Source organism: Paenibacillus sp. 1182, from assembly GCF_017833915.1.
GTDB lineage: Bacteria > Bacillota > Bacilli > Paenibacillales > Paenibacillaceae > Paenibacillus > Paenibacillus polymyxa_D.
This window is the reverse complement of the sequence record NZ_JAFICR010000006.1, coordinates 288,358-333,525: the sequence shown is the minus strand read 5'-3', so window position 1 is coordinate 333,525 and position 45,168 is coordinate 288,358. Positions and strand designations below refer to the sequence as shown.

The following is a 45,168-nucleotide window of genomic DNA, read 5'->3' as shown; positions in this document are numbered from 1 at the left end:
CAGGGGTAACCCCCCTGCTTCTCCAGAGACCAGAGCATTATGATGTAAAAAAGAAACCCACGTCTCAAAATGACGGGGTTTCTCGACAATCTGAGAAGACCTACTAAGGTCTTCTTTTCACTCACTTCTATACGATTCATAAGTAGTTGCACGTTATCTTTATAGTCACATGATTCAGAACAGACGACCTTCGTACACGATCTCAGCCGGACCCGTCATATATATGTGATTATCTTCCTCGCTCCATTCGATATCCAGATCGCCGCCCTTCAGGCTTACAATGGCGTGGCGGTCGCTATATCCGTTTAGTACAGAAGCAACAAGCGTAGCACAGGCCCCGGTTCCACAAGCTAGCGTCGGCCCGGCTCCTCTCTCCCATACTCTCATATCTATATGCTTACGGCTACGTACCGTGGCGAACTCAACATTTGTTTTTTTAGGGAATAACGGATGGCATTCCAGCTTTGGCCCCCAGGCTTCCAGATCAAAGCTTGGCGCATCCTCCACATAAATGACACAGTGCGGATTCCCCATAGATACAGCCGTAAAGCGAAAACCACTTCCTCCAGCTTCAATGGGCTCATTAATTACGCTAGTCAGATCCAGAGTAGTCGGAATCTTCAAACCCTCAAGAATTGGCTCTCCCATATCTACCTTCACCATACGAACAAGTCCATTCTCTACAGTTAGTTCGACCTGCTGTACACCTGCACCCAGCGTCTCAATCGTGATCTGTTCACGGTTGATATGCTTACGGTCATATACGTATTTGGCAGCACAACGGATAGCATTACCGCATTGTTCGGCCTCTGAGCCGTCCGAGTTAATAATGCGCATGCAGAAATCCGCTTTTTCTGATGGCAATATATATACCAACCCATCGGCGCCAACACCAAAATGTCGATCACATAGCCGAACAGCTAATTCCGAGGCGTCAGACGGCAACTCCTGATGCCCAAACCAAACGATAAAATCATTACCTAGACCGTTCATTTTTGTGAATTCCATAGCTTACCTCCGCCGTTGCTGCTGATGTCATGTTCCTCATGAAGCTTTGATCCCATGATATCATACAGGGCAATAGTGGGAAAGCGATGCGATATGCATAACCCGATTTCTAGGATGAAAACTTCGTACGTCCCGCTGAAAAGTGTGTATTTCCGCCGCGACGACGGTTGCGTCGACCGCCCCACACACTTCCCGCTCCCATCAGAAACGTCGGAATCCCAGCTGCGACAATGGATAGCGCCCACTCACGCAAACCGAGCGGTACCGTTTTGAAAATAGGTTGCAGCATAGGCACGTACATAACCACTAGCATTAGTACTATTGAAGACAGCACGGCAAGCACAAGATAACTATTTTGAAACGGATTACGATGGAAAATAGAACGGGAACTGCGGCAATCAAACACATGAATTAACTGCGCCAGAACTAGCGTAGCAAAGGCAACGGACTGTGCTTTGATCAGTTGTCCTGCGTCATCCGGTGCAATACGTAATGTCAGCCAGAAGGCCGCTAGCGTACATAAACCAATCAACAAGCCACGACTAATGATTTTCCAGCCCAGTCGACGAGCAAAAATATTTTCCTTTGCGCCACGAGGTTTGTGCTCCATGAGATCCTTTTCTGGTTGGTCCACCCCCAGAGCCATCGCTGGTAGGCCATCTGTCACCAGATTCACCCATAAAATCTGGATCGGTAACAAAGGTAATGGCAGCCCGGCCATCATGGCAAAAAACATCGTCAAAATTTCACCCACATTGGAGGCGAGTAGATAACGGATAAATTTACGGATATTCTCGTAAATATTCCGTCCTTCCTCAATTGCGGCTACAATCGTAGAGAAATTATCATCACTCAGAACAAGCGCAGCCGCTTCTTTGGTCACGTCCGTCCCTGTAATACCCATTGCAATGCCGATGTCCGACGCCTTTATCGCTGGAGCGTCATTGACGCCATCTCCAGTCATGGCTACGACATGTCCGCGCCTTTGCAGTGACTTGACGATCCGTAGCTTGTGCTCCGGCGAAACCCGTGCATATACAGAGACGGTATCAACGGCTTTGTCCAGCGACGCATCATCCATCGCAGACAATTCCTGTCCTGTTAACACGTGGGATCCGCGCTGAAAAATGCCCAGCTGCTGTGCAATGGCCTCTGCAGTTGTACCGTGATCTCCGGTAATCATCACAGTGCGAATGCCAGCACGACGACACTTGCCAATGGCTTCGCGAACCTCGCGACGTGGCGGATCAATCATGCCTGTCAGCCCGATAAAGATCAGTTGTGCTTCAGCCTCCTCAACCGTGGAGACACGCTCATGCGAGCGGATATCACGGTAAGCGACACCAAGTACACGTAGCGCCTCCGAGGCCATTCCTTCGTTAGCTGCCAGTACCTTTTGGCGCAGCGTACCCGTTAACGGAACGACATTTCCTTCCCATAAAATGTAGGAGCACTGGCCCAGCAATACATCCGGTGCACCTTTGGCAAAGACAATGTGTCCTCCCTGGTGGCGTACGAGTACCGACATTCGCTTCCGATCCGAGTCAAAAGGAAATTCTCGCTCCCTTGTGTATAGCTCATATAGCCCTTGTCGCGTGACTCCGCCCTTGGCAGCTAACGTGACCAGCGCTCCTTCCGTCGGATCACCCTTTAGCTCCCAAACGGAGGACGGCGTCGGCTCTTTGGTTTTCTTTTTCGAACGTAGCTCCTCTGTATCGGCTTGAACAATTTCCGCATTGTTGCAAAGCACACTGGCTTGCAGCAGTCTACGCAGAGATTGTCCGTTTTTAAGATCGGCAGGAAGGTCTCTATCCATAATATGCCCGTGAGGGTCATAGCCCTCTCCCGTAACTCCCCAGAAGCGGCCGTCCAGCCATAGCTTGGTAACCGTCATTTTATTTTGGGTCAGGGTACCCGTTTTGTCGGAACAAATGACAGATGCACAGCCGAGCGTTTCAACAGAAGGCAGCTTACGCACAATCGCCTTTCGTTTAATCATACGCTGCACACCCAATGCGAGCGCAATCGTCACAATAGCTGGCAACCCTTCCGGTATAGCCGCCACAGCCAAGCTCACTCCGGCCAAGAACATGCTCATGGCTGGCTGTCCATGTAAAATGCCTGCTACGACAACGAGCACCGTTAGCGCCAACGCTACGATAATCAAAATTTTGCCCAATTGCTCCAATCTGTGCTGCAACGGTGTCTCCTGCGACTCCGTATTTTCTATCAAGTCTGCGATCTTACCCATTTCGGTACTCATACCTGTACGTATAACTATTCCTTGTGCGGTTCCTCTAGTCATCATCGTGCCCATAAAACCGATGTTTTTTTGATCCCCAAGTGGTACCTCGGCGGCATGAATAGGGCGGCAATGCTTACTCACCGGAACCGATTCACCTGTCAGGGCGGACTCCTCTACATCACAGCCGTTCGTACTCAACCACCTTACATCTGCGGGAATGCGATCACCACTTTCCAGCAGCACAATATCACCCGGTACCAGTTCTCTGGCTTGAACTTGAATTCGTTTTCCGCCCCGCAACACTTTGGCGGTCGGAGCCGATAGTTGTCTCAAAGCTCGCAATGAACGCTCAGCTCTGAATTCCTGTACAAAGCCAAGAATTCCATTCAGTACAACAATAGCAATAATGGTAATCGCGTCCAAATACTCGCCAAGCAGGCCGGATATCAGAGTCGCTCCCATCAATACAAGCATCATAAAATCCTTGAACTGGTTGAGCAGCAGCAAGATCGCCGAAACTCGCTTCCCCTCGCTCAGCTCATTCCATCCTGACCTTTCTCTTCGTTCCGTAAGCTGTTCCTCCGAAAGACCCTGCTTCGGGTCGACTTCCAGACTTGTTGAAAGCTGTTCATTGCTTAATTGGTGCCAGTGTGCTTGTTCCATTCTCCCCAATTCCCTCCCGGTCAGATAGTCCGTTTCCGTCGGTTGTGCGTAGGATGGCTGCCCGTTATTATATTTTTATGCCGCGATTGCTGATAAGCTGGACAGACTTTCTAGATTCAATCTATTCGGACAGGATCTGAAATATCACAAAGCCGCTTAAGTTTTGTCCCAAAGTTATGTATCATAGAAGGAAGGCGAAAATACATTTGCTTCAAAGGAGAACAAAATTATGGCATTGGACGGAATCGTAACTCGCGCTATCGTACACGAACTGCAAGGCATCCGAGGCGGGCGCATTAATAAAATACATCAGCCAAACGATCGCGATATCGTGCTGAATCTGCGGGCACAAGGCGGAAGCGTAAAGCTGCTGCTATCGGCTAATCCGACCTTTCCGCGTGTACATTTAACAGATCAAAGCTTTCTTAATCCGACAGAAGCTCCTATGTTTTGTATGCTTCTTCGCAAGCATTGCGAAGGAGGCGTTATCGAGAAAATCACGCAGGTGGGCATGGAGCGTATTATTCACATGGATATACGTCAACGTGATGAACTGGGAGATGTTTCACTCAAACGAATTATCATTGAACTGATGGGTAGACACAGCAACATTATTTTGCTTGACCCGGAAACAGGCGTGATGTTGGATGGCATTCATCATGTCACACCGTCTATTAGCAGCTATCGGGTCATTATGCCCGGCTTTCAATACACGGAGCCTCCTGAACAAAACAAGCTGAATCCACTAGAAACAGAAGAGGCGGCTTTCAGATCCTCGTATCAAACAGCGATTGAGGCCGAAGAAACCCCCAAACGCTGGATCGTGAACACTTTTACCGGGCTCAGTCCCCTCATTGCTGAAGAGATACTAACTCGAGTAACTAATGAAGTATCTGGTGGTAGTGATCATTCACTATGGAGTACATTCAGTCACATCATGGATGACGTGCGGAATCATCGTTTTCAGCCGGTATCTGGACTAAATGCACAAGATAAAGTGATATTCTCAGCTATTCCGCTGACGTTGATCCAAGGAGAACGTAAGGAATACGCTACGATCAGTGAGTGTATGGAGGACTTCTTCGGTGAAAAGGCAGAAAGGGATACGGTTAAGCAAAAGGTCAGTGACCTACTGCGGTTTCTGCAAAACGAGCGAAGTAAAAATGTAAAAAAACTCGACTATCTCCAGCAGGATTTGGCCGAGGCGGAAGATGCCGATCAATTTCGCATTTATGGAGAGTTGCTGTTCGCTTCGCTGCATGAGGTGAAAAAAGGGGACAAAGAAGTGACGCTCACCAACTTCTATGATGAGGAACAGCGTCCAATGACCATCCCACTGGACCCACTACTCAACCCGTCGGATAATGCACAACGGTATTTTAAAAAATACAACAAATATAAAAACAGCCTGGCTGTCATTGACGAACAACTGGAGAAAACACACGAAGAAATCCGTTATATGGACAGTCTTCTTCAGCAGCTAGCCCATGCCTCTATGAATGACATTGAGGAAATACGTGAAGAACTGGTTCAGCAGGGCTATCTCAGAGATCGGGTCAAAAAAGGAAAGAAAAAGAAGAAAAACGACCGTCCAACCCTGCACGTCTATACATCATCCGAAGGTATCGAGTTACTGGTTGGCAAAAACAACTTGCAAAATGAATATGTAACAAATCGACTGGCCGGACCAAATGACACCTGGCTGCACACAAAGGATATTCCGGGGTCACACGTCGTTATACGTGCTGAGCAATTCGGAGATGCGACGCTGGAGGAAGCAGCTCAACTCGCTGCTTATTTTAGTCAGGCCAAGCAGTCCAGCAGTGTACCTGTGGACGCCACCCTGATTCGACATGTACGTAAGCCTAGCGGAGCCAAACCTGGCTTTGTCATCTACGACCATCAGCGTACGCTTTTCATTACACCCGATGAGGAACTAGTCAAAAAGCTGCCGAATCGCATCAAAAACGGCTAAGTCCTACTAGCCTATTGAATCCACAAAAAAAGCCCTTTGTTCTTTGCACGATACACTTCTTGTGTTCCATGCATAAGGCAAGGGGCTTTTTATTTACTTTTGTCCAACAGCAGCCTTCCTCAATTCCTCGACTACCTGCCCTTCCACACTACGGCTACCCAGATCACCGTGAAAAATAACACCTTGACGCGCGCCGTGAAAATCCGAGCCGCCAGTTGCAATGAGCCCATATTGCGCCGCCATCGCAGTATATCGGCTCTCAGCCTCAGCATCATGGTCCGAATGTCGCACCTCCAAGCCCGCAGGCTTCGCCTCCTCTATAATAGAACGAACCAGCTCATCATTTCCGTACAAGCCAGGGTGGGCCACCACAGGTACCCCTCCTGCTTCACGAATCCAGTTTATGGCCTCCGCAGGCTCTACACGGGGTACAGACACATATCCGGGCGCTCCTTCCGCCAAGTAACGGTCAAACGCGTCCCGCATATCCTTCGCATATCCTTTTTGAACCAGCGTATCCGCCATATGCGGACGTCCAATGCTTTCATCTGGTGCCAGCGGTCTGCCCATCGTAGCCACCACTTCATCCAGTGTGATTTCCACACCCAGACTACGCAATTGACTCAAAATCAAATCATTACGGGTATCCCGTGCCTGGCGAAGCTTTTCCAACCGTTCCAAAAACACTTTATTGCGGTAATCCATAAAATAACCGAGTATATGAATATCCTTATCGCCAGCTCGAGTACTAATTTCCACTCCTGGCACCACAGTAATTCCTATGCGTTTTCCCTCTTCCAGAGCTTCCTCCAGGCCAGCTACCGTATCATGATCTGTAATGGCCACACCTGCCAGTCCTTTTTCCTTGGCCCAGCGCACATTATCTGCAGGTGGTTGCATTCCGTCAGATGCTTGGGTGTGTGTGTGTAAATCATATCGTTTTACGTTAATCTGCTCCTTCATTATACATCCTCCTTCTCTTTCACCTTTGCAAGCTCGTCCTGCGAGTCCCTCAGGACGTCCGTTCCCTGATCATGACGACGCAAGTAAGACAGGAAGGTTACTACCGGAATCGGCAACAACGCCGACTTCAAATGAATTGCATAAAATTCTCGTTTGAACGTGATATCTGAAATATTTACAATTTTCAATAATCCGAGCGCAACTTCATGCTTCACCGAAGATGGTGATAGCATGGTAATACCCAGTCCAGCCTCCACCGCCGATTTAACCGCTCCAGTGCTCCCCATCTCCATTACAATCCCAAGTCGGGAGGCATCCATACCACGATTTTTCAGCTCATCTTCTATTACTTGACGTGTACCAGATCCCTTTTCTCTGGCTACAAAAGGATGCTTGAACACATCTTCCAGAACCACTTTTTTAGCCTTGGCCAGCGCATGTCCTGAAGGCACAATCAATTTCAGTTCGTCCTGCATCACAGGTTCCACCACGATATCCGGATGCTGGACTGGGGCCTCAATCAGTCCTAAATTCAGCTGATGTTTTAGTATATCATCCATAATCTGAGTTGTATTCATCACATTCATCGCCATGCGTATATGAGGGTATTCCTGACCAAACGGTCCCAGCATTCTGGGTACAATATACTCACCAATCGTTAGGCTGGCGCCAATATGCAATCTTCCCTCCAACATGTGAGTAAAAGCAGACATCGCCTCGTCAGCTTCCCTGATCAGTTGCATGCTTTTTTTCGCAAAAGGCAGGAGTGTCGCTCCCGCCTCTGAAAGTTCGATTTTTTTAGTCGAACGTTGCAGCAGTTTTGTGCCAAAATAATCTTCCAAAGACTGAATTTGCATCGTCACCGCAGGTTGTGTCATATGCAGCGCTTGTGCCGCCGCCGAGAAGCTCCCGCGTTCCGCTACGGTATAAAAAATGTGCAACTGATGAAAGTTCATACTGACAGCCCTCTCCCCTCTGTTCTCCCTATTTTAACATAAGAAAAACGTCTGTCGAAGCATTTCCAAGTAAACTTACTGAATTGGGTAGTTTTATTATTGGAAAATAAAAAAAGCATGCAGCTAATAACTGCATACTTTCTACTTAAACTTAACGGTATTCAGGAAGTTTGGAGATTTTTTCATCTGAAGCCGTTCTCCAAATGACCGTCTATTTTTGCTTACGAGTGCTTTTCATCAGTGTCATGCGCCGCGAATGGCGTAACCATGAATAGTATGACTTCAAATCCCTTAATTCAATGGTCTCCGACATCCGGCCCAAAAAGGTAATGACAATCATTTTGTGAAGCGGATTCCCCGCAATATCCATCTCGCCGGGCAACTCTCCAAATTCGGCCACGACGACCAGATCACCATCAATTAAATATACATCCTCTTCGTTATGATAATAGGACTCCATCCTGTTTTGCTTCAGGCATTCCCAAAGCCAGGCGGCGATATGATTCGTCTCGGACTGTTTCTGCTCTACCCGATCTAAGTAACGTGTTTTCGCATGATTTGTTATCACGATATCGGCGACTTTTTTATCGCCCATCTCCACATAGAACGGTTCGTATGTACTCCATCGCTGCATTGCTTTGTCACGCACGGGATCACTCTCCCCACCAGATAGGTCTTTATATCTACCAATATATTCATATGTTACCTCAACAGACCCGGGACTACAAGTTACAAAATTGAAGTTTATGGGTGATATTTAAAGATTTTTTAGGTCTAACAGCATCAAGACCATTATGCAAAAGTCCTGACTTCACAAAAAAAAGCCAGCCTGTAGGCTGACCTTTCAAGAAAAGTTTACAATTTATAGACATTTGATCTTATATCTCATATTCTTTCATCTTTTCCTTATCGTCGTTGTAATCCGTCCTAATCTCATTTCGAAAAGAGCGCTCGACCTTACGCACATAGGAAAGTCTGCGAATATTTTTAACGGTGTCTTCTGCCCGATCCGCATTCATATATATCACTACATAATGCATACGCTTTGAAATAAAGTGGACATTTCCGTATTTCTCCAGATTGCGGGCAGCCTTGATATCGCTTACCCAAATGATGTACCCTGTCCGCTCGGCAAACATTCGCTTCATCTCCCCTCCACTCGGTATCATTCCTATGACCTATCCACAGGAGCATTTCCCTCCGCTGCCACATCCGCCTTTTTTCACATTCGGATCGTTGCTCGGCACCTTAATAGTCTCGGACACGGAATATGCAATCGTTTCAGACATGGCATGAAGCATATCATCCAGCGCCTTTTCGGCTCGTTTGAACTCCTTAACATCCACGAATTGTTCCAGTTCCAGCTCAACGACCTGCACTGCATCCTTCGCTTCATGATAGTTCGGATGAAAATGCCCAAAACGCTCCGTTTCCGCGAATAGCTCCTTTTTGGCATCCAGCTTGCGTACACACGCCTGAATAGACGGATTCAATTCCACACGCTGCTTCCAATATAAATAATCCGATACCTCAAAGGATCGGTTGACCATATCGCCCAATTCATAGGCGTTAATAAGCACTTCTGCCATATTGACCGTGTTCAATTCGGCTACGCTCATGAATGTTCATCTCACTTTATATAAAGTTCTACCCTGTAAAAGTAGACTCATTTATCATACCACATCCTTCTTTTGAGAAGAAGGAGTTTCATGCACTTCCTGGCCCTACTATGTAAAAGGAACCAGCAAGCGCATGTCTGACCATTCACTTGGCTGTAAGGTCGCAGGAGAAAGTGTTTCGTCATCCCTTCCTGAGGCATACCAGCCTGTGACACCCCATGGTGCACCGGGAACCACCGCCTCCGGTATCCATTTAACCTCTTTCCCACCGATTCGCAGCCCCACAGCAGCCTGCCAACGAATGGCTTGCTCGATCAACTGCCGGGCAGTGGAAGTATGGTAACTCCTCCATTCTTTTGTCCATGAGGAGGGGACTGTAGATCTTTCTGGAAAATAGTCAGACGGATCAGGCAGTGTATGCTCTTGTTCGTAAAAATGCAGCGTTCGCCCTGTATAAACCAAACCTGCTCTTCCCTCTTGGGAAAATATAGAACGGGCTTGAGTAGGTTCGGACTCCATTTCACTGTTGAGGCTGCCTGAACTTATGTTCTCTGTTTCCGAAATCAGTGGATAATGATGAGTTGGCTCGTCCACACCTTCGGGTTCACGACGTGGACCTAATCCTATTGCAGCAAGCGTTTTTCGTATTTTGACAGCAGAGCTCGCCGGAATAATAAAGTCCTTGGCGCCAAGCCGTTCCAGCAATCCTTCCAGCGCGGGATGGCGTGCAACCATGTCTGCATCCTCCTGTGTGCCACATCGCAAAAGTGTTACCGTTGCAAAAGCCGTCCGTCCGACATCGCCTGCCCACTGTTCTACCGCCATACGTACATGATCAGGCACGCCTGTCCGGCTGAACTTGTCCAGTAGAGCAGGAATTGCCTTGGCTTCCATCCCTAACTCGATTGCCTCTGTAACACTTTCTCTGGTGATCCGGTATACTACCATCCGATCTCCTGTTACACGTTCACAGCAGCATTCCAGTCGCCAGCGCACATCATATGCCACATCTGGTGGAACCAATATTTCAAAATCAGGTTGTACATAAAAAGTACCTTGTTGTTGATGTGTATCCTCGTAATTATTGGGACGAAGCATGTCTAACACAGATACATTCCAGCGAAAACACAGTTTACCCAATACAGTCTGGCCCCAATCACCCATTCCAAACGCAGTCAGGGCCTTCAGCCAACCCTTCAATCCCTCCATGAAAGATCCATTAAAATTAAAATCAGGACCCGTTTCTCCCGCAAACCCTTCCGAATTTGAGGTTGTAGGAATAAGGTCTAAAAGGGCACTGTTCTTGGAATCAGCTCCGCTCGTACTCTCCTGCTGGATTAGGCCTACTTGAAGCATCCATTGCAGCAGACACTTGATAGATATCCACCCTTCTTTTCCTATATAATGGGAGACGGCACACAGCATATAGCGAAAATGCTGCATAGACGCTTCGGCTTTACCGTATCTTTCCATGAGTGTAGCAAAAATATGCTTGCGCATTTGCCAAGCAGACAAACGAATCCAAGTCGCCAGTTCCGTTTCCTGAATGCGAAAAGACACCGTTTCTTTCACTAACAGCCCCAAACTGAGTAGCAAATCCATCATGACCACCGTTTGCACAGGATACAGCTCTGCATGCGCATAATGCAACCCAAGACCCATCAGGTCCTCCGGGCGAAAGGGGGTCAGTTCATTCAATTTTTGCAATGATCGCTTATGTATGGTTCCTTTGGCCGTCAAAGGGACGCCCTGTACTGCAATACGTGACAACGCATGCAGCAATTCCGACTCCAGGCCTGTCATTGATTCATGTACCGTTATCGGATGATCCGAATGCATCATGTTCATTGGATTTTCCTCTAACAACATATCGTACAGATCCGGTAGTCGATAAACCGGGATATATAAAATTCGTTCGCCCCACGATTTGGTAACAGCCTCCAGCCAGCCCCGGGCACGTAATCCACGCAGTGCCAGTTTCGTTTCGACTCCGCTTAACGATCCCCGGGTAAGCTGTATAGGTTCTTCTTCCTTCATGGGCTGTCCCGCGTGCCGAATAAAGCATCGTCTAAGTACCAGCAGCTCATCCGATGAAAGCTCATTCCAGCTGTCTTGCGTGTTCGTTACGCCCATTCTTGATTAGGCCTCCTTTTTCTTTCCACGATCTCCAGACTTAGCATCCCTGCTTCCAATAGCCTCTGTCACACTAAATCTGCGAACCGCATATTCATAGCCTTGCTCAATCAGGAACAGCTGACGACGAGCTGCAAAATCCATCTCCTTGCTATTCTCCGTCACTAGAGCATAAAAATAAGCTTTATTCTCGCCTGACTTTGGTCGCAAAATGCGTCCCAGTCGCTGCGCTTCTTCCTGGCGAGAGCCAAAGCTGCCCGATACCTCTATGGCTACTGCTGCATCCGGCAGATCCACCGCAAAGTTTGCAACCTTGGACACCAATAGGGTCCGAATTGCACCCTTGCGGAATGCATCAAACCAACGCACCCGCTCCGTCTGGCTCATTGAACCCGTAATCAGTGGGACACCGAGCTCCTGAGCCAATGTACGCAACTGGTCCAAATATTGACCAATAATGAGCGTGGGCAAACCACTGTGCTGCTGCATCAGGCTACGCACCGCCTCCAGTTTAACCGGATTTTCGGCTGCAATTCGGTACTGCTGTCTGCCCTCCGCACGCATACTGCGCTCCAAGAGTTCAGCTGTCATTGGAAGCCGTAGCTCCACACAATCGACCTGAGCGATCCAGCCCTGCCGCTCCAGTTCCTTCCACGGCATATCATACCGTTTGGGTCCAATTAAAGAAAACACATCTCGTTCACAACCATCCTCGCGAACCAGCGTGGCTGTTAACCCCAAACGGCGAGTAGCCTGAATGTCAGCCGTCGCCCGAAATACTGGCGCGGGCAGCAAATGAACCTCATCATATATAATGAGTCCCCACTTCCGCTCACTTAGCAGTTTCATATGCTCAAAATCCCCATCTTTGGTACGACGGTGTGTCAAAATTTGGTAGGTTGCCACCGTAATTGGTCTCACCTCTTTTTTCTGGCCACTATATTCCCCGATGGAATCGGCAGGAATATCCGTCTTTTGCTTTAACTCTTCTATCCATTGCCGTACAGAAGTAGTATTAGATGTTAGAATAAGCACCTCGCACTGAAACCGATTCATTACCGCCATACCTATCACTGTTTTTCCGGCTCCGCATGGAAGCACCAGTACACCACTACCCCCTAAGCCGTCCGCTCCTTCAAACGCATCAGCGGCCTTTACTTGATAATCACGAAGCTGCAACTTCGTTTGTCCCTTTCCCAAGGTAAAACTAAGCTGATTCCCTTCAAGATAGCCTGCCGTATCCACAACGGGATATCCCAAGCGCGTTAATTCCTGCTTGAGCAAGCCCCGATTTTCGGGCGGGACCGATGCGCTTACCTCGTCAACGCGAAGTAAACCAAGCTGTTTTAGCTCTTGCTTGGTCAGTAGCTCATCCAGTAAAGCGGGGGTCTCTGCTCCCAAGATCAAGCGATCACCTATTGTATAGCTGTTGGCTTTCCCTGTCTTTATACCTCCGTCTGGCTCATGTTCAGCACGGTATGCGCCAATCGTATCTGTGCTATAAGTTCGCTCTTCTTCCGTACCCTCCCTTGAAAGCGTCAACGTCCCATAACGAGAAACGAGCTGTTCAATATCCTTCAACAAATCACGTGGAATATCCCAACGGGACATGGAGTTCAAACTATTTTGAATGTCCTCAGCACTCCATCCGAGGGCAGCTGCGTTCCACAAAGACAGTGGGGTGAGGTGATATGTATGAAAAGCGGACGGGCTTTTAACCAGCTCCGCATAAATCTGCAACTGTGAACGAGCCCGTTCTGAACCGGGCAAGCCCATTTCCAGCAGAACGGTAAAATCACGTTGTACAATACAAGGATGTTCTGGATTCATAACTACCTCCTGATAATCTAACCATACATCATTTTAAGTTATATAATAAATAGCTTATCCGTTTATTCGCATATCAACCAGAACAGCAAGGAGTTCAACCCATATTCGGGTTGAACTCCTGATTAGAAGCTCGGGGAAAAAGACCTCCCCAAACCAATGCCTACCTTAATTATTCTTCTAGTGGACCTGCTCGGAAATATGACTAAGCGCCTCTCCAGCGTTGTCTGCAAAAATATTACGAACAGCCAAATCCCCAATCGAGACAATCCCGATCAGACGGTCTCCTTCCGTTACGGGCAAACGACGGATTTGCTGCTCTGCCATCAGCTCAGCTGCTTGGTCCACCGACATGTCCGCACTAGCTGTACGAATACCTGTCGTCATAACTGTATCGACCGAACCCGAACCCGAATTTTTAGCAGCATAGCCGCGAACGACAAGATCACGGTCCGTTACTACACCGATCAACTTATCACTGCCTTCGCTTTCCACAACCGGAATAAAACCAGTATCATTGTCCTTCATTTTGACCGCAATTTCATAAATATTGTCCTGCGGGGTAACCGTTACGCATTTTTTAGTCATAACTTCCTGAACTTTTTTCATGGGTACTCCCTCCTTTTCAAGAGTAGGGTACCCCATTTCATTCAGCTCATACTCCAGATTGAACCGTTCCCAATTCAACTCATTTTAGCCCTTAATTGCCCCTGCCTTTCGTTCCGCAGCGTATCCCGTAGACATCGCAATAAACAAACGAACCGCGTTAATCATAGCATCCTCATCAAAATCAAATTTCGGATGATGGTGTGGATAAACCGCTCCTTTAACTGGGTTACCCGCTCCTACGAACATGAAGCAACCTGGCACACGTTCCAAATAATACGCAAAATCTTCAGCAGGCATCAGCTTCGACGCTTCCTGTACATTCTCCTCGCCAAAAACAGATTTTGCTTCATTAAAGAAACGATGTGCTTCATGTGCGTCATTGACAACTGGTGGGTATCCCATAATATAGCGAACCTGTGCTGTTGTACCGTATGTTGCGGCTGTAAGCTCTGTCACCTCATGCAGTCGCTCCTTCATTACCGTTCGTGTCTCCTCATCAAACGTACGAATCGTCCCACTCAAGCGACACGTTTCTGCGATCACATTTTGCGCAGAGCCCCCTTGGATGGTTCCCACCGTCAGCACAGCAGGTCGCAAAGGGTCGACTGAACGGCTTACGATACTTTGCAGTTGGATAACAAGAGCTGAACCCGCCACGACACTATCATTAGTGGACTGAGGCATGCCACCATGCCCACCCTTACCTGTGATTTCAATATAAAAATCGTCTGCCGCCGCCATCAGCGGCCCTGCGCAACTCGCGGCCGTCCCGACCGGAAAAGGTGTCCATAAATGGATGCCATAAATGACATCCACACCTTCCAATACACCATCCTTTATCACACTGACCGCTCCGCCAGGCAGCAATTCCTCCGCAGGTTGGAACAACAACCGAATTTCTCCTTGCAGCTCGTCCCGGTTCAGACTAAAATAGTAAGCCGTTCCAAGCAACGCGGATGTATGTCCGTCATGGCCGCAAGCATGCATGGCTCCGTCCACGCTGGAGCGATATTCACATTCCTTTTCATCCTGAATAGGAAGAGCATCCATATCGGCACGCAGTAAGACGACAGGCCCAGGTTTAGCACCACGAATGGTACCTACAACACCGTGTCCCCCTACCTGACGGCGAATCTCGATTCCCCAACTCTCCAACTTATCCGCTACAAAAGCTGCGGTTTTGCTTTCTTGAAAGGAAATTTCGGGATTCTTATGTAAATGTCTACGCCATTCCACCATGTTTTCTTGCAAACGATCAAACCAGGTCTCGTCTATCACATGTTGTGTCATTCTGCTCCACCTCTCCTTTTAAAGCATCGGGCAAGTTCCCGATTAATCATGCAGCGTCACCACGTATGCACCGCTGCTCTCAAGTCTTCATTTTTATCCTATTGTAGCAGATATGGAATTGTTGCGATATCTGTTGCTCCAGGGAGCTTGCAGAAGCCCATCAAACATAATATGATAAAATGGATAAACGATAAAATGATAACCGTCTGCGAGGAATATACCTTGTGGCGAATACCGGGGGAAGCTGATATGAGAAATACGAAGCCGGAGACTCGAAGAAGAGGCACACCGGATTTCCAATTGCTGATCCTCACTTTGTTACTGGTTGGATTCGGTGTAATTATGGTATTTAGCTCCAGCTCCAGCGTAGCTCTGCTGAATAAAGAATACAATTTTGACTCTTTATATTTTGTGAAGCGCCAATCTGCATTTGCTGTACTTGGACTTTTTATTATGTTGGTAGCTATGAATATTAAGATGGAAAAATATAAAAAGCTTTTTGTACCTTTATTTTTCATAACTATATTACTGCTAATCATCGTTCTTTTTACAGGCTCACTTAACGGCGCAAAAAGCTGGCTCAGGTTTGGTAGTGTTGGCTTCCAGCCAACGGAGCTTGCGAAAATTTCCATCATCCTTTACTTATCCGCACTGATCGTCAAAAAAGGAGATCGCTTTAGAGATCTGCGGACTGGCTACATACCTGTAACAGTCATTGTAGGCTGTGTTGCAGGACTCATCATGCTTCAACCTGATTTAGGCTCCTGCTTCATTTTGGTTGCCACCAGTGGTCTGATTATTTATGCCGGGGGAGCCAGTGTCAAGCATATTACAGCATCCATTGTTCTGCTCGTGCTAGGCGCTTCCATCGTATTTGGTATTGGGTCGTTGTTTGGAGGAGATTCTGGAACCACAGATGGACAAGCTGCTGCCCAGCAAGATTATAAAATCGGGCGCTTTCAAGCCTTTCTTAATCCCGAGAAATATAGACAAGGAACGGGATACAATCTGGTACAGTCCTTGCAAGCAATAGGTGAAGGCGGCTTAAACGGGTCAGGCTTTGGTAAAGGTATTATCAAGCTTCACTATCTTCCTAATTCATTTAATGATTTTATCTTTTCCGTAATCGGTGAAGAATTCGGATTTATCGGAACAGCCATATTCCTGATGCTATATTTGTATTTCATTTGGCGAGGCATGATCATTGCTCTTCGTTGCCATGATCCGTTCGGAACGTTGGTGGGCACCGGCATCATGGGTTTGATCGCCATTCAGGCCTTCATTAACATCGGCGGTGTAACCCAAACGATTCCAATCACTGGCGTAACGCTTCCATTTATCAGCTTTGGTGGCTCCTCCCTACTTGTCATGATGTTTTCCATGGGCATTATGCTCAGTATTTCTCGTGAGAACACCAAACAAGCGGTGCAGGAACGCACCACAGGGGTAGCTGTCCGTAATGAAGTACCCAATCGCTTTCAAACTCGTAGAACCAACCGTTTTCGCTAAAAAAAGAACTTCCAAGGACCACTTACAACGGTGGCTTTGGAAGTTCTTTTGGTTATGTATAAAAATACGGAAACCCTCTGCAAAAATGGCTATGCTGTTGATTCATAAAACGAAAACTGGCGATTCTATAACCACCAGTTTTCGTGTTTTTATTCGGGTTATCCTACGGAATTCCCGGCATGTATACAATTGGTTAAAAATGTAGCATTATCGGTCCTTGATTCTATTACACTGCGTCGTCCTTGAACGCGACACCTTCCACTTTTACGTTCACTTCCACGACCCGCAAACCTGTCATACTTTCGACGGCTTCTCGTACATTTTGCTGAAGAATTCGGGACACCTCATGAATAGGTGTTTCGTAGAGTACGATAATACGTAGATCAATGGCAGCTTCCAGCTGTCCAACCTCCACTGATACGCCTTTTTGCACATTTTTACCGCTCAGCCTTTTGGCCCAGCCTTCCGATAAACCACCTGACATTGCAGCAATGCCCGGTGTCTCTAATGCGGCCATCCCGGCAATTTTACCTACGACATCGTTGGAAATCTTGATGTTTCCTGCTTCCAGTTGTTGAATTTGCTCTGCCATGACCTATGTCCCCCTTCATCCATCCTTTATTTGTATTGTAAAGCCTCAGCCACTCCAAATGCAAACCCTACGTATGAAAAACAACTTTCGTTTACAACCTATATCATTTTGGGTATATTAATTTAGAAAATCCATACAAGTGACAGCTTTCACCAAACTTGTACACATTTATTGATATCGAGGTGCTCTTCATTGAAAAAATGGTTATCTCCCGCTTTGCTTATAGCGACATTTGCTCTTAGCGCAGTCGCTCATTACACACATTGGAACGCTATAGCCCAATTTGTCATTTGTGCAATTTCTGTTGTATTCGTAGCCGGTTTCCTCGGCAGGGCGACCGAAAGTGTCGCGCATTATGCTGGCCAACGTTTAGGTGGATTCTTAAATGCCACCTTTGGTAACGCAGCCGAACTGATCATCGCCATCTTTCTTGTTAAAGAAGGTCTTTACGATATGGTAAAGGCCAGTCTTACCGGTTCTATCATCGGTAATCTGCTGTTGGTGCTAGGAGCAAGTCTGTTCGCTGGCGGTTTAAAGTACAAAGTACAAAATTTCAATATATCGCTGGCTGGATTAAGTGGTTCTCTGATGATTGTGGCTGTTATTGCCTTGTTCGTTCCAGCTGTCTTTTTGAACACACACGTTATCACGGATAGCGAATCAGATACGCTCAGCCTCATTGTCGCAGGCACGCTCATTGTCGCGTATATTGCGTGGCTTATTTTTTCTATGATTACGCATAAGGACTATTTATCTGATGTGACCGAACAAAAAGATGAAGAATTACCACATGAGCATGCCCCTGTATGGTCCAGAAACAAATCCATTGCCTATTTGATACTTGCTACCGTCATGGTCGCTTTTGTCAGCGAATGGCTGGTAGGTACGCTGGAGGTGTTTACGACCCAATTTGGGCTCAGCGAATTGTTCGTAGGTGCCTTCCTCGTCGCTATTATTGGTAATGCAGCCGAACACAGCGCTGCTATTTTACTGGCGATGAAGAATAAAATCGGTGCATCGGTTGAAATAGCTGTCGGCAGCAGTTTGCAAATTGCGCTATTTGTTGCCCCTGTGCTGATATTTGTCAGTTACTTTATGGGAAACACGATGAATATTGTTTTCACTACTATTGAGCTGGTCGCCATTGCTGTCGCTGTATTTATCGCCAAATCCATCACCCAAGACGGCTCAACCAACTGGTATGAGGGGCTCATGCTATTGGTAGTGTATGTATTGTTAGGTGTATCCTTCTTTCTTGTGTAGCTTTTTAAGGTTTTAAAATGTTCATTAGGATGGTGGAAGGGGATGCGCTTTTACCATCCTAAAAGAACATTTTTTTAAAAAAAGGCATCAAAAAAAGCATGCTCTCAAGCTCCGCATGCTCTCATCAATTCAACCGTCTTCCTAATTGGCCTTATTATTCATGGCCTCATATAGAATAGCCAGATTGCGTTCCAGCTCACTGACCAGCTGTTTACCTACCATTTCCGGAAGAAGTCCAGCGCGAACCGCAAAATCCACTTCCTTGGAAAATCCGTACATCTGAGTATCCAGCACTTCCTCATAGAGAGGGCAATAACGGGTTGCCAGATTCTCCATCTGTACTTCAATAAGCTTCTTTATTTTATCTGCATCTTCCTGAAGCAGATTAATAGCCTTGATATTCAATTGTTCCTGCAAATCAGATGAAGTCATGGATTCTTCCCCCCTATGTCTCAATGTCGCACAAGACGTCCTATCCTTAATATTAGACCAAATTGCAGGCTAATACAAGAACCTGACAAAAAAAGCATCCCTACAGTTACAGGTAGGGATGCTTTTGCTTCAAGAATAAAGTTAGCTGGCTACTGAAATATGAAGTCCGTGCTTCTCGAACACCTCGATGATCGCTTTCTTGGCTTCCTCCGCATCTGGTCCATGAACGTGTAGTTCATAGCTATGGCTGCTGACTAGGGTCGTAAACAAGCCCAGTATACTTTTCACATCAATATACTTATTTTCGGAATGAAGGACGATGGAAGAGGTGAACTTGCTCGCCGTCTGTGCAATTTCAACAACCGCCGCGTTATTATTGGACATAGAAATCCCTCGCTTTACTGAATTGTCATGTATCGTTACTCATCCATAATGATACATTGAAATCGCTTTCTCAGCAAGAACGGATATCGTTATTTTAAATTTTCAGGGTTTAATGGCTCCAGCTCAGGCAGTACAAAGATGCCATCTTTACGAATCAAAACATCGTCAAAATAAATTTCACCACCGCCATATTCTGGACGCTGAATCAACACCAAATCCCAGTGGATCGATGAACGATTACCGTTATCCGCTGTTTCATAAGCTTGACCCGGTGTAAAATGTAAGCTGCCGGCGATTTTCTCGTCAAACAAAATATCCTTCATTGGATGTAAGATGTGCGGATTAAACCCGATGGCAAACTCGCCAATATAACGTGCTCCCTCGTCAGAATCGAGAATATCATTCAGCCGCTTCGTATCGTTACTCGTTGCTTCCACGATCTTACCATTTTCAAAACGGAATTTAACATTTTCAAAAGTAATGCCATTATACAGGGTTTGTGCATTGTAGCTGATCGTTCCGTTAACGGAATCACGTACAGGCGCGCTGTATACTTCGCCATCCGGGATATTACATTGACCTGAACACTTGATAGCTCCAATTTGCTTAATAGAGAAATTCAAATCCGTACCCGGTCCACTAATCCGTACCTTGTCCGTCCGATTCATCAGGTCTGCCAATGCATCTTGAGCTTTGTCCATTTTTGCATAATCCAGATTACACACATCGAAATAAAAATCTTCGAACGCTTCTGTGCTGATATTCGCCAATTGAGCCATGCTGTCATTCGGATAACGCAGCACTACCCATTTGGTGTGTTTCACCCGTTGTTCGCTATGTACCGCATGCTGATAAATGGAATTATACAATTTCATTTTATCTTCCGGCACATCTGACAAATCATTTACATTTTCACCTGCACGAATTCCGATATAGCAGTGCATTTGCTTCATCCGGTTAAGGTCAATCTCAGCCCAGGTCTCCAGCATCTCCTTTGTCGCGTGACGAAGCATGGTGCTCTGTACCTTACGGTCTGTAAGTTGTACAAAAACATTTCCACCTTTTTTACCAACTTCATGAATGATGGCGTTAAGTAAGTCGCGCTCTGTACCAATCATTTCGATTAATACATTTTCTCCAGGCTGCACTTCAACAGAGTAACCTACCAGATTTTCCGCCAGCTTAAGTATTCTAGGATCTTTCATGTAGTGTCTCTCCTTCTCTATTTCATTCTTTTTGAACGATGGTTAATTCAAAATTCATTGTATCACGCCCGCCACGTTACTTGTAGTCCTCAAAAGTAACTCTGGTTATCAAAGCCTCTTGATGCAGATCTTCATTTTCTCCCTGTCGGGTAATCTGGCATTCGGATGAAAGCTTTAAGGGTAAACCTGTTTGGCGATCTATGGTCAAATGATACACCGTATGCACAATGGATTGCTCCAGCTGGTTATTCATATCCTCACAACTTTGCGCCCATATTTGGCTCAGCTTCTTTCGCAGCTCTCGATTCGTTCCTGTCTGCTGCGTTTTTAATATCACGATTTGAGGGTTTAACGTATTCATTTCTTTTATTAAACGATCTTTCAACCAGCGCTTTGCCGAAGCAGATTCCGGTTCAATCCTCAACACCCAAGTTCCCCGGGCAGCTCCCGTTTCCATACGAATGCTCTTATTCAGTGTATTTAATTCCTCAAGCTCCTGAATCGGATTGAAGCGATTTAACATACCATTTCCAACCACAGGAGGATAACCGGATGTCAGCGAAACCCATTTCCCACTCTGACGAATAAAACGTTCCTGTGTAACATCATGCTCGGACTTACCTTGTTTCAGAGCTGTGTAGCCACCTTGCTTACGGAAAGCCTCTGCAGAACCCCAGTGCATGGTCAATTCATCGTGATTTCTTAGCCTACCGCGATATTCAAACTGCTTATTCGTTGGCAGACCACTGTCTGCTCTAATTGCAGTCCGTCCAGTAAACGTTACCATCTCTTTGCCAGCCATTCCTGCAACTGCTCTCTTAAAAATCTGCTCAGGCGTATATTGTCGATCCAGTGCACAACCACTTAACACACCTATTACAAGCAACACACCACAAACCTGCATCATCCATTGCTTTTTCCAATGCATCCCATCATCCGTCCTATCCTGAACATAACTGTACTCATGAGCAATAATCCTGCTTCAAGCCAGTTATGCTACCTGGTTCACTTCATCGTGTTATCCCTATAGTTCAATCATACACACGATATAGCTACGTTTAGGATTACCTGTCCGCAATGGGTTATACAAGACAAAAAGAGAACATTCCCTAGGAATATTCTCTACACATTGGCTACATGATCAACAACTATTCGATTGCGTCCTTCATTTTTTGCTTCGTACAAGGCCATATCAGCCCTATAAAATAAAGATTCAATACTGATCTGCTCGTCCAGCCAGTTCCATTCAGCAATCCCGCAAGAAACAGTCACCTGAGGCTCAGTTTCATGCTGTACGCGGTAACGTATTTTTTCTGCATATCCGAGCGCTTGCTGTACCCCCAGCTGCGGTAAATAAATGGCAAGCTCCTCGCCGCCCCATCTCGCACATACATCCTCATCGCGAGTCGCCGAACGAACGATATTGCTGACGCTTTTCAAAATTTCGTCACCCGTCTGATGCCCATGCGTATCATTCACCTGTTTGAATTGATCAATATCTACCAAAATAAGAGATCCACAGAAATCCTTTTCCTGATGTTGCTGAATGATTTGGTCCACATAATGACGTACATACAGACCTGTTAACATATCCATATTAGCCAACCGCCGCACCTCAGCGTGCAGCATAGCATTGGTTACCGCCAACCCGATATGAGGGGCTAGCATTTGCAACATTTTGTAATTATCGTAAGAGAAAAAGTGCGGAAGCTTGCTGGACAATAGTATAACCCCTTTAGGAGTACCGCTGGTCTTCATAGGTACAGCCATCAAAGACTGGGAGTGCGTCGCATCCATAAAATGAGAGGATATCTTCCCATCCTTTCTATAGTCCGACACAATCACTGGTTCCCCTGTTAAGCGTATTAGTCCAGCAAATCCATCTTCAAGAGGGTAACTTTCCAGTCTTAAGCTTTCCACATTACTCGACATGACCTTAAAACAGTTTCCATCCTGGTCAAGCTGTACAATACAACAAAAGTCCGCCATGAACATTTTTAATAACTCCTGCACGGCAAATTCAAATATTTCATTTAACTTCAGGCTCTGATTCAAGCGCTGAACCAGTTCATTAATGAGACGCAATTCATGGATAAGTACATTCGATTGCTCAAGCAGCTTTGCATTTTCAAATGCGGTGCCAGCCGTATCCGCCATCATGGCAATCAGCTCTACATCCACTTTTTTCATACTATCCGCGCCCGATGGAAGAATCATATGGAAAACACCGTATACGCCCTGCTTACCACGTAATGGGATGCCGATTTCAGTTATTTCATCTTGTGTACCGACAGGCTCATTCACAGCCATTTGCCCTTTCATAAATGCACGGACGCATACATCTTCGTCCCGTTCATGCAGCAGTAAAGGTTTGACCTGCGGATTGCGACTATGTCGATCCTGACTCATATACAAGGTGATATCTACATGGGGAAACAAATAGGCGATGCTCCCGAATACCTCATCCAGCACGCCTTCTACGTCAATTTTGTCATGCATCCGTTTTACAATCTGAAATAAAATAGAACGGCGTCTACCTTCACGATCGCTTCGATTCCGCATCCCAAGGACATCTTCCATAAATATGTACTCAAACTTCGTGTAAAAGCAGGATTTAAAATGTAAAGCAGCTGATAACAATGTGTCCAGATTTGGGACAGAATGTTGAGCAGGCCGTGTAAAACGAAGAGCGGCAAAGGGCTCGCTCTTGTAATTACGGCATAGTATGGGAACCATATACACAAACGAAAGGCTTCCATCACGAAGTTTGCGCTGGCTCACTTCCATCTCTCTAGATATGCAACAACGTTCGACCAAATCCAAATCCTCGTCATCATCTTCTTTTTTACCAGCAACACGAACACCTATAAAATTAAAAACAGCAGTATATTCTTCGTTAATCCAGGATATACCATTGCCCTGTTGTAACCAACTCCGATATCCTTGAACAAGCAGCTGGTTAATATAGGGGAAATCATAGGGTGTCATATCCATGTTCTGGAGCCAGGCAAAAGAAGTATATCCTTTATCATCAAACAGCGGAGCACCGCTAGCCTGGACCGTTTTACTGTCAAGCATTTGCTGATCCGTTGTTGAAAATTCCGACATATTAAGGCGCTCCTTCACAGCAAAATTAGCTGTACCAAGACAGCGGCTATACACCACTATAGCTCATAATATGATCTATTTTACTCCCAACTCTAGAAATTTGCATCCATTTTCCAGAAATTCGTCCCACTTTTTTAGTTCTAAAGCCCTATCGACAAAATTTGACGTTTTCATTCTTTTTCTCTTCTTGACATTGTCCTACTCTTACATGTAGTATATATTATTGAAAAAGACTGTACGGCAGAACTATCTACTGTGCGGATCTTAAATTTTGGGCGTAACAGTTTGTGTCACCCTCATCTTTTTTGTTGCTGACAGGACAGCGGCTGAACTTTTCTGTCAGTAGTGCGTCTCACCTTAATAGGTAGCGCCGAACAAATTGGAGCGCAAAGAGAGCCCCAACTCAAATTTTAATTATGAAGGAGTTAACTCTATAATGGCACGTTACACTGGTCCTAAATTTAAATTGAGCCGTCGTCTCGGTATTTCCCTGAGCGGCACAGGTAAAGAATTGAAACGCCCTTTCCCTCCGGGACAACATGGTGCAAACCAACGGAGAAAAATCAGCAACTACGGTATGCAGCTTCAAGAGAAACAAAAGTTGCGTCACATGTACGGCTTGGGTGAAAAACAATTCCGTACCCTGTTCAACAAAGCTCAACACATGCACGGTATCGCTGGTGAAAACTTTATGTTCTTGCTGGAAAGCCGCCTGGACAACCTTGTATTCCGTCTTGGCTTTGCTAATTCCCGTGCAGGCGCACGTCAATTGGTAGCTCACGGTCACGTTACTGTGAACGGTAAAAAAGTTGACATCGCTTCTTACCAAGTAAGCCCTGGCGACGTGATCGGTCTTCGTGAAAGAAGTCGTTCCCTGTCTTCCATCAAAGAAGCTTTGGAAAACCGCAACCACTTGGTAGCTTACTTGGAGTACAATGACGCAGCTCTGGAAGGTAAATTCATTCGTTTGCCTGAGCGTGGCGAATTGTCCCAAGATATCGATGAAAAACAAATCGTCGAATTCTACAACCGCTAATCCCTGCATTAGCACCAAAAAGCACCCGAATTTATTCGGGTGCTTTTTTTATATTCCTTATGATCGAGCCTGAGAGTTTTATTCAATGGGGATGTATACTTTCATGCTCAAATGATCTGGATAGGAGGAATTCATCACGTCCGTAATTTCAAAATCTGGTCCCTCCCTCCGTTCAAAATTAGAATTAGGAAGCCATGTGCCATAGATAAAGTCTCGTATATTCTGAACCCGTCCATCTGAACCCGAAGCGTCAAACTCAGCATACTTCCCTGCTGGAATCTCCATATATATGAAACCCTCTGCCAGTTCATTTGACTCTTTTTCAACTGCCTCGCCCACCACAAATGAAAATGCACCATTGTCTTCAAATCGACAGGCAACCCCATATGACATTCCCGGTGCGATCTTGTTCGGGATACACATAAAATATTCATTGGCTCCAAAGTGCCCATAAAATCCTGGAATTTCTTTATAGTGCTGCTCATTATTCAGATTTGTTTTATATTCATACCCTATAATTTTGGTCGTTTCGAGCTGCAATATCACTGGCTTGTTCACATCCAAATCCCCCTTCGTATTTTTTTGATAATCCAGAAAATTAATTTTGCTTTGTCCAGGAAGCTCAATATCACTGTTACGATATTTCCCAGGGGTGATCCCAAAATTCTTTTCAAAAGCGCGGGTAAAGGCTTCTTGCGAGTTGTACTGAAACTCAATAGCAATGTCCAACACTTTTTGATTGGATTGTTTTAGCTGTTCAGCCGCCTCGGACAATCTTCTCCTTCTTATATACTGTTGAACCGTAAAACCCGAAATGGCCTGAAAAACCCGCTGGAAATGAAAAGCTGAAAAGCATGCCTGTGAAGCAATATCGGCAATTTTTAGATCCTCCCGGAGATTCAATTCAATAAACTCAATCGCACACTGAATTCGTTTAAAATAGTCCATATAATCCTTCCCCACACTCGTAATTGTTCTGATTATCGATCCTACACCCAAATTGTGCAACCCACGTTTTCATTATGTATAACTCTTCACCTACATGTTTGATTATTTGTGCTAAGTTTACCATGACTTTTCACTTGGCAGAAATAAAAAAGCAACGCTGAGATCGAGACAATCTCAGCGCTGCTTTTGAATATATTTTCATTATCCAAGCTTGATTTTAGCAAATTTCCGTTTACCTACCTGCACAATGTCGCCTTCCTTCGGCGTGTATGCTTCGTTCACATCGGTCCATTTCTCTTCGTTAATTTTGACCGAACCCTGCTGAATACTGCGCTTGGCTTCACCGTTAGATGCTGCAAAGCCCAGATGAGTCAGCAACTGGATCACACGAATGCCACCTTCTTCTAACTGATCAGCCGTCAAGGTGAACTCTTCAATATCGTCAGGCAGCGCGCGCTGCTGGAATACGGTCACAAAATGCTGCTTCGCTGCTTCCTCTGCTTCTTCACCATGGTACATGCGCACTAACGTTCCAGCCAGCTTCATTTTGGCATCACGTGGATGCACTGAGCCGTCCTTAACACCTTTCGCCAGCTCTGCCAACTCCTCGTTGTTGATATCCGTTGCAAGCTCAAAATATTTCAGCATCAGCTCATCAGGAACGGACATGGATTTTCCGTATATTTCGTTCGGCTCCTCATCAACACCAATGTAGTTCCCCAAGCTTTTACTCATCTTCTGAACTCCATCCAGCCCTTCAAGCAATGGTAAAGTAATAGTAGCCTGTGGCTCAACTCCGTATTCTTTTTGCAGGGTTCTACCCATCAGAAGATTAAACTTCTGATCCGTTCCCCCTAATTCAATATCGCTTTGGAGAGCCACGGAATCCATGCCCTGCATCAGCGGGTAAAAGAACTCATGGATGCTGATCGGCAATCCGTTTTGGTACCTTTTTGTAAAATCATCCCGTTCCAACATACGGGCAACCGTTACTTTGGCCGACAGGGTTACTACATCAGCAAAAGACATTGGCCCTAACCATTCGGAATTGTAAAATACCTTTGTTTTTTCAGGATCGAGAATTTTAAAAATTTGTTCCTTGTATGTTTGGGCATTGCGCTGTACATCTTCCTCAGTCAGTTGCTTACGAGTCTCCGATTTACCTGTCGGATCACCAATTCTGCCTGTAAAATCTCCGATAATCAGTTGTACTTGATGGCCTAATTCCTGGAACTGGCGCAGTTTGTGCATAACAACCGTATGTCCGATGTGAATGTCGGGAGCAGATGGATCAAGGCCCAGCTTAATTTTGAGCGGCTCGCCGCTAACGACCGATTTGATCACCTTACGCTTCAGCTCATCCTCCGGTACAATTTCCGCTACACCCCGCTGTATCACCTCTAGCTGTCGTTCTACCTCTACCTGTTGCTCCGGCTTCAATTCTTCCCACTTCATCCTGTATACCCCCTATTTTTCATCCAAAATATTACATATTAGACAAACCAAAAAGCCCCTTTCATCCCAAGGGACGAGAAGGAGCTACTCGCGTTACCACCCTAATTAAAGAAACGCATGTCAAAGACAGACATTTCTTTCACTTCATTCCTATAACGGGCCTACACCCGGTACTGGATTACTATGGTGCTTCGCAAACCTGCAAAAGCTTTCCATTCATCCAGACAGCTCCAGACGGTAATTCAAAGGAGGGACGCTACCGATTCACACCACCCATCGGCTCTCTGTACAACGTGAATCCGCCTTCTACTGAAGTCTTTCTCTGCTTTTCACGATATTTACTTTGACCTATTTATAACACACTGCTTTTATGTAGTCAACGACACCAAAAGACAGGCTTTTTAGCATATGGGTTCATTTTGTAATTTTATGCTATAATAATGGCTGTTATAAAGGAGGAAGACTTAATGGTTGAAGAAAAAAACAATGTATCAGAGCCAAAGCCTTCCCGCTTGCGGACAACCATGCGAAGGCTCGGCCGTGTCATAAAGTGGGTCGTCATCATCGGTTTTATGGGGGCACTATTTGCAGGAGGGGCGGCCGCCGGCTATGTTGCTTCTATTGTAAAAAGCGAACCCGTGCGTTCCAGATCCATGATCCTACAGGAAGTAGATAAGAATGCAATTACAGGCTTCGCTTATTTCAATGATGGCTCTCCCATCGGACAACTCCGGACAGAAGAAGATCGAAGACCTGTCACGTTTAAGGAGATTCCACAACTCGTCATTGACGCAGTCATTGCCATTGAAGATAATCATTTTTACGAGCATAAAGGTGTCGATCTATCGGGAACACTGCGTGCTGTGAAGCAAAAGGCGCTGCATGAATCCGTACAAACCGGGGGTAGTACCCTCACCCAGCAGCTTGCGCGTCGTGTCTTTCTAAATCTCGATCGCACGGATGATCGCAAGGTCAAAGAAATTTTGCTGTCTCTGCGCCTTGAGCGCTTCCTAAGCAAGCAACAAATTATTACGGCCTATCTTAATAAAGTACCTTTTGGTAACGGTTCAAGCGGTTACAACGTCTTTGGCATTAAAGCAGCGGCCAAAGGTATCTTTAATGAGAATGATCTGAACGAGCTTAATATAGCCCAGGCTGCCTATCTGGCAGGTTTGCCACAGCTTCCTTCTTCCTATTCTGCTTACAACGGTAAGGGTGAGTTTAATGAAGCTGGCTTTAAAAGAGCCATCAACCGCCAGCACCTGGTGCTCAGTCGAATGCTGGAGGAGAACAAAATCAATAAAGCACAGTATGATGAAGCGATGGCTTTTGATATCAAAAAATCTCTCGCACCACGTACTGTTAAGGCTTATAACACCTATCCATATCTTATGATAGAAACAGAACGACAAGCTGCGCAGGCACTCATGTCTGTCACCAATCCGGGTCAAGCAGCTAATGCCAGTGCAGATGCCAAAACCAAGGACGATAATGATTTGCTCAAAGAAGCTGAACAGCAGCTTCGCACAGGCGGTTATATGGTGTACACCACCATTGATAAGAGCGTATACAAATCTATGCGTCAAATTGCAGAAAATAAGAATAACTTCTCTGCCACTAGTAAAACCAAGGGTGACGAACAAGCAGCGGCTATTCTGATTCAGCATAAAACAGGCGCCATTCTTGGAATGATGGAAGGTCGGGACTTCCAAAAGGAGCAGATGAATTATGCCACCCAGATGGTTCGTCAGCCGGGTTCGGCAATGAAACCGATTGCTGCCTATCTCCCTGCATTGGACAGCGGTCTTGTGCAGCCTGGTAGTATCGTGGATGATGCCCCTATTATTTTGAAAGATGGCAGTAATGGGTATCACATTCCGAAAAATTCTAACAACCGCTATCAAGGATTGGTCACGGCGCGTTATGCACTGAATCAATCGCTCAATACGATAGCACTCAAGCTGTTTAACGAAAAAGTAGGGATCAGCAAAGCCTGGGCTTTTGCCAAGAAGCTGGGCATCACCACCTTGGAATCCAGTGATAACAACGCCCAAACGGGTGTACTTGGCGGCTTGGCCCATGGGGTGACCGTCGAGGAGCTTACGAATGCATATGGAGCCATTCCAAATGGCGGTGTGTTTAATGACGCCTATATGATCGAAAAGATTGTGGATTCGCAAGGCAATATTATATACAAGCATCAGCCTAATCCTGTGCAGGCCTTCTCACCGCAAACCGCCTACCTGATGACAGATATGTTGCGTACAGCCGTGTCGGAGGGCACAGGCAGACTGGTGAAGCGGAACTTTGACCAATCCGGTAAGATTCCGATTGCCGGCAAGACAGGCACTACGCAATCCTACACTGATGTTTGGTTCGAGGGCTTTACGCCTGACGTCACACTGGGTGTATGGGTTGGTTACAAGCAACCTGTCAATAAGCTTGAAACGAAAGTCCAAAAAGAGCGGGCTCGCCGCTTATGGGCTCTAATCATGAATGAAGTAACAGCTAAAGATGCTCAGCTGTTCCAAACGGACAGCTTCAAGAGACCTGACGGCATTGTAAGCCGTACAGCATCCGCATATGGTTCGGACATTTATAACAGTAAGTATCCACCTAAAAACAGTGAAAATGGTGTGAGTCGTGCGAAATATATTACCTACCAAGGTGTGAATTATATTCCACGCGATGGTACACCGGATGATATGTTATATGAACGGACCGTTAGGAAACGGGAAAAGTCAATCTCAGAATTGATTAAAGAGCTTCAGCAAGCCTTTAAGGTGATGAGACGACATAATTCGTTGTCCTACTATCTGCCTCAGGATGCAGATAAGGAAGCTCCTACTCAGATTGATCCACGCAAGGACGATGGAGCAGCTCCTAACGCTCCATCTAGCGTCAACGTAAGCTATAGTGATGGTAAAGCCATAATCAGCTTTAGCCCAAGCGGAAACAGCGACGTCGTAGGATACCGTCTGTATCGTTCTACAGATGGGGGGAGCTTCCAACGGCTTGGCAAGGTCGTTATGGCTGACAGCTCCAAGGTGTTCTCTGACAGCCCTGGGGGCAGCAGCTCTAGCTACTACGTGACCGCCGTTGATGTGGGCGGCCATGAGTCCGGTCCAAGCACGAAAGCAAGCGCAACACCTGTAGTGCCACCTGCAGATTCTGAGTCTCCAGACGTTCCGGGCGAGGGAGATGGAACAGGTGAGCAGCCTACAGAGGTCCCTACTGCCCCTGGACAGCCTCAAGCTAAAGCCGCAGGCTCATCCGTAGCGCTCCAATGGAGCGCAGGTAAGTCGGCGGACGCTATTACAGGCTATAACGTGTATTACAGCGAAAGCGGTGCGGAGCCTTTTACAAATATAGGCTCTACCGCATCTACCAGCTTTGAATATAAGTCGAAGAAAAAGCCAAAAGGCTGGTTTCGTGTCACTTCCATGAATGCCATGGGGGAATCGGCTCCTTCCGGAGCCGTCCGTCCATAACTGAAGACAAGAGTAGAAAGTGATAGGAGTCCCCTTAGCCATTAGGGCTTTGGAGACTCCTTTTTTTAATTCTAATATACACAGTACTTCAATCCTCTATGGTAGATAAGTCACCTGTAGGAAGGTTAAGCTCCCAGGCTTTCAACACGCGTCTCATAATTTTACCAGAGCGGGTTTTGGGTAACTTTTCCTTAAATTCAATTTCGCGTGGAGCAGCATGGGCAGACAGCCCTTCCTTAACGAAGCGATAGATGTCCTGCTGTAAAGCTTCAGACGGTGCATAGCCTTCACGCAGTGCAACAAAAGCTTTGATAATCTCTCCCCGCACGGTATCTGGTTTTCCAATGACTCCGGCTTCCGCTACAGCAGGATGCTCCAGAAGCTTGCTTTCCACCTCAAAAGGGCCGATTCGCTCTCCAGAGGAGTTAATGACATCATCAATCCTACCCTGAAACCAGAAATATCCGTCCTCATCCATGTAAGCCGAATCACCCGATACATACCAACCGGGAAAGCGGAAATATTCCTGAAACTTGTTCGGATTGTTCCATATACGATTCATCATGGATGGCCATGGTGTACGGATCGCCAAGTGACCCATCCGGTTAGGAGGCAACACCTGCCCTCTGTCGTCCAAAATAGCAGCTTGAATACCTGGGAGTGGCTTTCCCATCGAACCCGGCTTAATCGGCAGCTCAGGGTAATTACAGATCAACTGTGCGCCTGTTTCCGTCATCCACCAAGTATCATGAATGCGCTGTGTATATACTTGCCATCCCCATCGCACCACTTCGGGATTCAGCGGTTCCCCAACGGATAATACATGCCGCAGACTGCTGAGATCATATTTGGAAACAACCTGCTCCCCTGCGCTCATCAGCATCCGAAACGCTGTAGGAGCACTATACCATATGGTCACTTCGTGACGCTCAATCGTACGGTACCAGTCTTCCGGGCTGAAACGCCCCCCACGAATGACATTCGTCGCTCCATTTAGCCATGGAGCAAAAATACCGTATGACGTTCCCGTGACCCAGCCAGGATCAGCAGTACACCAATACACATCATCTTCCCGCAAATCCAGCACCATTTTGCCAGTATAGTAATGCTGAATCATTGCATTTTGCACATGATACACGCCTTTGGGCTTGCCTGTTGAGCCTGATGTATAGTGAATAATTAATCCATCTTCACGATCCAACCATTCAGGCTCAAGTTCCTCTGAGGACGTAAGCATTTCTGTCTCAAAATCGATAATTCCCTGCTCGCGTTCATCCATATCACCAACCACAAAAATATGCCGTAGCTCAGGAAGCTCCTCACGTTTTACCCGTGACAGAAGCGCAGGTGTGGTCACTAATGCAACTGCCCCACTATCCTCCAATCGATCCTTAACCGCAGTTTCCATAAACGCCTCAAACAATGGACCGACAACAGCCCCTACCTTTAGAACACCAAGTAAACTAATAACCAGCTCAGGTGAACGTGGCATGAAAATAAACACCCGCTCCCCTTTACCAATACCGTATTTGCGCAGCACATTTCCGAACCTGTTAGAGCTAGCACGAAGCTGAGAGAAGGTGTAGGTTTCATGACGGTTTGCGTCACAATACAATAGTGCCGCTTTCTCACCCCGTCCTTCCTGTACATGTCGATCAATGGCTTCATGTGCCATATTTACCTTGCCTGTTTCATACCACGTAAAATGACGCTCTGCATCCTCCCACTGAAAGTTGTTGTAAGCTTGTTCATACGGGCCCATGTTGGATGTGGGAACTACAGTCTGGAGTTCTTCAATCTTCATGCGTTCAGCCTCCTCACAATGGATTAATGAGAAACACGCAGGACAAGATAACGCTTACAAAAATCAATAAAGCAGATAGATTCCTTTGATTTACTGGTTGATTTAAATTGTGAACATTTTATGTCTAAAACAGTATATCATAGGTCACGATGTGACGACCATCCTTTTCATTTAATTGTTTTTTTGCTATAAGTATGGGATATGAGGAACGAGCTCATGGCGAACAAGGAGGGCGTACGTATGCAGCATTTAAAACTGTACCACTCGGATACGCTGGATCATAACGGACAAACAATCTATGTAGAAGGCCCCGTATCTGCGGATCAACTGCGTTCATTTCAAATGCACAAGCAATTAGATGCCTTTCGCAAACCAAGGGAGCAATTCGACGCGTTGGTGGATATTTCGGAACTGCCAGAAGGCAGAATTATCATTGCCCACAACGGGGAAACCCTTTTGGGATATGTTACTTTTCATTACCCAGATGAGATGGAGCGCTGGTCGGAAGCTGGCATGAAGGATTTACTGGAACTCGGAGCTGTTGAGGTAGCCAATGACTATCGTGGTCTGGGCCTGGGTAGCCGAATGATTCGGATTGCCTTTGAGGATGGACAGCTTGAATCCTATATTATTTTTACGACCGAATACTATTGGCATTGGGATTTAAAAGGCAGCGGTCTCTCCGTATGGGAATACCGCCGCATGATGGAGCGTCTAATGAAAACTGTAGATATGGTCTGGTACGCCACGGATGATCCTGAAATATGCTCACATCCTGCTAACTGTCTGATGGTACGAATGGGAAAGGATGTGCCCCTCGCATCACAAGAGCAGTTTGACCATATCCGATTTGTCCGAAGATTCATGTATTAAAAAAATTATACCATTAGCCCAAATGCTTGAGCATGAACTCCACAATACGATGCGAACGATGTGAAGCTTCTACCGTAAATTCAGCATAATTAACGTGGGCCGATCCATCAGCCTTATCTGACATAGATCGTAGTACAACATAAGGCACAGCGTTCATATGAGCTGTCTGAGCCACAGCCGCACCCTCCATTTCGGTACAAGCGCCGTCCATTTCCTGATGCAATGCAGTCACTAACTCACGATGTGCAACAAATTGATCGCCAGAAAGTACCTTGCCGACAATATACCGATCGCCAAACGATTTGCAGGCTTGCTCAGCTAGACTTACAAGCTCGGGATCAGCCACAAACTCTGAGGTGTCCTGATAAGGAATGACCCCTCTGGCATAACCCAAAGGCGTTACATCCATATCATGCTGCATACATGTTGATGAGATGACAATATCTCCAATGTTTAAATCAGGATGAACCGCCCCTGCCACTCCCGTGAATATAATCTGTTCTACACCAAAATGATCAATCAGGATTTGTGTTGTTACCGCCGCATTAACCTTGCCTACACCGGATTTACAGACGACGACTCTTTGCCCGTGAATGATTCCTGTAGTGTAAGTGATTCCAGCCTTGACCGTCTTACTCGCTTCCGTCATCGCTGCCAGCAGCAATTCAATCTCTTCATCCATAGCACCCATTAATCCATAAAGTCGGCTCATTACGCATCCCTCTATTCTTAGTTTGATGATGATGTCCAGAAGAAGCTTTATATCCACGAAAAAAGCTCCATCAAAGGAGCTTTCATCGAAGGTATATCCTATTCAGCACTGCGTCTAGTCTAAATAATTAACTGACAACCGCAAAATAGTTTCATGCGGCAAAATAACGCGAGGGTTCTCCACGTTTTCCTTTTTCATCAGCTTGGTCAGCAAACGCATCGCTACCGCACCCAAATCGTACATCGGTTGCGCGACGGTTGTCAGCTGAGGACGAACCATAGAGGCCATACGAATATTATCAACACTGATTACCGAAAAATCATCAGGAACTTTCAATCCCTCATCTTGAATACTATGGATCGCACCAATTGCCATTTCATCCGTTGCAGCAAAAATCGCACTTGGCTTCTTCTTCAGGCCGAGAAAATATTTCATGGCTTCAACACCAGATTCATAACGGTAGTTCCCGATTCGCACCAGATCCTCCTGATAATCAATTCCGGCTGCTTCCAATGCTCTCTTGTAACCTTGGAAACGTGCATAACCGTTTGCAGGGTCTTGAAGCGTACCACTGATCATTGCGATTTGACGGTGTCCATGGCGGATCAACGTGTTTACTGCATCAAAAGCAGCCGCTTCATGGTCAATATCGACCGAAGGATAGCTTCCTTTTTCATCACTCGTTGCACATAGAACGATAGGGACCGCAGCTGTATGGAACGCCTGAATATGCTCGTCCGTTACTGTACCACCCATGAACAGAAGACCATCCACTTGCTTTTCAAGCAATGTGTTGATGACACGAATCTCTTTTTCTTTTCGCTTGTCGGCATTACACAAAATAATATTATAGTGATACATATTCGCTATATCCTCAATACCGCGTGCAATTTCTGCAAAAATTGAGTTCGATATATCCGGTATAACCACGCCGACGGTCGTTGTCTTCTTGCTGGCCAGACCTCTAGCGACCGCATTTGGGCGATATCCCAATTGTTCAATCGCTTCGTACACTTTCTTGCGGGTCTGAGGTTTCACATTAGGATTATTGTTAACTACGCGGGACACTGTGGCCATTGAGACACCAGCTTCGCGAGCTACATCATAGATCGTTACCGTCACATTCCTTCTCTCCATTGCCAATAAATTTTCAACCGAATCCTAGATCAACTAATTAGAACCATGATACGACAAAATACTACTTTATGCAACGACAGCACACATTCTATCTATGTGAGATGATCGTGGAGTGCACGGGCTGTAATATTCGAATGGGATGTATGCCAAACAGCTTCTCCGCCCTTGATTAAAATGGCCTGCGGGGATTCATGCTTCACCTGAAGCCTGTCCGCGGTTTCATTGGACACCGGCCGATCTTCTACTACATAAATGATACCGTATTCAATATTTTCGTTGGGAGCGTCATGCAAATAGGACTCCACTTCCTGATATGCGCCTGCACTTATCGGACAACGTGTGCTATGTTTAAAGAGAAGCAACGGCTTGTCTGATGACGCTTCCAGAGCCGTATCTAATTGTTGAACAGTAGTCATTTTTGTCATCGTCGCCATTGGATATACATTCCTTTCTGTGTCTTGTCGTATGGCCTATTCCCATCGTAACAAAAAGAACATGTAAAATCCAATGGTGACCATGAAAATTTTCATATTTTTTAGTTTTTTGTATTTGTAAATACCGATTCACTGGTAAAACCGGATAATTGGACCAATTTTTTCTCTACATCATTCATCCAATCTTCGTCTCCCAGACTTCTCGCATAGCGATAAAGATCCAGTAAGAGATTAATTCGAAGCTCCATCCGCTCCTCCAAAGCAGATTGCCAATCTACATTGGGATTGTCCGCTTCCTCCAGTACAAGCTTGCGAATGATTTCTGCCAGTTCATTGTTGCGAGCAAAAGAAATTCTCCGCGCCGTAGGTTTGCTCCCTAGACTTTGTAATAGTGCCTTAATGTCCTTCGTCACATGCTGCAAAACCTCACTGGAAAAGCATGACGAGCATGAGAATACAGGGACGTGCAAAATTTCAACCTTGTCCGCATAGATTACCTTTCGCAGTTCCAGTCCCATCGGTTTGCCACATTGACATTGCTTTTGCATTTAACCACCTCATTACGTAGGATCAAACTATACGAGGATCTCATCAGAATCCAAATATATCTATCTACTAGTCTAATAAATATTTGTTAACTCCATTAAATCTATCATACCTTGTTTTATTTCGACTTTGGGACTTCAAATCCTTCCACACGTTGCAGCTATGAACAAATTACCAAAGCTTTGGCGGGTCAGAAAATGACGACAATTGCCGTCAAAGAGCAGACTACTAACATAAGAATCTGCGAAGGAATGGACTTCGGGCGTTCTTTTTCTTAAGATGTAAAAGTACAGATTACAAAACAGAGGTGTCATCATGTGACGCACGAAAGGATGGTTGGATGTCAAGACTTGCCGGAAAAAAGGTTATCGCCCTAGTGGATGAGGAATTCGAGGATCTGGAGCTGTGGTATCCAATTTACCGTGTTCGTGAAGAAGGTGCAGAAGTGCATTTAGCCGGTGCGGAAAAGGGTAAAAAATATATTGGAAAATATGGCGTACCTGCTGAAGCGGAATATGCCTTTGAGGAACTGAATAGCAGTGATTATGACGGGATTCTTGTCCCTGGCGGTTGGGCACCTGATAAACTGCGCCGTTATCCCAAGGTCATTCAACTCGTACAGGAGTTTCATGCTGCTCATAAGCCGATTGGACAAATCTGTCATGCAGGCTGGGTACTGATTTCTGCTAAAATTTTGGATGGTGTTACGGTAACTTCCACACCAGGTATTCGTGATGATATGGAAAATGCAGGAGCTACCTGGAAGGATGAAGCTGTTGTGACGGATGGGCATATTGTTTCTGCTCGTCGGCCGCCCGATCTTCCACCTTACGGAAAAGCGTTCTGCGATTTGTTAGCAGATAACACCTAAACCGTAATCACAACAGACTGTCAACAAGATGAAAAAAGAACCTTCAAAACCATGAATGAGGTGGTTTTGAAGGTTCTTTTTCGTCCAAACCATGCTACGCCATTAAGGTTTGTCACGACAAGTCTAACAGTATGGAGTTTTTGGCTCCCCCCAAAAGTGTATGCTAATTGCGAAGCTTTGCGGACATTACATATTACTGCCGTCCAGGCCCGGCCGGAGTGCAGCTGACATTAGCTGCAGTCAGCTTGTCTTCAATCGCTGCACCAGTGGACATGCCAAAGCAAACCTGAGCGACCGTCGTTGCCTCAGATGCAGTCGTATTCAGCACACGATGCTTGACCCGCAATAAAGATTGGGGAGACATGCTGAGTTGATGAATCCCCAGTTCCAGCCAAAGCGGAACGGACCGTTCATCTCCAGCCATCTCACCACATACACTCACATCAATTCCTGCTTGATGTGCCGCTTGTGCAGTCATGCGCAGCATTCGAAGTACAGCTGGATGGTATGGATGGTACATATGTGCAATCTGCTCATTCATACGGTCTACAGCCAGCACATATTGAACCAGATCATTCGTTCCGATACTAAAAAAATTGGTTTCAGCTGCCAATAAATCAGCGATCATCGCTGCAGCCGGTACCTCAATCATAATTCCTCGCTGAATGTTCGGATTATAGGCAAGCCCTCTTGCATCCAAATCCGCCATAGCCTCCTTCAAAAGAGCATCTGCCTGGCGGACCTCCTCTACAGATGAGATCATCGGATACATTACCTTGATATTTCCCATTGCACTGGCTCGCAAAATTGCAGTCAACTGGGTTTTAAACAATTCTTTCCAATCCAGACTGATCCGTATAGCACGGTAACCCAGAAAAGGATTTTCTTCCTCTGGTAGTTGAAGATAGTCCAACGGCTTATCTCCACCGATATCCAAGGTACGGATGACCACAGAGTGGTTTCCTGCCTTTTCTGCTATCAGCCGATATACTTCATACTGTTCCTCTTCATCTGGAGCAGATTTGCGATCCATGTATAAAAATTCCGTGCGGAACAGTCCTACACCTTGAGCGCCATGCTTCAAAGCTGCCTCCAGCTCTTTAATCGAACTAATATTGGCCGCCAGCCTCAGGGTGGTTCCATCCTTAGTCACGGCATCTACAGAAGCAAGTACCTGAAGCTGCTCTTTTCTACGTCGTTGCTCGTCGCGCAAAATTTTATAATGATCAGTTACCGTTTTTTCCGGATTCACATAAACTTTGCCCAGGTCTCCGTCCACAACCATTATGTCTCCCGTTTGAACGGGCAAATTCAGATTGCTCTCCAGTCCTGAAACGAGTGGAATCCCAAGTGCACGGGCCATGATCGCAGAATGCGAAGTTTTACCACCATTCATAGTTACAATCCCTAAAACATAGCTAGGATTCAAGTGTGCCGACTGGGAGGGTGAGAGCTCCTTGGCTACCAGAATATAGGGCTGTGTGTCCTTGGGAAGAGTCACCTCCGGTGCACCCAGCAAATGCTTGAGCAGCCGGTTCCCCACATCTTTGATATCGATTGCCCGCTCCTTCATATATTCATCGTCCAGTAAATCAAACATTGTCACAAAATGATCAATGGCTTCCTTCACGGCCACCTCGGCCGCCTTGTACTGACGCTCAATAATTCCACGAATTTCATTCATGAATTCCGGATCTTCCAATATCGCAAGATGAGCATCAAAGATGCTGGATTCTTCTGGCCCCACCATCTCTCGAAACTCATCCTTAATAAACTGGATTTCACTTTTGGATGTGCGTATCCCTTCATACAAACGTTCAAATTCCTTTGCAAGATCTACCGCATCCATTTTTTGATCAGGTAAATCCCACTCCCAGCTCGGCAGGACAAATGCCTTCCCGATTGCCACACCTGCTGCGGCGCCGATGCCTTCTATCATGTTTCTACCCCTCCAACATTCCTGTCATGCAGCACAACGGACATTACCGAGGCCTGACCTTTTTTTACTGTTTTAAACGGAGCAAAGCTCCACGACTTGACGCGATCCGGATTCGTGATGACCATAGGAGTCACCAGCGATGGAGCTTGCTCTCGTAGCGCCTGCAAATCAAATTTGATCAGCAATTGCCCCGGTTCCACCGTATCGCCTGCTTCTACCATAGCAGTAAAATTCCCTTTTAGCTGTGAAGTATCAATCCCGATGTGAAGTAGAACTTCAAGTCCTTCTCGTGTGGAGATGCCTAAAGCGTGCATGGTCGGATACAAATGCATCACAGTACCATACACCGGAGAAACAAGTTCACCGCGTTCAGGAACAAAAGCAACACCGTCCCCAACCAGCTTCGTCGCAAAAATTTTGTCAGGCACTTCATGAATCGGTAGCATTTTTCCATGTACAGGAGCGTTGAACAAAATTTGAGGGAGATCACGCTCCATCAGCTTCGCGATTTCCTCACGAATCAGTTCTGAATACGTTCCGAATACAACCTGCAAATTACCCCCACCCAGATTGATAAGCCCAGCCGATCCCAAAGCCTTCATCGCTCCGGTATCAATCAGCCTGTCATTGTGGACGGTCAGCCGCAAACGTGTGATGCAGGCCTCTACTTGCACAATATTTTCCTTCCCGCCAAGTGCTTCCAAAATAAGCGGAGCACTATAAGGAATATTGCCGGCCCAATCCTCCAGAACCGAACCTTCCTCGCGTCCAGGAGTTGGAATACGGAACCGCCGGATAGCCCATCGAAACAGTACATAATACACAAGCCCGTACGCGACTCCCACTGGAATTAACAACCAGGCGTTATGTGAGAGATGAAAATTAAGGACATAATCTATAAAACCCGCCGAATAGGAAAATCCGTGATGAATATCCAGCTCAAAGGTAAGCCACATGGCCAGCCCAGACATAACTGCATGCACGAGGAACAAATAAGGAGCAGCAAACAAAAAGGCAAACTCAATCTGTTCCGACACTCCAGTAAAAAAGCAAACAAGCGCAGCAGTCAAAAATGTTTTTTGCACCTTTGGCTTCAAATCTTCACGCGCTTCCTGAATGATCGCCAGCGCAATGGCAGGGATCGCAAACATCATAATGGGGAACAACCCGGACATGAAATAGCCCGCTGTCGGATCGCCAGCAAAAAACCGGGGTAAATCTCCCTGCACAACGTTACCAGACGGTGTTTTATATGTACCCAGTTGAAACCAAAAAATATTATTAAGCAGATGGTGAAGACCAAAGGCCGCCAGTAGTCGGTATAGAATACCGTAGATAAACAGTCCAAAGCCGCCCAAGCTCGATTCCAAACCTACTATAAATTGCAGCCCTCTCTGTATGAGTGGGGCAATAATTAGCATGAGTCCTGCAAACACAGCCGAGAAGAGACCAATAAGCAGCAGAACAAATCGGGTACCTCCAAAAAATTGAAGCACCTCGGGCAATTTGATGCTTTTGAAGCGATTATAGGCCACCCCTGAAATGACCCCCAAAATGATACCAATGAGCGTCGCCGGTTGAATGAGTCCGTTTCCAAATCTCAATGTGACCTGATCGTATATAGCCATACCAGCCAATGCTGCCAGTCCCGCCTGACCTGCCTGATTCGACATACCCAGGGCAACACCAACCGCAAATAAATATGGCAAAAAATAAAAAATCCCGTGTCCCGCCGCATTTGCCATATCAGACACCATGGGGAATCCCCATGTCGACCAAGGAAGGCTGCCGAGACTTAGCAATATTGCAGCGGCTGGTAGCACCATCGTCGGGAGCATGACAGCACGACCGAGCTGTTGTAAGGATCCGAGCCAATTCATGGCATTCCTCTCCTTTCTATCCCTGATGGTAAGCCGAATAAATACTTTTGTCAAAGCAATGATTCCATCTGCCAAAATATTTATTTACGCTACTACAGGTCCAAAGCTTTATCATCACAAGATAACACTATGAATCCGTTTAGATCCATTTCATCAACAAGGCATACATACATTATATGAATTCCTGAGAGGATAATATACTGTACCATATTCCTCATTTCGCACCAAAAACCTTCAACCCTGTGAAGCAAGGGAAGAAGGTTTTTATTCATCTGCGTATAGCACAGATTACTGATCCATGTTTATCCTTTACGCACAGCCTGGGTCACTGAGTCCTCCACCTTAATGCAACGGTCCATAATAACCGTCATTCCATGCTCCTGCGCAATGTCAGCGGCTTCCTGGCTTATAATTCCCTGTTGAAGCCACAAAACCTTAGCTCCAATAGCAGCTGCTTCACGCGCAACCTCTGCACAGTATTCACTGCGGCGGAATACATTGACCAGCTCCACAGGCTCAGGTACTTCAGCAAGACTGGCATAGCAAGTCTCCCCAAGAATCGTTTGCCCTGCCGCCGCAGGATTAACCGGAATAATCCGATATCCCCGTTTCTGCATGGCATAAGAAACCATGTATGAGGTACGGTCCGATTTATCAGACAAACCAACAACCGCTATATTGCCTACTTGTTCCAAAATGGTTTTAATCTCTTCTCTCGACGGATTTTCAAAAGCCATCCTGTTCCCTCCTATTCGCATCTTCGTTTGTTTTTATTTTACCCATTCTACAGAAGCACCAAGCGTCGTTAGATGGTCAAAATACTGCGGATACGATTTGGCGACATGATGTGCGTCCTTAATCACTAACGGCTTCTGTGCGCGCAAACCAACAATCGTCAAGGCCATAATAACACGGTGATCAAAATGCGCATTAATTTCCACGCCACCTTCGACACCCTCCGGTCTGCCATGTACGATAATTTCCGCTTGGCGTTCTTCTACCTGAGCTCCAGCCTTGGTCAGCTCATTCAAATAATCGGTAATGCGGTCACATTCCTTATATCGTAAATTTTCCACGTTATAAAAACGGGACGTGCCTTCAGCAAATACAGCCGCAGCCACCATTGCGAGCACAGCGTCTGTTGCAGCATCACCGTCAAATTCGACAGCTTTCAATCGACCATTGCCCTTCACAACGACGGTATCGTTCTCATGTGTCAGTGGTACTTCCATCATGCGCAGCACATCTACGATAGCGCGTTCTCCCTGTTTGCTCTGCTCCTTAAGACGATGGATGGTAACATCGGAATTCGTTACTGCAGCAGCCGCCAGCACCGCTGCACTCCCTGGATAGTCTCCCTGTACCGTATACGTACGTGGCTGATAGGATTGCCGTCCCGGGACACGGAAAAACATGTAATCATCGCTTGCATGAATGATAATACCAGCCTCTTGCAATACCTCCAGAGTCTGCCCAATGACCACCTTGGATTTCAAATCATGCAGCACTTCGATTTCACTGTCTTCCTCCAGTAAAGGCGTAAGGAATAGCAGGGCGCTCAAATATTGTGAGCTAACCGAGCCGGACACCTGAATTTTACCGCCTTTCGCCTGACCACCCTGAATACGAATTGGCAACTTACCTTCACGATGGTCTACTTTCACACCCAATTGCCCCAGTGCATCGATTAGATCATCATGTGGTCTTTTGCCCAATGAGTCGGGATATGTATTAACAAATGTAACATCCGGACATAGAGATGCAATACCCATCAAAAAACGGAGCACCGCTCCTGCATTTCCCACATTCAATTCCTTCACAGCTTGAGGATGGCTACCAAAACCTGTAATAACTATTTTTTCATCATCCTCTTCCAGTACTGCACCCAGATCGGCGATACAACGACGCATAGCATCACTGTCTTCACTATGGGCAGGATAATAAATGGTACTTTGTCCCTCAGCAAGTGCCGCAGTGAGCAGATAACGAGTAGTGTAGTTTTTGGAGGACAGGGCCCCAATCTCTCCTTGTAAGGAAGGGGTAGGTCTAACGATAACATCCATAATGTACATGCTCCTTTTCGGTTCAACCATCAAATTATACGTTAATTATACAAGTTGTAGCATTCATTTCTCCACCCAAAAAATAAGAAATATTAATCTAGGCCACCCGAGTGAATCCCGTCGGTTATTTAATCTATACCTGCCTTCAGGATTAAGCTGATTGACAGCCTAGAGATAGCTTAGCTATCATACATAGAGTGTGTGTGACATTTTGCACACGTCAAAAACATACGCAGCACCCATTATATATCAGAAAAGAGGTCCGGCCATGACGCAAATCGCCCTGATTGAACCTTCTGAGTTGCGCGCACGTCTGCAAGCAGGAGAGCAATTGCAACTAATTGACGTCCGCGAAGCGGAAGAAGTAGCGGAAGGCATGATTGAAGGTGCCAAGCACATTCCGCTCGGACAGCTTCCGGGTCGTCTTGAAGAAATTGAACGCACCGGTGAAATTATCTTTATTTGCCGGAGCGGTTATCGCAGTGAACGAGCCTGCGAATATCTACAGCAGCTAGGTTATGAAGGCTGCACTAACATGACTGGCGGCATGCTGCAATGGTCACAGGAGCAATAGAAAACCTACTTCACAAAAGAGACGGGAACCTTCCCGTCTTTTTTTGTTTTGACTCAAAGCTTAGACGCGGTAATGCATTAAAATCTTTTGTCCCTATCATACCATAGCGCCAAAAGATTACACAATCCTCTACTGCCATCATAATCGTATCCATAATTATAAATTAAAAAACGGAAGCTTCTTCTACCCATAGGGCAAAAAAGCTTCCGTTGTATTACATAATGCTATTCATACATATCCGTTCGTTCATTAGAACCATTGATGATGGAATACGCCTTCTTTGTCCACACGTTTGAACGTATGGGCACCAAAGTAGTCACGTTGTGCTTGCAACAGATTTGCTGGCAAACGCTCAGTGCGGTAGCTGTCATAGTATGCAAGCGCGCTGGAGAAACCAGGCACTGGAATACCTTGGGATACAGCCACGGAAATCACTTGACGCCATGCATCTTGATACGTTTCAACTACATTTTTGAAGTAAGAATCCAGCAACAGGTTTTTCAAGGCAGGATCGCGGTCATATGCATCCTTGATATTTTGCAGGAATTGCGAGCGGATAATGCAACCGCCGCGGAAGATCATAGCGATTTTTCCGTATTTCAAATCCCAATCATATTCATCGGAAGCTGCTCGCATTTGAGCAAAACCTTGAGCATAGGACACAATTTTACTTGCAAACAGTGCTTTACGTACGCTTTCGATAAATTCTTTCTTGTCGCCGCTGAAGGACTCAGCATTAGGACCGCTCAGCACTTTGCTTGCCGCAATGCGCTCGTCTTTCATAGCAGACAAGAAGCGGGAAAAAACAGATTCAGTAATCATGGACAATGGCACACCCAGATCCAAAGCGCTTTGGCTTGTCCATTTACCTGTACCTTTTTGACCTGCAGCATCCAAGATAACATCTACCATTGGCTTGCCTGTTTCAGCATCGTACTGGGAGAAGATGTCAGCTGTAATTTCGATCAGGTAGCTGTCCAGTTCCCCTTTATTCCATTCCGTGAAGATTTCATGCAGCTCTTCTGCATTCACGTTTAGGACTGATTTTAACAGGTGATACGCTTCACCGATCAATTGCATGTCACCGTATTCGATACCGTTATGCACCATTTTTACATAGTGACCAGCACCGTCGGGACCGATATATGTACAGCATGGGTCGCCTTCCACTTTAGCAGAGATTGCCGTTAGAATCGGCTCTACCAGTTTATAGGCACTTTCTTGTCCACCCGGCATGATCGCAGGACCATTCAAGGCACCTTCTTCACCACCGGACACGCCTGTACCAATAAAGCGAAGTCCTTTTTCCTCCAGCTCCTTGCTGCGGCGCTGTGTATCAGGGAAGTAGGCATTGCCTCCGTCTATAATAATGTCGCCCTTGTCCAGATGAGGCACAAGCTGTTCAATCGTGGCATCTGTAGCTTTACCAGCTTGAACCATGATCAGGATTTTACGGGGCGATTCCAATGAGTTCACAAATTCTTCAATGGAGAAAGTACCCGTCAGTTTTTTACCTTCTGCTTCTTTGATAAGATCGTGCGTTTTTTCTGGAGAACGATTAAAAACCGAGACAGTGAAGCCTCTGCTCTCAATATTAAGGGCTAAATTCTTACCCATTACCGCC

Annotated in this window: 37 protein-coding genes and 1 other annotated feature (1 of these 38 only partly in view); of the genes, 8 read left to right on the top strand and 29 right to left on the bottom strand. The window is 46.1% G+C overall.

The window, feature by feature from the left end:
* Positions 1 to 174 precede the first annotated feature (174 nt).
* Together dapF and JOD82_RS15000 are read right to left on the bottom strand one after the other, a co-directional pair.
* Positions 175 to 1,008, bottom strand: coding sequence for a diaminopimelate epimerase (dapF, locus tag JOD82_RS15005; RefSeq protein WP_029517632.1), 834 nt, complete (start codon positions 1,006 to 1,008; stop codon positions 175 to 177).
* A gap of 109 nt (positions 1,009 to 1,117) precedes the next feature.
* The gene (locus JOD82_RS15000; protein ID WP_069010587.1) at positions 1,118 to 3,916 is read right to left on the bottom strand and encodes a calcium-translocating P-type ATPase, SERCA-type; all 2,799 of its coding nucleotides are present in this window, start codon (positions 3,914 to 3,916) and stop codon (positions 1,118 to 1,120) included.
* 229 nt (positions 3,917 to 4,145) lie between these two features.
* On the opposite strand from JOD82_RS15000, the gene JOD82_RS14995 reads away from it, so the two are divergent.
* The gene (locus tag JOD82_RS14995; RefSeq protein WP_069010586.1) at positions 4,146 to 5,891 is read left to right on the top strand and encodes an Rqc2 family fibronectin-binding protein; all 1,746 of its coding nucleotides are present in this window, start codon (positions 4,146 to 4,148) and stop codon (positions 5,889 to 5,891) included.
* Positions 5,892 to 5,984: 93 nt separating this feature from the next.
* Here JOD82_RS14995 and JOD82_RS14990 read toward each other — a convergent pair whose 3' ends face one another.
* The 9 genes from JOD82_RS14990 to JOD82_RS14950 form a co-directional block, all read right to left on the bottom strand.
* Positions 5,985 to 6,854 (bottom strand): PHP domain-containing protein, encoded by an 870-nt coding sequence (locus JOD82_RS14990; RefSeq protein WP_039270856.1) that lies wholly within the window; start codon positions 6,852 to 6,854, stop codon positions 5,985 to 5,987.
* Positions 6,854 to 7,810, bottom strand: a complete 957-nt coding sequence (locus JOD82_RS14985; protein WP_069010585.1) for a selenium metabolism-associated LysR family transcriptional regulator — start codon at positions 7,808 to 7,810, stop codon at positions 6,854 to 6,856. Before JOD82_RS14985 ends, JOD82_RS14990 begins: the two co-directional genes overlap by 1 nt.
* A gap of 211 nt (positions 7,811 to 8,021) precedes the next feature.
* Positions 8,022 to 8,459 (bottom strand): hypothetical protein, encoded by a 438-nt coding sequence (locus JOD82_RS14980; protein ID WP_025717787.1) that lies wholly within the window; start codon positions 8,457 to 8,459, stop codon positions 8,022 to 8,024.
* Positions 8,460 to 8,688: 229 nt separating this feature from the next.
* On the bottom strand, positions 8,689 to 8,949 hold the full coding sequence (locus tag JOD82_RS14975; RefSeq protein WP_029517637.1) for a YlbG family protein: 261 nt from the start codon (positions 8,947 to 8,949) through the stop codon (positions 8,689 to 8,691).
* Between the two features lie 39 nt (positions 8,950 to 8,988).
* Positions 8,989 to 9,429, bottom strand: a complete 441-nt coding sequence (locus JOD82_RS14970) for a YlbF/YmcA family competence regulator (RefSeq protein WP_013310906.1) — start codon at positions 9,427 to 9,429, stop codon at positions 8,989 to 8,991.
* A 108-nt stretch (positions 9,430 to 9,537) separates the two neighbouring features.
* Positions 9,538 to 11,562, bottom strand: a complete 2,025-nt coding sequence (locus JOD82_RS14965; RefSeq protein WP_069010584.1) for a helicase-associated domain-containing protein — start codon at positions 11,560 to 11,562, stop codon at positions 9,538 to 9,540.
* A 6-nt stretch (positions 11,563 to 11,568) separates the two neighbouring features.
* Complete coding sequence (locus JOD82_RS14960) at positions 11,569 to 13,392, bottom strand: DNA repair helicase XPB (RefSeq protein ID WP_209949568.1); 1,824 nt, start codon at positions 13,390 to 13,392, stop codon at positions 11,569 to 11,571.
* A gap of 177 nt (positions 13,393 to 13,569) precedes the next feature.
* Complete coding sequence (locus JOD82_RS14955; protein ID WP_023989320.1) at positions 13,570 to 13,998, bottom strand: CBS domain-containing protein; 429 nt, start codon at positions 13,996 to 13,998, stop codon at positions 13,570 to 13,572.
* Between the two features lie 84 nt (positions 13,999 to 14,082).
* Complete coding sequence (locus JOD82_RS14950; protein WP_209949565.1) at positions 14,083 to 15,288, bottom strand: M20 metallopeptidase family protein; 1,206 nt, start codon at positions 15,286 to 15,288, stop codon at positions 14,083 to 14,085.
* A gap of 249 nt (positions 15,289 to 15,537) precedes the next feature.
* Between JOD82_RS14950 and ftsW the strand changes: the two genes are divergently transcribed.
* Positions 15,538 to 16,797, top strand: coding sequence for a putative lipid II flippase FtsW (ftsW, locus tag JOD82_RS14945; protein WP_061829008.1), 1,260 nt, complete (start codon positions 15,538 to 15,540; stop codon positions 16,795 to 16,797).
* Positions 16,798 to 17,023: 226 nt separating this feature from the next.
* Here ftsW and JOD82_RS14940 read toward each other — a convergent pair whose 3' ends face one another.
* Positions 17,024 to 17,389, bottom strand: a complete 366-nt coding sequence (locus tag JOD82_RS14940) for an Asp23/Gls24 family envelope stress response protein (RefSeq protein WP_013310912.1) — start codon at positions 17,387 to 17,389, stop codon at positions 17,024 to 17,026.
* Positions 17,390 to 17,581: 192 nt separating this feature from the next.
* On the opposite strand from JOD82_RS14940, the gene cax reads away from it, so the two are divergent.
* A complete protein-coding gene (gene cax, locus JOD82_RS14935) occupies positions 17,582 to 18,652 on the top strand; it encodes a calcium/proton exchanger (protein ID WP_029517643.1) in 1,071 nt (356 codons plus the stop codon).
* 141 nt (positions 18,653 to 18,793) lie between these two features.
* Here cax and JOD82_RS14930 read toward each other — a convergent pair whose 3' ends face one another.
* The 5 genes from JOD82_RS14930 to JOD82_RS14910 all read right to left on the bottom strand — a co-directional run bounded on the left by JOD82_RS14930 (position 18,794) and on the right by JOD82_RS14910 (position 23,781).
* Entirely contained in the window at positions 18,794 to 19,084 is a 291-nt protein-coding gene (locus JOD82_RS14930) for an Fpa/YlaN family protein (RefSeq protein ID WP_007431028.1), read from the bottom strand.
* A 141-nt stretch (positions 19,085 to 19,225) separates the two neighbouring features.
* Positions 19,226 to 19,468, bottom strand: a complete 243-nt coding sequence (locus JOD82_RS14925) for an HPr family phosphocarrier protein (protein ID WP_013310915.1) — start codon at positions 19,466 to 19,468, stop codon at positions 19,226 to 19,228.
* An 89-nt stretch (positions 19,469 to 19,557) separates the two neighbouring features.
* On the bottom strand, positions 19,558 to 20,673 hold the full coding sequence (locus tag JOD82_RS14920; RefSeq protein WP_029517644.1) for an aminopeptidase: 1,116 nt from the start codon (positions 20,671 to 20,673) through the stop codon (positions 19,558 to 19,560).
* Between the two features lie 76 nt (positions 20,674 to 20,749).
* Positions 20,750 to 21,601, bottom strand: coding sequence for a hypothetical protein (locus JOD82_RS14915; RefSeq protein WP_141695450.1), 852 nt, complete (start codon positions 21,599 to 21,601; stop codon positions 20,750 to 20,752).
* Positions 21,602 to 21,795: 194 nt separating this feature from the next.
* A complete protein-coding gene (locus JOD82_RS14910) occupies positions 21,796 to 23,781 on the bottom strand; it encodes a sensor domain-containing diguanylate cyclase (RefSeq protein WP_029517646.1) in 1,986 nt (661 codons plus the stop codon).
* Between the two features lie 436 nt (positions 23,782 to 24,217).
* On the opposite strand from JOD82_RS14910, the gene rpsD reads away from it, so the two are divergent.
* Positions 24,218 to 24,817, top strand: coding sequence for a 30S ribosomal protein S4 (gene rpsD, locus JOD82_RS14905; protein WP_013310919.1), 600 nt, complete (start codon positions 24,218 to 24,220; stop codon positions 24,815 to 24,817).
* 78 nt (positions 24,818 to 24,895) lie between these two features.
* Here rpsD and JOD82_RS14900 read toward each other — a convergent pair whose 3' ends face one another.
* Entirely contained in the window at positions 24,896 to 25,765 is an 870-nt protein-coding gene (locus tag JOD82_RS14900; RefSeq protein WP_029517647.1) for an AraC family transcriptional regulator, read from the bottom strand.
* Positions 25,766 to 25,966: 201 nt separating this feature from the next.
* The gene (tyrS, locus tag JOD82_RS14895; protein WP_013310921.1) at positions 25,967 to 27,220 is read right to left on the bottom strand and encodes a tyrosine--tRNA ligase; all 1,254 of its coding nucleotides are present in this window, start codon (positions 27,218 to 27,220) and stop codon (positions 25,967 to 25,969) included.
* A gap of 66 nt (positions 27,221 to 27,286) precedes the next feature.
* Positions 27,287 to 27,552 (bottom strand) — a binding site (T-box leader).
* A gap of 135 nt (positions 27,553 to 27,687) precedes the next feature.
* Here tyrS and JOD82_RS14890 point away from each other — a divergent pair.
* The gene (locus JOD82_RS14890) at positions 27,688 to 30,711 is read left to right on the top strand and encodes a penicillin-binding protein 1A (RefSeq protein ID WP_209949563.1); all 3,024 of its coding nucleotides are present in this window, start codon (positions 27,688 to 27,690) and stop codon (positions 30,709 to 30,711) included.
* Positions 30,712 to 30,799: 88 nt separating this feature from the next.
* Here JOD82_RS14890 and acsA read toward each other — a convergent pair whose 3' ends face one another.
* Positions 30,800 to 32,515 carry an acetate--CoA ligase gene (gene acsA, locus JOD82_RS14885; RefSeq protein ID WP_209949561.1) on the bottom strand — a complete coding sequence of 572 codons (1,716 nt, stop codon included), beginning with the start codon at positions 32,513 to 32,515 and terminating at the stop codon, positions 30,800 to 30,802.
* 240 nt (positions 32,516 to 32,755) lie between these two features.
* On the opposite strand from acsA, the gene JOD82_RS14880 reads away from it, so the two are divergent.
* On the top strand, positions 32,756 to 33,388 hold the full coding sequence (locus tag JOD82_RS14880; protein WP_209949559.1) for a GNAT family N-acetyltransferase: 633 nt from the start codon (positions 32,756 to 32,758) through the stop codon (positions 33,386 to 33,388).
* A 13-nt stretch (positions 33,389 to 33,401) separates the two neighbouring features.
* On the opposite strand, the gene JOD82_RS14875 is transcribed toward JOD82_RS14880, so the two are convergent.
* The 4 genes from JOD82_RS14875 to JOD82_RS14860 all read right to left on the bottom strand — a co-directional run bounded on the left by JOD82_RS14875 (position 33,402) and on the right by JOD82_RS14860 (position 36,219).
* Positions 33,402 to 34,100, bottom strand: a complete 699-nt coding sequence (locus JOD82_RS14875) for a 5'-methylthioadenosine/adenosylhomocysteine nucleosidase (RefSeq protein ID WP_029517651.1) — start codon at positions 34,098 to 34,100, stop codon at positions 33,402 to 33,404.
* Between the two features lie 114 nt (positions 34,101 to 34,214).
* Complete coding sequence (ccpA, locus tag JOD82_RS14870; protein ID WP_029517652.1) at positions 34,215 to 35,222, bottom strand: catabolite control protein A; 1,008 nt, start codon at positions 35,220 to 35,222, stop codon at positions 34,215 to 34,217.
* 107 nt (positions 35,223 to 35,329) lie between these two features.
* Positions 35,330 to 35,671: a bacillithiol system redox-active protein YtxJ gene (gene ytxJ / locus JOD82_RS14865; RefSeq protein WP_069010576.1), complete on the bottom strand. Its 342-nt coding sequence runs from the start codon at positions 35,669 to 35,671 to the stop codon at positions 35,330 to 35,332.
* 101 nt (positions 35,672 to 35,772) lie between these two features.
* Positions 35,773 to 36,219, bottom strand: a complete 447-nt coding sequence (locus JOD82_RS14860) for a hypothetical protein (RefSeq protein ID WP_039270826.1) — start codon at positions 36,217 to 36,219, stop codon at positions 35,773 to 35,775.
* Between the two features lie 338 nt (positions 36,220 to 36,557).
* On the opposite strand from JOD82_RS14860, the gene JOD82_RS14855 reads away from it, so the two are divergent.
* Complete coding sequence (locus JOD82_RS14855) at positions 36,558 to 37,088, top strand: type 1 glutamine amidotransferase domain-containing protein (protein ID WP_029517654.1); 531 nt, start codon at positions 36,558 to 36,560, stop codon at positions 37,086 to 37,088.
* A 193-nt stretch (positions 37,089 to 37,281) separates the two neighbouring features.
* Here the strand turns inward: JOD82_RS14855 and ptsP are convergent, their stop codons facing one another.
* The 4 genes from ptsP to aroA form a co-directional block, all read right to left on the bottom strand.
* Positions 37,282 to 39,027 (bottom strand): phosphoenolpyruvate--protein phosphotransferase, encoded by a 1,746-nt coding sequence (gene ptsP, locus JOD82_RS14850; RefSeq protein ID WP_029517655.1) that lies wholly within the window; start codon positions 39,025 to 39,027, stop codon positions 37,282 to 37,284.
* The gene (locus tag JOD82_RS14845) at positions 39,024 to 40,907 is read right to left on the bottom strand and encodes a glucose PTS transporter subunit IIA (protein ID WP_023989337.1); all 1,884 of its coding nucleotides are present in this window, start codon (positions 40,905 to 40,907) and stop codon (positions 39,024 to 39,026) included. The genes ptsP and JOD82_RS14845 overlap by 4 nt, the downstream gene beginning before the upstream one ends.
* 302 nt (positions 40,908 to 41,209) lie before the next feature.
* Positions 41,210 to 41,644, bottom strand: a complete 435-nt coding sequence (locus JOD82_RS14840) for a CoA-binding protein (RefSeq protein ID WP_029517656.1) — start codon at positions 41,642 to 41,644, stop codon at positions 41,210 to 41,212.
* A 33-nt stretch (positions 41,645 to 41,677) separates the two neighbouring features.
* Positions 41,678 to 42,970 carry a 3-phosphoshikimate 1-carboxyvinyltransferase gene (gene aroA, locus JOD82_RS14835; RefSeq protein ID WP_165150279.1) on the bottom strand — a complete coding sequence of 431 codons (1,293 nt, stop codon included), beginning with the start codon at positions 42,968 to 42,970 and terminating at the stop codon, positions 41,678 to 41,680.
* A 268-nt stretch (positions 42,971 to 43,238) separates the two neighbouring features.
* Between aroA and JOD82_RS14830 the strand changes: the two genes are divergently transcribed.
* Complete coding sequence (locus JOD82_RS14830; RefSeq protein WP_010345522.1) at positions 43,239 to 43,544, top strand: rhodanese-like domain-containing protein; 306 nt, start codon at positions 43,239 to 43,241, stop codon at positions 43,542 to 43,544.
* Positions 43,545 to 43,793: 249 nt separating this feature from the next.
* Here the strand turns inward: JOD82_RS14830 and gndA are convergent, their stop codons facing one another.
* Positions 43,794 to 45,168, bottom strand: the 3' portion of a protein-coding gene (gene gndA / locus JOD82_RS14825; RefSeq protein ID WP_013310934.1) for an NADP-dependent phosphogluconate dehydrogenase. The gene runs 32 nt beyond the window's last position; only the last 1,375 of its 1,407 coding nucleotides appear in the window; the start codon falls outside the window, past its right edge; the stop codon is at positions 43,794 to 43,796.

Excerpts from the sequence above, each read along its gene's own strand:
- dapF (WP_029517632.1), bottom strand. The coding sequence starts at position 1,008 with ATGGAATTCACAAAAATGAACGGTCTAGGTAATGATTTTATCGTTTGG.
- JOD82_RS15000 (WP_069010587.1), bottom strand. The coding sequence starts at position 3,916 with ATGGAACAAGCACACTGGCACCAATTAAGCAATGAACAGCTTTCAACA.
- JOD82_RS14995 (WP_069010586.1), top strand. The coding sequence starts at position 4,146 with ATGGCATTGGACGGAATCGTAACTCGCGCTATCGTACACGAACTGCAA.
- JOD82_RS14990 (WP_039270856.1), bottom strand. The coding sequence starts at position 6,854 with ATGAAGGAGCAGATTAACGTAAAACGATATGATTTACACACACACACC.
- JOD82_RS14985 (WP_069010585.1), bottom strand. The coding sequence starts at position 7,810 with ATGAACTTTCATCAGTTGCACATTTTTTATACCGTAGCGGAACGCGGG.
- JOD82_RS14975 (WP_029517637.1), bottom strand. The coding sequence starts at position 8,949 with ATGTTTGCCGAGCGGACAGGGTACATCATTTGGGTAAGCGATATCAAG.
- JOD82_RS14970 (WP_013310906.1), bottom strand. The coding sequence starts at position 9,429 with ATGAGCGTAGCCGAATTGAACACGGTCAATATGGCAGAAGTGCTTATT.
- JOD82_RS14965 (WP_069010584.1), bottom strand. The coding sequence starts at position 11,562 with ATGGGCGTAACGAACACGCAAGACAGCTGGAATGAGCTTTCATCGGAT.
- JOD82_RS14960 (WP_209949568.1), bottom strand. The coding sequence starts at position 13,392 with ATGAATCCAGAACATCCTTGTATTGTACAACGTGATTTTACCGTTCTG.
- JOD82_RS14955 (WP_023989320.1), bottom strand. The coding sequence starts at position 13,998 with ATGAAAAAAGTTCAGGAAGTTATGACTAAAAAATGCGTAACGGTTACC.
- JOD82_RS14950 (WP_209949565.1), bottom strand. The coding sequence starts at position 15,288 with ATGACACAACATGTGATAGACGAGACCTGGTTTGATCGTTTGCAAGAA.
- ftsW (WP_061829008.1), top strand. The coding sequence starts at position 15,538 with ATGAGAAATACGAAGCCGGAGACTCGAAGAAGAGGCACACCGGATTTC.
- JOD82_RS14940 (WP_013310912.1), bottom strand. The coding sequence starts at position 17,389 with ATGGCAGAGCAAATTCAACAACTGGAAGCAGGAAACATCAAGATTTCC.
- JOD82_RS14930 (WP_007431028.1), bottom strand. The coding sequence starts at position 19,084 with ATGACTTCATCTGATTTGCAGGAACAATTGAATATCAAGGCTATTAAT.
- JOD82_RS14925 (WP_013310915.1), bottom strand. The coding sequence starts at position 19,468 with ATGTCCAATAATAACGCGGCGGTTGTTGAAATTGCACAGACGGCGAGC.
- JOD82_RS14920 (WP_029517644.1), bottom strand. The coding sequence starts at position 20,673 with ATGAAAGATCCTAGAATACTTAAGCTGGCGGAAAATCTGGTAGGTTAC.
- JOD82_RS14915 (WP_141695450.1), bottom strand. The coding sequence starts at position 21,601 with ATGCATTGGAAAAAGCAATGGATGATGCAGGTTTGTGGTGTGTTGCTT.
- JOD82_RS14910 (WP_029517646.1), bottom strand. The coding sequence starts at position 23,781 with ATGTCGGAATTTTCAACAACGGATCAGCAAATGCTTGACAGTAAAACG.
- rpsD (WP_013310919.1), top strand. The coding sequence starts at position 24,218 with ATGGCACGTTACACTGGTCCTAAATTTAAATTGAGCCGTCGTCTCGGT.
- JOD82_RS14900 (WP_029517647.1), bottom strand. The coding sequence starts at position 25,765 with ATGGACTATTTTAAACGAATTCAGTGTGCGATTGAGTTTATTGAATTG.
- tyrS (WP_013310921.1), bottom strand. The coding sequence starts at position 27,220 with ATGAAGTGGGAAGAATTGAAGCCGGAGCAACAGGTAGAGGTAGAACGA.
- JOD82_RS14890 (WP_209949563.1), top strand. The coding sequence starts at position 27,688 with ATGGTTGAAGAAAAAAACAATGTATCAGAGCCAAAGCCTTCCCGCTTG.
- acsA (WP_209949561.1), bottom strand. The coding sequence starts at position 32,515 with ATGAAGATTGAAGAACTCCAGACTGTAGTTCCCACATCCAACATGGGC.
- JOD82_RS14880 (WP_209949559.1), top strand. The coding sequence starts at position 32,756 with ATGCAGCATTTAAAACTGTACCACTCGGATACGCTGGATCATAACGGA.
- JOD82_RS14875 (WP_029517651.1), bottom strand. The coding sequence starts at position 34,100 with ATGAGCCGACTTTATGGATTAATGGGTGCTATGGATGAAGAGATTGAA.
- ytxJ (WP_069010576.1), bottom strand. The coding sequence starts at position 35,671 with ATGGCGACGATGACAAAAATGACTACTGTTCAACAATTAGATACGGCT.
- JOD82_RS14860 (WP_039270826.1), bottom strand. The coding sequence starts at position 36,219 with ATGCAAAAGCAATGTCAATGTGGCAAACCGATGGGACTGGAACTGCGA.
- JOD82_RS14855 (WP_029517654.1), top strand. The coding sequence starts at position 36,558 with ATGTCAAGACTTGCCGGAAAAAAGGTTATCGCCCTAGTGGATGAGGAA.
- ptsP (WP_029517655.1), bottom strand. The coding sequence starts at position 39,027 with ATGATAGAAGGCATCGGCGCCGCAGCAGGTGTGGCAATCGGGAAGGCA.
- JOD82_RS14845 (WP_023989337.1), bottom strand. The coding sequence starts at position 40,907 with ATGAATTGGCTCGGATCCTTACAACAGCTCGGTCGTGCTGTCATGCTC.
- JOD82_RS14840 (WP_029517656.1), bottom strand. The coding sequence starts at position 41,644 with ATGGCTTTTGAAAATCCGTCGAGAGAAGAGATTAAAACCATTTTGGAA.
- aroA (WP_165150279.1), bottom strand. The coding sequence starts at position 42,970 with ATGGATGTTATCGTTAGACCTACCCCTTCCTTACAAGGAGAGATTGGG.
- JOD82_RS14830 (WP_010345522.1), top strand. The coding sequence starts at position 43,239 with ATGACGCAAATCGCCCTGATTGAACCTTCTGAGTTGCGCGCACGTCTG.